Below are 55984 nucleotides of genomic sequence, written 5' to 3'. Positions count from 1 at the left end.
GTCGGCCACGCCCGCGCCGGCCAGCGGCGCGATACCGCCCTTGGCCTGGTTCTTCGCCTTCAGCGCCTCCGCCTCGGTGGAGAACACGGCCACGCCCACGGTGATCGCGACCCCGTCCTTCACATAGGTGGCGCGGATCACGCGATCGCAGCCGTTCTTCTTCAGGATCGAGCCGAGGGCGCCCTGCGCGACGCTCGCGCAGTTGGTCGTCGACGAGGTCGCGCCCTTGGTGTAGGGGCGGCCGTTCATCGTGAGCTTCTTGCCCGGGAAGAGGCCCTCGGCGCTGAGCGGGGCCTTGTCCTTCTTCTCGTCGGAGATGAAGTCCTTGGGGTTGGGCGGGGGCGGCGGAGCCACGGACGAGAACGTCGGCTCGGGGGTGGGGGAGCCGCTGGGCGCGGCGGAGCCGGTGGGGGTGACGGTGCCGTTCTTGCCGGTGTTGGTGCCGTTGTCGCTGTTCACGACCGCGGTGGCGACGATCGCGCCGACGACGAGCGCGGCGAGCGCGCCGCCGCCGATCAGCAGCCTGCGCTTACGCCGCCGGTCGGCCGCGGACGCGTCGGCGAGGGCCCCCCAGTCCGGCTCCTGAGGGGCCTGTGCCCCCGGAAACGGGTTGGGCTGCTGATGCGCCGGCTGATGACCGTACGGCTGCTGTCCGAAGGGCTGTCCGCCCTGCTGCTGCGGCTCCTGTGGCCACTGCGGTCCCCCAAAGCTCATGCCGCGCATCCTAAACCGGTTGGGAGACAGGGACGGCGGCGGCGACAATGCACCTCATGGGACATGTCGAGGCCGCGCATCTGGAGTACTACCTTCCCGACGGGAGGGTCCTGCTCGCGGACGCCTCCTTCCGGGTGGGGGAGGGCGCGGTGGTGGCCCTGGTGGGCGCGAACGGCGCCGGGAAGACCACGCTGCTCCGGATGATCTCCGGCGAGCTCCAGCCGCACGGCGGTTCGGTGACGGTGAGCGGCGGTCTCGGCGTGATGCCGCAGTTCGTGGGGTCGGTGCGCGACGAGCGTACGGTCCGTGACCTGCTCGTCTCGGTCGCCCAGCCCCGGATCCGCGAGGCGGCGAAGGCGGTCGACGCGGCCGAGCACCTGATCCTGACGGTCGACGACGAGGCCGCGCAGATGGCGTACGCGCAGGCACTGAGCGACTGGGCCGAGGTGCAGGGGTACGAGGCGGAGACCGTCTGGGACATGTGCACGATGGCGGCGCTGGGCGTGCCGTACGAGAAGGCGCAGTTCCGCGAGGTGCGCACGCTCAGTGGCGGTGAGCAGAAGCGGCTGGTGCTCGAGTCCCTGCTGCGGGGCACCGACGAGGTGCTGCTGCTCGACGAGCCGGACAACTATCTCGACGTCCCCGGCAAGCGGTGGCTGGAGGAGCGGCTGCGGGAGACCCGTAAGACCGTGCTCTTCATCTCCCACGACCGGGAGCTGCTCGCCCGGGCCGCCCAGAAGATCATCGCGGTGGAGCCGGGGCCGGCGGGCTCGGACGTCTGGGTGCACGGCGGCGGCTTCGAGACCTTCCACGAGGCGCGGCGGGAGCGGTTCGCCCGCTTCGAGGAGCTGAAGCGGCGCTGGGAGGAGAAGCACGCGCAGCTGAAGAAGCTGGTGGTCAACCTGCGGCAGGCGGCCGCGGTCAGCCATGAGATGGCGTCCCGGTACGCGGCGGCGCAGACCCGGCTGAAGAAGTTCGAGGAGGCCGGCCCGCCGCCGGAGCCGCCGCGTGAGCAGGACATCCGGATGCGGCTGCGCGGCGGCCGGACCGGTGTGCGGGCGGTGACCTGCGAGAACCTTGAGCTGACCGGTCTGATGAAGCCGTTCTCGCTGGAGATCTTCTACGGGGAGCGGGTCGCCGTCCTCGGTTCGAACGGGTCGGGCAAGTCACACTTCCTGCGGCTGCTCGCCGGGGATCCCTCGGTGGCGCACACGGGTCTGTGGAAGCTGGGCGCGCGGGTGGTCCCGGGCCACTTCGCCCAGACCCACGCCCATCCGGAGCTGCAGGGGCGGTCCCTCGTGGACATCCTCTGGTCGGAGCACGCGAAGGACCGGGGCGGGGCGATGTCGGTCCTGCGGCGGTACGAGCTGGAGGGGCAGGGGGACCAGCCCTTCGAGAAGCTCTCCGGCGGCCAGCAGGCCCGCTTCCAGATCCTGCTCCTGGAGCTGTCCGGCACGACGGCGCTGCTGCTCGACGAGCCGACGGACAACCTGGACCTGGAGTCGGCGGAGGCGCTGCAGGACGGCCTGGAGTCGTACGAGGGGACGGTGCTGGCCGTCACGCACGACCGGTGGTTCGCGAAGACCTTCGACCGGTATCTGGTCTTCGGCTCGGACGGGGTCGTCCGGGAGACGAGCGAGCCGGTGTGGGACGAGCGGCGGGTGGAGCGGGCGCGGTAGGTGGTCGGCCGGGCGCGGTAGGGGGGCGGCGCGTTTTGACCCGTCCGGGGTGGCGCGGGTACTGTTGCGGTTTGTTATGCGTATTGGCTTCGTCGTTTTCGCACGAAGGGCCCTTACGCAGGTTCCCTGGAGCAGTTACCAGTGGCTCGCATACGGGCGGTGTCCCGGCAGTGCAGGCCCCAGCTGCATGATCGCTTCAGGTGTGTCTGGACTCCATCCACTGAAGAAGCGAAGGCTACGAAGTGCGTACGTACAGCCCCAAGCCCGGCGATGTCACTCGCCAGTGGCACATCATCGACGCGCAGGACGTTGTCCTGGGGCGTCTGGCGACGACGGCTGCGAACCTCCTCCGAGGCAAGCACAAGCCCGTCTACGCCCCCCACATGGACATGGGCGACTTCGTCATCATCATCAACGCTGACAAGGTCCACCTCTCCGGCAACAAGAAGACCCAGAAGCTGGCGTACCGCCACTCCGGCTTCCCGGGTGGTCTGCGCTCCGTCCGTTACGACGAGCTGCTGGAGAAGAACCCCGAGAAGGCCGTCGAGAAGGCCATCAAGGGCATGATCCCCAAGAACACCCTGGGCCGTCAGATGCTCTCGAAGCTGAAGGTCTACGCGGGCGAGAACCACCCGCACGCTGCCCAGCAGCCGGTCCCGTTCGAGATCACCCAGGTCGCGCAGTAGTTCCGGCCACACCCCCTAAGAACGAAAGAAATCTGAGGAGAATCGTGGCCGAGACCACTGTTGAGAACCCCATCGAGGGCGAGGAGACCTACGCCGAGGTCACCACCTTCGAGTCCGAGGTCCCCGTCGAGGGTGAGTACACCTCGGAGTCCCTGGCTTCCCGCTTCGGTGACCCGCAGCCGGCCGCCGGCCTGGGCCGTCGCAAGAACGCCATCGCCCGTGTCCGGATCGTTCCGGGCACCGGCAAGTGGAAGATCAACGGGCGCACCCTCGAGGACTACTTCCCGAACAAGGTGCACCAGCAGGAAGTCAACGAGCCCTTCAAGGTGCTCGAGCTCGACAACCGCTACGACGTCATCGCCCGCATCGCGGGTGGCGGCGTCTCGGGTCAGGCCGGCGCCCTGCGCCTCGGCGTGGCCCGTGCGCTGAACGAGGCGGATGTCGAGAACAACCGCCCGGCGCTGAAGAAGGCCGGCTTCCTCTCCCGCGACGACCGTGCGGTCGAGCGCAAGAAGGCCGGTCTCAAGAAGGCCCGTAAGGCCCCGCAGTACAGCAAGCGTTAATCGCCTGCTCGGTCTGCTTTGCACGTACGCCCCGGCGGCACTGCCCGTGCTGCCGGGGCGTACGTCTTTTCCCCACCCTGGGCCTTTCTGGGCAGCTCTGACGTCAAAACGGGCATCACGTGCCCAGGGGTTCGCATTTTCGGAGCAGTTTCGGAGGACAGCTGTGGGACGACTCTTCGGCACGGACGGTGTGCGCGGTGTTGCCAACGCGGATCTGACGGCGGAGCTGGCGCTCGGCCTGTCGGTCGCGGCGGCGCATGTGCTCGCCGAGGCGGGGACCTTCGAGGGGCATCGGCCGACCGCGGTGGTCGGGCGTGACCCGCGTGCGTCGGGAGAGTTCCTGGAGGCCGCCGTCGTGGCGGGCCTCGCGAGCGCGGGCGTGGACGTCCTGCGGGTCGGCGTGCTGCCCACCCCGGCCGTGGCGTATCTCACCGGAGCGCTCGGCGCCGACCTCGGTGTGATGCTCTCCGCGAGCCACAACGCGATGCCCGACAACGGCATCAAGTTCTTCGCCCGCGGCGGTCACAAGCTCGCCGACGAGCTGGAGGACCGGATCGAGTCCCTCTACGAGGAGCACCGCACCGGCGCCCCGTGGGAGCGGCCGACCGGTGCCGGCGTCGGCCGGGTCAGTGACTACGACGAGGGCTTCGACAAGTACGTCGCCCACCTCATCGCCGTCCTGCCGAACCGGCTCGACGGGCTGAAGGTCGTCCTCGACGAGGCGCACGGTGCTGCCTCGCGCGTGTCGCCCGAGGCGTTCGCGCGCGCCGGCGCCGAGGTCGTCACCATCGGTGCCGACCCCGACGGCCTCAACATCAACGACGGCTGCGGCTCCACCCACCTCGACCTGCTCAAGGCGGCCGTCGTCGAGCACGGCGCGGACCTCGGCATCGCCCACGACGGCGACGCGGACCGCTGCCTCGCCGTCGACGCGGCGGGCAACGAGATCGACGGCGACCAGATCCTCGCCGTGCTCGCCCTCGCCATGCGCGAGGCCGGGACGCTGCGGGGCGACACCGTTGTCGCGACCGTGATGTCCAACCTCGGCTTCAAGATCGCCATGGAGCGCGAAGGGCTCCAGCTGGTGCAGACGGCGGTCGGCGACCGGTACGTCCTGGAGTCGATGAAGGAGCACGGCTTCGCCCTCGGCGGCGAGCAGTCCGGGCACGTGATTGTGCTCGACCACGCCACCACCGGCGACGGCACGCTGACCGGCCTGATGCTGGCGGCGCGGGTCGCGGCCACCGGCAGGTCGATCGCGGAGCTGGCCTCCGTGATGGAGCGGCTGCCGCAGGTGCTCGTCAACGTGCGGGACGTCGACAAGACGCGCGTGGCCACCTCGGGCGAGCTGGCCACGGCGGTCACCGAGGCCGAGCGCGAGCTGGGCACCACCGGCCGCGTGCTGCTGCGTTCCTCCGGGACGGAGCCGCTGGTACGCGTGATGGTCGAGGCCGCCGACATCGAGCAGGCGCGGGCGGTGGCGGGCCGGCTCGCCGACGTGGTGAAGTCGGCGCTGGGCTAGCCCTTTTGAGGGCTGACGACGAGTGAGCCCCGCCGCCCGGGAGACCGGGAGGCGGGGCTTACGTATGTCAGCGTTCGTGTGTCGGCGCTCGTCAGCGCTTGCCGGTACGGGTCCAGTGGCCGCGCTGGGTCCGCCAGAGCAGCTTCTGTCCGTACAGCGTCAGAATGCCCGCCAGCATGATGCCGAGCAGGTTCAGCAGCAGCTGCTCCGCCGAACCCCACATCTGGCCGACATCCCCGTAGCTGAGGGCCACGGCGGCGTTCGCGGCGGCCGGGACCGTCGTGACCGAGATCGCGACGCCCACCAGGGCCCCGGACTTCGACGAGGTGAGCGAGAGCACGCCGGCCATGCCGGCGAGCACCGCCACGACGAAGGAGAACGGATCGGGCTGCCAGATGAAGCTCGTGTTGGGCCGGGGATTGTCGAGCTGATCCGCGCTGAACAGGCCCAGCGCGTCCATCCCCAGGCTGAAGACGGTCGTCGCCGCGATCGCCGCCGCGAAACCGACCAGCAGCGCGATCAGTGAGCGCGCGGCCAGCCGCGGAGCCCGTCGCACCACCCCCGTACAGACACCGGCGAGCGGGCCGAACTCCGGGCCGACCGCCATCGCGCCCACGATCAGGACCGCGTTGTCCAGGACGACACCGCAGGCCGCGATCATCGTCGCGAGGATCATGAACGCGCAGTAGGTGATCGAGAGGGTCGACTCCTCGTGGGTCGCCTCGGAGAGCTGTTCCCAGAGCACCGCGTCGGCGGCCTCTCCCGGAGCCTCCTCCTCGGCCTCGTCCGCGCGCTTGGACAGCGAGAGGTCGATGTTCTCGACCGCGATCGAGCCTTCCTGAGGGATGTTCAGTTCGCGAAGTCCCTGCAGCAGTTCGTCGCCGGCCTCGCGCGCGACGTCACACAGCACGAGGTCGCCGGAGGGGTCGCGGGCGGCGCCGGGCAGGACGACCAGATGGGTGGTGCCGACCGTCTTCTCGATGAGCTGGACCGCCGCCTCCGTCTGCTCGGGAGGGACGATTATCCGCAGATGCAACATCCTCAGAGCTTACGGAGGCTCAGGCGCTGCACCTTGTGGTCCGGGCCCTTGCGGACGACGAGCGTCGCACGCCCGCGCGTGGGAGCCACGTTCTCCAGCAGGTTCACCTTGTTGATCGTCCGCCACATCGTGCGGGCGTAGTCGAGGGCCTCCTCCTCGGAGACCTGGGTGTAGCGCTGGAAGTACGAGAACGGGTTCTGGAACGCCGTCTCGCGCAGCTTGCGGAAGCGGTTGAGGTACCAGCGCTCGATGTCCTCGGGCCGGGCGTCCACGTACACCGAGAAGTCGAAGTAGTCGGCGAGACCGACCCGCGTCCGGCCGTCCTTGCCGGGCAGCGCCGGCTGCAGGACGTTGAGCCCCTCGACGATCAGGATGTCGGGGCGGCGCACGGTCAGCCGCTCGCCGGGGACGATGTCGTAGATCAGGTGGGAGTAGACCGGGGCGGTGACCTCGTCCTTGCCCGCCTTGATGTCGGCGACGAACCGGGTCAGGGCTCTTCTGTCGTACGACTCGGGGAAGCCCTTGCGGGACAGCAGCCCGCGCGCCTTCAGCTCCTCCATCGGGTAGAGGAAGCCGTCGGTGGTGACGAGCTCCACGCGCGGGTGCTCGGGCCAGCGGGCGAGGAGCGCCTGGAGGAGGCGGGCGACGGTGGACTTGCCGACGGCGACGGAACCGGCGACCCCTATGACGAAGGGCGTGCCGCGCTGCTCGCCCCGCTCGCCGAGGAAGGTGTTCAGCGCGCCGCGCAGGCCGCTGGTGGCCTGGACGTACAGATTGAGCAGGCGGGACAGCGGCAGATAGATGTCCCGCACCTCGTCGAGGTCGATGACGTCCCCGAGGCCCCGCAGCCGCTCCACCTCGTCGGCGGAGAGGGGCAGCGGCGTCTTGTCCCGCAGCGCGCTCCACTCGGCGCGGGTGAGGTCGACATACGGCGTGGCGTCGGGGCCCCGTCGGGGCGCGGCGCCGTTGCCGTTGCCGTTGGCGCTTCGTGGCGGCGAGGTGATCACCCCGCCATTGTCGGGGGTCCGGGGGGATTGTGGGGGGTGGGGTGGGTCACGTGGCGGAGCGGCGCGGGTGCGGGACGCGCGGGTGTGGGCGTTCTGGCGGGGCGAGTTTCCACCGGCTCATGAACAGAGCCACGCGAGGGGTCACCAGTCGGCGGGATAGCTCTTGAGGCTGCTGGTGGCGAGTGTCCAGCGGCCGGCGGTGACGGTGTCACCGAACGCGTAGGGGACGGAACGGCGGTACTTCGTCCCATCGGGGCCGTCTGTCGGCTCGGAGTGGACGGTGACGGTCTGCTTCTTGTCCCTGGGGTCCACGACGACGTAGACCGGAATTCCCATCTTGGGGTAGTCCTTCAGCTTCTTGCGGATGTCGTCCAGGGAGTTGCTGGGTGAGACGACTTCGACGGTCATGAGGACGTCGCGTGCGTTCACGACCTTCGCGGTGTCGTCGGCATCCGCCTCCCTGATGACCATGAGGTCCGGGATCTTGGTCAGGCCGCTCACCGGGTCGTGCATGTTGGTGTCGCTGAGCGCGATGACCTCGGGCGCCTGGGCCTCGATCTGGCGCCGCAGCCGTACCACGTTGAGCCCGTGGGGGGCTGTGGGGCTCATCATCGCCACGAGGATCATGCCGTCGGTCGTCTGCACCTTCCACTGGCCTTCGTGGTGCTCGGCGAGCTCCGCGATCTGCTCCGTCAAGTCATGCAGGCGACGCTTCTCGTCCGGGGTGAGGTCGGTCATGGTGTCCTCCGGGTAGTCCCCGGCCAGCGTATCGAGCCGAAGTGGCTCAGGCCGCCTGGATGAGGTCGTGCGGCGGTGCCAGTTCGCACCAGAGGAGTTTGCCGCCGCGGCCGAAGACGTCGTCGGCCAGCGGGTAGCCGCCCCAGTTGTCGGCGCAGTGCTGGACGAGCAGGAGGCCGCGGCCGGTGGTGCTGTCGGTCGGCGGGTGGGTGGGGACAGCCCGTAGCGCGCCGGGGGGACGGTCGAACGGGGGCGGGATCAGCGGGTTGGTGTCCCAGACGCTGATACGGAGCCAGTCGCCGTCCATGCGGCGCAGGCGGAGCATGGACGGACCGTGGGAGTGACGGTAGGCGTTCGTGAGGAGCTCGCAGGCGAGGAGTTCGGCCGTGTCGAGGCGGTCGGCCATGCCGTGGCCGGCGAGGGTGGCGCGCAGGGTCATGCGGGCGACGCGGGGTGCGCGGGGGTCGTGGGGGAGGTGAAGGACGTACGACCAGGGGGCGTGCGGGGATGGGGATACGGTGGTCACGGAAGTCTCCTGCGGGGAGGTGGAGTTGGATCACTCGACGACGAGACCGTGCGGTGGCAATGTCGCGGTGCGCGGTGCGCTTCCGGCTTACCGGCCAGACCGGTTGAGCGGCGTGGGTCACACCGTAGAGCGAGCGCTGGGATACTTGCTACAGATTCCCTGGGAACTACCCAAAGTGACGTCGTGTGGGTGACCTGCCCGTACGGATGTGTGGAGATCGGAGAGCCTTGCCCCCCAGCACTACCCCCACCTTGCGCCAGCAGCGGCTCGGCATCGAGCTGCGGAAGCTCCGGGAGAGCTCGGGGCTCACTTCGACCAGCGCGGCGGCGGCCCTCGGTATCAGCCAGGCGCGGGTCAGCAGCATCGAGTCGGGCCGCTACCCGGTGAGTGCTGAGCGTGTGCGCACCTTCGCCCGCACGTACGACTGCGCGGACGAGGCCCTGATCGAGGCGCTCTGTGCGATGACCGGAGGGCGGACCCGGGGCTGGTGGGAGGAGTATCGCGAGTACCTTCCCGCTGCCCTCGTGGACTTGGCCGAACTGGAGCATCACGCCGTCGAGTTGCGCGTCGCCCTGGTGATCCATATTCCGGCACTGCTGCAGACCGCGGATCACGCACGGGCACTCTTCAGGGAGGTGGCGCCCCCACTCCTGCCCTATGAGGCGGAGCACCGGCTGACCCACCGCATCAAGCGGCAGGAAGTCATCTACCGGCCTCAGCCCCTTCCGTACACGGCGCTGATCCACGAGGCCGCGCTCCGCATGGGACTCGGGGGGCCGGAGGTCGCCCGTGCGCAGCTGGAGCACATCGTCGAGATGAGCGAGCGCGACAACATCACCGTCCGGGTACTGCCTTTCGGTAGCGGTGCCTTTCCCGGCACGGGGCAGCCCATCGACTACGTCTCGGGCGTGGTGCCCAAGCTGGACACCGTCCAGGTCGACACCCACTTCGGCTGCGAATTCCTTGATGCCGAGGCCCAGCTCATCAAGTTCCGGTCCGTGCTCGACCGCCTGGAGGCGTCAGCCCTCAAGCCGTCCGAGTCCCGGGACTTCATCCACCGGCTCGCCCGTGAGATCTGAGGAGGGGCGCGAAGTGCCCACGTACGAGTGGAGGAAGTCCTCCTACAGCCCGGACGGCTCCAACTGCGTCTGCGTCGCCCTCGCCCCCGACGGCACCGTACGGCTCCGCGACAGCAAGGTGCCCGCCGTCGTGGTCAGCGCAAGCCCCCGTGCCCTGCGGGTGTTCGTCGATGCCGTGGGTGGGGGAGCCTTGCGGTCGCGTAACGGTTGAGAATTCCGTGATCATCGGACTGGTGTGCGCATAGGGTGCTCACAGATTCGCCTGCCCGAGACGAGAGTTGAACCATGAGAGCCACCGCCCTTCGCCGTACCGCCATCACCTCCTCCGTCGCCTCGCTGGCGCTGGTGCTCGCCGCCTGCAGTGGGGCGAAGGAGGACGGTGGCGACAAGGGGAAGGACGCGCCCAAGGCGTCCGCCTCCGCCGCCCCGGACGCCAAGGCGCTGTCCGTCGCCGAGCTGGAGAAGCTGATCGTCGAGCAGGCCGATCTCAAGGGCTACCAGGTGCAGAAGGGCGAGTCCCCCGACGCGCCGAAGTCCAGTGACGTCACCGCCGACAAGGCCGCCTGCAAGCCGATCGCCGACGCCATGTCGCTCATCGCGACCGGTGACCCCGCCGCCAGCGTGCAGCGCAAGGCGATCGCCGAGCCGAAGAAGGACAAGGCGGAGTCGCCGGAGGACATCATGGGCGCGCTCGGCGCCCCGGTGACGACCGTGACGCTCGGCTCGTACGACGGTCAGGGCGCCCAGGACGCGTTCGCCTCGCTGAAGAAGGCCGGCACGGAGTGCGCCGGCGGCTTCACGCTGAACATCGCCGGCGAGCAGACGAAGATCGGCAAGATCGCTCCGGAGCCCGTCACCGCCGGGGAGGAGGCGGTGGCCTTCACCGTCACCTCCGACATGGACGGCAAGCCGTTCATCACCAAGGCCGTGGCCTTCCGCAAGGGCAACACGCTGGCCTCCTTCTCCGTCATCAGCCTCGCCGGCGTCGTCAAGGAGCTGCCGACGGCCGTCATCGACGCGCAGGCGGCCAAGCTGCGCTGAGTCCGGGCCGGCGGACGCCTTCGGTCGTAGGCTGCCGCCATGTGCGGAATCGTGGGTTACGTCGGCGGGCAGTCGGCGCTTGATGTGGTGATCGCGGGCCTGAAGCGGCTCGAGTACCGGGGCTACGACTCGGCCGGCGTCGCGGTGCTCTCCGACGGGGGACTGGCCGCGGCGAAGAAGGCGGGCAAGCTCGTCAATCTGGAGAAGGAGCTGGTGGACCGGCCGCTGTCGAGCGGATCCACCGGCATCGGGCACACCCGCTGGGCCACCCACGGCGGGCCGACCGACGTCAACGCCCACCCGCATCTCGACAACGCGGGGCGCGTGGCCGTCGTCCACAACGGCATCATCGAGAACTTCGCCGCCCTCAGGGCCGAATTGGAGGAGCGAGGGCACGACCTGGCGTCCGAGACGGACACCGAGGTCGTGGCCCATCTCCTCGCCGAGGAGTTCTCCTCCAGCGGCGACCTGGCCGAGGCGATGCGGCTGGTCTGCCGACGGCTCGACGGCGCGTTCACGCTCGTCGCCGTCCACGCGGACGAGCCGGACGTCGTCGTCGGCGCCCGGCGGAACTCGCCCCTCGTGGTGGGCGTGGGCGAGGGGGAGTACTTCCTCGCCTCCGACGTCTCCGCCTTCATCGCGCACACCCGGGCCGCGATCGAGCTCGGGCAGGACCAGGTCGTGAAGCTCTCCCGGGAGGGCGTCGACGTGACCGACTTCGCCGGCACGCCCGCCGACGTCCGGGCCTACCACGTGGACTGGGACGCCTCGGCCGCCGAGAAGGGCGGCTACGACTACTTCATGCTCAAGGAGATCGCCGAGCAGCCCAAGGCCGTCGCCGACACCCTCCTCGGCCGGATCGACGCCGGCGGGCGCCTCCGGCTCGACGAGGTGCGCATCCCCGACGCGGTGCTGCGGGAGGCCGACAAGATCGTCATCATCGCCTGCGGCACGGCCTTCCACGCCGGAATGATCGCGAAGTACGCCATCGAGCACTGGACGAGAATCCCCTGCGAGGTCGAGCTCGCCAGCGAGTTCCGCTACCGGGACCCGATCCTCGGCCAGCGCACGCTCGTCATCGCCATCTCCCAGTCCGGCGAGACGATGGACACCCTCATGGCGCTCCGCCACGCGCGCGAACAGGGCGCGAAGGTCCTCGCCGTGTGCAACACGAACGGCTCGACGATCCCCAGGGAGTCCGATGCCGTTCTCTACACGCACGCGGGGCCGGAGGTCGCCGTCGCGTCCACGAAGGCCTTCCTGACGCAGCTGGTGGCCTGCTACCTGCTGGCGTTGTACCTGGGGCAGGTACGCGGGACGAAGTGGGGCGACGAGATCCACGCGGTGATCCGGGAACTCGCCCGCATCGCCGACGAGGTCGAGCGGGTCCTGGAGACCATGGAGCCGGTACGCGCGCTGGCCCGCTCGCTCGCCGACAAGGACACGGTGCTCTTCCTCGGGCGGCACGTCGGCTACCCGGTGGCCCTGGAGGGCGCGCTGAAGCTGAAGGAACTGGCGTACATGCACGCCGAGGGCTTCGCGGCCGGCGAGCTGAAGCACGGGCCGATCGCCCTCATCGAGGAGGACCTGCCGGTGGTGGTCGTCGTGCCCTCGCCGCGCGGGCGGTCCGTCCTGCACGACAAGATCGTGTCGAACATCCAGGAGATCCGGGCCCGCGGAGCGCGGACGATCGTGATCGCGGAGGAGGGCGACGAGGCGGTCGTTCCGTACGCCGACCATCTCATCCGTATCCCCGCAACGCCTACGCTGCTCCAGCCGCTGGTCTCCACCGTGCCGCTCCAGGTCTTCGCCTGCGAACTGGCGACGGCGCGCGGCAACGAGGTGGACCAGCCGCGCAACCTGGCGAAATCTGTGACCGTGGAGTGATGAGCGAATGATCATCGGGGTGGGGATCGACGTGGCGGAGATCGACCGCTTCGCCGCGTCGATCGAACGGACGCCGGGGCTGTTGCAGCGCCTCTTCGTCGAGCGGGAGCTGCTGCTCCCGAGCGGCGAGCGGCGCGGGACCGCCTCCCTCGCGGTGCGGTTCGCCGCGAAGGAGGCGGTGGCCAAGGCGCTCGGCGCGCCGGGCGGGCTGCACTGGACGGACGCGGAGGTGTACGTCGAGGGCACCGGCCAGCCCCGGCTCCGGGTGCGGGGCACGGTGGCGGCACGGGCGGCGGAGCTGGGGGTGCGGCACTGGCATGTGTCGCTGAGCCATGACGCGGGGGTGGCGTCGGCGGTCGTGATCGCGGAGGGCTGACGCCTCGGTGGGGTCGGTGCGGGCGCCGGGTCTGCGAGTCGGCGGGTCGGTGGGGTCGGTGCCGGTGCCGCGGGTCGGCGGGGTCGGTGGGGTCGGCGCCGGGTCCGCGAGTCGGCGGGGACGGGGGCCGGGCGGCGGCATGAGGTGTGCGGCAGACTGCGGGACATGCGTACCGCTTACCGCGTGGAGACCGTACGGGCCGCCGAGGCCCAGCTGATGGCGACGCTGCCCCAGGACGCGCTCATGCAACGGGCGGCGGCGGGACTCGCCGCCGCCTGTTTCTCGCTCCTCGGGCGAGGCCATGTGTACGGGGCGAGGGTCGTGCTCCTCGTCGGCAGCGGGGACAACGGAGGCGACGCCCTCTACGCCGGGGCGCGGCTCGCGCGGCGCGGGGCGGGGGTGACGGCCGTCCTGCTCGGCTCGCGCGCCCACGAGCGCGGGCTCGCGGCGCTGCGGGCGGCCGGCGGGCGGGTGGCGGAGGACCCGTACGAGCCGCTCGCCGTGGCCGATCTCGTCCTGGACGGGATCACCGGTATCGGCGGACGCGGTGGACTGCGCCCGGACGCCGTCCCCATCGCGCGGGCGGCGCGCGGCTCCGACGCGGTCGTGGTCGCGGTCGACCTGCCGAGCGGTGTGGACGCGGACTCCGGGGAGGTCACGGGGGAGGCGCTGCGGGCGGACGCGACGGTGACGTTCGGGACGTACAAGCCCGGGCTGCTCGTCGACCCGGCGCGGGAGTACGCGGGGGCGCTGCGGCTCGTGGACATCGGCCTCGGTGACTTCCTGCCGTCCGTGCCGGAGCTCCAGGCGCTCCAACACGAGGACGTGGCGCGTCTGTTGCCCGTGCCCGGCGCGGAGAGCGACAAGTACCGGCGGGGTGTGGTGGGCGTGGTCGCCGGCTCGGCGCGCTATCCGGGGGCGGCGGTGCTCGCGGTGGCGGGGGCGCTGCGGGGCGGGGCGGGAGCGGTGCGGTACGTCGGTCCGGCGGGCGAGGCCGTGATCGCACGCCACCCGGAGACGCTGGTGCACGCCGGGCCGCCGGCGAAGGCGGGGCGGGTGCAGGCGTGGGTGGTGGGACCGGGGCTCGGTGACGGGCCGGGGGTCGCGGACGCGCTGGCCTCGGACGTACCGGTCCTGGTGGACGCGGACGGACTGCGGGACCTGTCGGCGTCGGTGGTCCGGGGGCGTACGGCGCCGACGCTGCTCACCCCGCACGCGGGCGAGGCGGCGGCGCTGCTGGGCGTCTCGCGGGAGGCGGTGGAGGCGGGGCGCCTTGAGGCGGTACGGGAACTGGCGGCGCGGTACGGGGCGACGGTGCTGCTGAAGGGTTCGACGACCCTGGTCGCGTCGGGTGCCGAGCCGGTACGGGTGAACCCGACGGGCACGTCCTGGCTGGCGACGGCGGGCAGCGGGGACGTCCTGTCGGGCCTGGCCGGTTCCCTGCTGGCCGCGGGCCTGCGCGCGGCGGACGCCGGGTCGGTGGCCGCGTACCTCCACGGGCTGGCGGCGCGCCGGGCGTCGGGGGGTGCGCCGATCGCGGCGAGCGATGTGGCGGCGGCCTTGCCGGACGCGTGGCGCGACGTGACGTCGTAGGGCGTGGGTCGCCTGCTCCCCCGCCGGATCCCACCCCCGGTTGGGCGAACCCGTTGGACCAGGCGTGGGGTTGGGCGGGCGCGGTACGCGGAGGGCGGGTTGGCTGGGCGGGTGATCAGATGGAACTCGCCCTCTCGTGCCGTGACGCTGCTGCTCGTGGCCGCAGCCGCCCTTCCGCTGACCCCCGCGCCCGCCCTCGCCGAGCCCGCGCCCGCCCTCGCCGAGCCCGCGCCGCCCCCGCCCGCGCCCGCGCCCGCATCCCAGACGTCCGCCGCGGACGACCTCGTCCCCGGCCTGCCCGGTGTCGGGCAGCCCGAGTACCCCATGGACACGCCCGACCAGGTCCTGCCGCCCCTCCAGCAGGAGGGCGCGGGCGTCCCCGTGCCCGAGCCCAAGGCGCCCGTCGACGAGCTGGTCGAGTACCTGCCGCGCAACGCCGGCGCCGCCGCCTGCACCACGCTGACCGGGCCCCACCAGCGCCGGGTCGAGCAACTGCTGAAGCTCAAGGTCGACGGCAAGCAGTCCGCCGCCGACTGCAAGGCGATCCGCGCGTTCCAGGTGAGGGAGAAGATCAAGCCCGCCCAGGGCTACGCCGGCCCCGTCACCTGGGCCCGCGCCGAGCTCCTCGCCGCCCGCAAGAACCCCAACGCCGCCGGGAAGTGCCCGGTCACGACGTACACCGTCGCCTGCGTCGACCTGAACCGCGAGCTGATGTGGGTGCAGAAGGGCAAGAAGGTGACGTTCGCCGTCGTCAACATCCGCAGCGGACGGCCCGGCTACCGCACCCGTACCGGCTGGAAGAAGATCTACTGGCGCAACAAGGACCACTGGTCGACCATCTACAACACGCCCATGCCCTACGCCCAGTTCTTCGACGGAGGGCAGGCCTTCCACGCCGTCTACGGCCAGCTCGCCACCCCCACCGGCAGCCGCGGCTGCGTCAATCTCAGTCACGCCCACGCGAAGAAACTCTGGGACGTGCTGCGCAAGGGTGACCGGGTCTACATCTGGGGAAAGCGGCCCGGGGGCTGACACCTGAGAGGGCTCGGGAGCGACACCTGAGAGACTGGGCGCGATGACTGAGACACCGCCGCCCCGCAGAGCCCGCGCCGAGATCGACCTCGGTGCGCTGCGTGCGAACGTCCGCACGCTGCGCGCCCGCGTCGCGCCCCACGCCCAGGTGATGGCCGTGGTCAAGGCGGACGCGTACGGACACGGCGCGATCCGCTGCGCCCGCGCCGCCCTCGACGCGGGCGCCGCGTGGCTCGGTACCGCCACCCCGCACGAGGCGCTCGCCCTGCGCGCCGCCGGGATCACCGAGGCCGACGCCCGGATCCTGTGCTGGCTCTGGACCCCCGGCGACCCCTGGGCCGAGGGCATCGAGGCCGGCCTCGACATGACCGTCAGCGGGATGTGGGCCCTGCGGGAGGTCGTCGAGGCGGCGCGCGCGACGGGGAAGCGGGCCCGTGTCCAGCTCAAGGGCGACACCGGCCTCGGCCGCAACGGCTGCCAGCCCGCCGACTGGCCCGAGCTCGTCGGCGAGGCCCTCAAGGCCGAGAGCCAGGGCCTGCTCAAGGTCACCGGACTCTGGTCGCACTTCGCCTGCGCCGACGAGCCCGGCCACCCCTCCATCGCCTCCCAGCTCGACGTCTTCCGCACGCTCCTCGACTACGCCGAGAAGGCCGGCGTCGAGCCCGAGGTCCGGCACATCGCCAACTCGCCGGCCACCCTCACCCTGCCCGAGACGCACTTCGACCTCGTACGGCCCGGCATCGCGATGTACGGCGTCTCGCCCGGCCCCGAGGTCGGCACCTCCGCCGACTTCGGCCTGCGCCCCGTCATGTCCCTGAAGGCGAGCATCGCCCTGGTCAAGCAGGTCCCGGCCGGCCACGGCGTCAGCTACGGACACCACTACGTCACCGAGGGCGAGACCCACCTCGGCCTCGTGCCGGTCGGATACGCCGACGGCATCCCGCGCCACGCCTCGGGCCGCGGCCCCGTCCTGGTCGGCGACAAGGTCCGCACCGTCGCCGGCCGGGTCGCCATGGACCAGTTCGTCGTCGACCTCGGCGCGGACACCGTCGAGCCCGGCGCCGAGGCGCTGCTCTTCGGCCCCGGCGACCGCGGCGAGCCCACCGCCCAGGACTGGGCCGAGGCCGCCGACACCATCGCGTACGAGATCGTCACCCGCATCGGAGCACGCGTCCCGCGCGTCTACGTGAACGGGTAGAACGGATAAGCACCGACCGAAGGGGAGCGGCAGTGAGCGAGTCCAGCACCGACAGCTGGCGGCGTGCCGGATTCGCCGGCGCCGCGATAGGCGTGCTCGCCGCCGGTGCGGCGGCCGGCGTCGCCATCGAGCGGCTCACCGTCGGGCGCGGCATGCGCCAGAAGGCCCGGCTCGCCCTCGACGCCTCCGCCCCTTACGGCGCCCTGCGCGGCGTCCCCGGCAAGGCGCTCGCCGACGACGGCACCGCGCTGTACTACGAGGTCGACGAGGTCGAGCCGGACCCGCCCGCCCCGCGACGCCGACGGCTCTTCGGCCGCAAGGCGCCCGCTCCCGTCACCGTCGTCTTCAGCCACGGCTACTGCCTCTCCCAGGACGCCTGGCACTTCCAGCGGGCGGCGCTGCGCGGCCTGGTCCGTACCGTCCACTGGGACCAGCGCAGCCACGGCCGCTCGGCCCGCGGGGTGGCCCAGTCCGGGCCCGACGGCGTCCCCGTCTCCATCGACCAGCTCGGCCGCGACCTCAAGGCCGTCATCGACACGGCCGCGCCCGAGGGGCCGCTGGTCCTCGTCGGGCACTCGATGGGCGGCATGACGATCATGGCGCTCGCCGACGCGTACCCCGAACTGATCCGTGAGCGGGTCGTCGGAACGGCCTTCGTCGGCACCTCGGCGGGCCGGCTCGGCGAGGTCAACTACGGGCTGCCCACGGCCGGGGTCAACGCGGTGCGGCGGGTTCTGCCCGGCGTCCTGAAGGCGCTGGGCGCGCAGGCCGAGCTCGTCGAGCGGGGCCGCCGGGCGACGGCCGACCTGTTCGCCGGGCTGATCAAGAAGTACTCCTTCTCCTCCCGGGACGTCGACCCGGCGGTCGCCCGGTTCGCGGAGCGGATGATCGAGTCGACGCCGATCGACGTGGTCGCGGAGTTCTATCCGGCCTTCGCCGACCACGACAAGGCGGCGGCGCTCCAGGTCTTCGCCGAGATCCCGGTGCTCGCGCTCGCCGGCGACCGCGATCTGGTCACTCCCAGCGCGCACACCGAGGCCATCGCCGACCTGCTGCCGGACGCGGAGCTGGTCATCGTGGACGACGGCGGCCATCTGGTGATGCTGGAGCATCCCGAGGCGGTGACGGACCGGCTGGCCGACCTGCTGGCGAAGGTCGGAGCGGTGCCCGCCACGGCGGCGAAGGCGGGTTCTCGCAGCGGTTAAGTTGGCTCGTATGGAACAACCGCACTCCACTGCCACCCTGGACATCGACTCCCCGGAGGAGATGCAGGAGATCGGCCGTCGCCTGGCCAAGCTGCTCCGCCCCGGCGACCTCGTGATGCTCACCGGTGAGCTCGGCGCAGGGAAGACCACGCTGACCCGCGGCCTGGGAGAGGGCCTCGGCGTACGCGGCGCCGTCACCTCCCCGACCTTCGTCATCGCCCGCGTCCACCCGTCTCTGGTCGGCGGCCCCGCGCTGGTCCACGTCGACGCGTACCGCCTCGGCGGCGGCCTCGACGAGATGGAGGACCTCGACCTGGACGTCTCGCTGCCCGAGTCGGTGGTCGTCGTGGAGTGGGGCGACGGCAAGGTCGAGGACCTGACGGACGACCGGCTGCACGTGCTGATCCACCGGGTGGTCGGCGACACGGACGACGACCGGCGCACGGTCGTGCTGCGCGGGATCGGCACGCGGTGGGCCGACGAGGACCTCGGGCTGAGCTGAACGTACGTAGGTTCCGACAAGGTGTCGGGAAGATGTTGCGTCGGCCGTACGAGCCGTGGTGACATGGATGCACGAGCTGGTTAGGTGTACCTAACCTACGGGAGGCATGCATGGCGGCGCCAGAGCGCGAGCGCGCGGAAGAGCGCATCTCGATGAGTGAGCTGCTGGCGTCCTGCGCGGCGGCGGACGCGGTGTCGACACCCCCGCGCACACCGGACCCGGAGGCCGTTCGCCACGGGGCCGACGAGGACGCCGAGCGGCAGGCCGTCGAGCGGCGGAGAGCCGACCGGCGCGAGGCCGCGTAGGCGCGTCTTTCACGGCACGGGCGCGTCATGTCACGGCACAGGCGCGTCCTTACCGCATGGGTGCGTCACGGCACAGGCGCGTCAGGGCGTCGCCCGTACGAGGGAGGCGCCCGCCCCGCCCGGTGAGGGCGTCAGGCGACGACGACGACCTTCGCCCCGATCGACGCGAACGTCCACATCGCCTCGCCGTCCGCCCGCTTCATCCGGATGCCGCCCGTCTTCCGCGCCGGGTCCGGCGTCGGCAGCGAGCCGTCGACCGCCGCGCTGAAGCCGATCGCCACGTCCTCCACGGTCGTGAACCGCACGACGTGCTCGATCTGCACGCCGTCCGAGCCGCGGACCGAGCCCGAGCGCGAGGTCACGGTGTACGCCCCCGGTACCGGGTGGACCGTGCTCGGCATCACCGAGAAGGTGTGCGTGGCCTGGCCCTTCTCGTCCACCAGCCACACCCGGCGCTCGGCCAGCGCGTACACCACGCGCGCACCGCTGCCCGAGTTCGCCGGGACGGCGAGGGGATCCCTGGGGGGCGCCTGGGGGCCGCCGGTGATGGTGGCCGCCGGGGCCGACGTCGTGGGCCTCGGCTCGGCCGAGACATCGGCGGGCGCGTTCGCCGACGCCTGGTAGGCGAGGAAGGCGACCGCGGCGACCGCCGCCGCGGTGAGCCCGGCCACGAATCCCGAGCTGCTCCGTGCCACCGTGCCGACCTCCTGTACGTATGTATCGGTGGTGACGGTAGCAGCCGTACGCCCTGGGGGACGGGGCGCCGTGCCTGGCGGCCGGGAGCCGTAGGCTGTTTGCGTGCTCTTGCTCGCCATGGATACCGCCACCCCCGCCGTCACCGTCGCCCTCCACGACGGCGAGTCCGTCGTCGCCGAGTCGCGGCAGGTCGACGCCCGCCGCCACGGGGAGCTGTTGCTGCCCGCCGTCGACCGGGTCCTCAAGGAGGCCGGGCTGACCCTCGACGCGGTCACCGGCGTCGTGGTCGGCGTCGGACCGGGGCCGTACACCGGACTGCGCGTGGGTCTGGTCACCGCCGCGACCTTCTCCTCCGCGCTCGGCGTGCCCGTGCACGGCCTGTGCACGCTGGACGGGCTCGCGTACGCCTCCGGGATCGAGGAGCCGTTCGTCGTCGCGACGGACGCGCGCCGCAAGGAGGTCTACTGGGCGCGGTACGCCGACTCCCGTACGCGCGTGACCGACGCGGCCGTCGACCGGCCGGCCGAGATCGCCGAACAGGTCGCCGGGCTGCCGGTCGTCGGCGCCGGCGCGCGCCTGTACCCCGAGGTCTTCCCCGACGCCCGCGACCCCGAGCACCAGTCGGCGGGCGCGCTCGCCGCCCTGGCGGCCGAACGCCTCGCGGCGGGCGCCGACTTCCTCGACCCGCTGCCGATGTACCTGCGCCGGCCCGACGCCCAGGTGCCGAAGAACTACAAGGTGGTCACCCCCAAGTGACCGGGGTGACCCTGCGCGAGATGCGCTGGTGGGACATCGAGCCCGTACTCGTCATGGAGCACGACCTGTTCCCCGAGGACGCCTGGTCCGAGGGGATGTTCTGGTCCGAACTGGCGCACGCCCGCGGGCCACGGGCCACCCGCCGGTACATCGTCGCGGAGGCCGGCGGGAAGCTCGTCGGCTACGCCGGACTGGCCGCCGCCGGCGGCCTCGGCGACGTCCAGACGATCGCCGTCGCCCGCGACCAGTGGGGGACCGGGCTCGGCGCCCGGCTGCTGACCGATCTGCTCCAGCACGCCACCGCCTTCGAGTGCGAGGAGGTGCTGCTGGAGGTACGGGTGGACAACACCCGGGCCCAGAAGCTGTACGAGCGCTTCGGCTTCGAGCCCATCGGCTTCCGGCGCGGCTACTACCAGCCGGGCAATGTGGACGCGCTCGTGATGCGACTGACCGTTCAAGGAACTGAGACTGATTCTGATGGCTGCTGACGAACCGCTCGTACTCGGCATCGAGACCTCCTGCGACGAGACCGGGGTCGGCATCGTGCGGGGCACGACCCTGCTCGCCGACTCCATCGCGTCGAGCGTCGACACCCACGCGCGCTACGGCGGAGTCGTGCCCGAGATCGCCTCCCGCGCCCACCTGGAGGCGATGGTCCCGACCATCGAGCGCGCCCTGAAGACGGCCGGGGTCTCCGCGCGCGACCTCGACGGCATCGCCGTGACGGCCGGACCCGGCCTCGCGGGCGCCCTGCTGGTCGGCGTCTCGGCGGCGAAGGCGTACGCGTACGCGCTCGGCAAGCCGCTGTACGGCGTGAACCACCTCGCCTCGCACATCTGCGTCGACCAGCTGGAGCACGGCCCGCTGCCCGAGCCGACGATGGCGCTGCTCGTCTCCGGCGGTCACTCCTCGCTGCTGCTCGCGCCCGACATCACCGCCGACGTCCGTCCGATGGGCGCGACCATCGACGACGCGGCCGGCGAGGCCTTCGACAAGATCGCGCGCGTGCTCGACCTCGGCTTCCCCGGCGGCCCGGTCATCGACCGGCTCGCCAGGGAGGGCGACCCGAACGCGATCGCCTTCCCGCGCGGCCTGACCGGCGCCAAGGATCCCGCGTACGACTTCTCCTTCTCCGGCCTCAAGACGGCCGTGGCCCGCTGGATCGAGGCCAAGCGGGCGGCGGGCGAGGAGGTGCCGGTACGGGACGTGGCGGCCTCCTTCCAGGAGGCGGTCGTCGACGTGCTGACCCGCAAGGCCGTCCGGGCCTGCAAGGACGAGGGCGTCGACCACCTGATGATCGGCGGCGGCGTCGCGGCCAACTCGCGGCTGCGGGCGCTGGCCGAGGAGCGGTGCGAGCGGGCCGGGATCCGGCTGCGGGTGCCGCGGCCGGGGCTCTGCACGGACAACGGCGCGATGGTGGCGGCGCTCGGCGCCGAGATGGTCGCCCGCAACCGGCCGGCCTCCGACCTGGAGCTGTCGGCGGACTCCTCCCTGCCGGTCACCGACCCGCACGTGCCGGGGAACCACGGCCACGACCACGACCACGATCACGTGCACGAAGTCAGCAAGGGCAACCTCTACTCATGAGGGTCACCCTGATGTGGGAGGCGCGCGCGGTGCAGGGCCGCGGCGCCGAGCTCCTGGAGTGGGCGCGGGCGCAGGAGCTGGCGCAGGAGCCGCTGCGCCGCGAGACCTTCCGCGCCACCCAGGACCGGGTGCTCGTGCTGACCTGGTGGGAGGCGCCCGCGCTGGACGCCGAGCTGCCCGAGCTGCCCGAGCCGGCGGCGGATCTGATCACCCGTCCGGTGCACCGTTGGCGTTTCGAGGCCGTGGACTGAGGCAACCCGCGGGCTTTTTATCGCATCATTCACGGCGTGACTCACGGCGTGGACAAGAAGATCGTGGCGTGGGCGGCGCTGACCGTCGCCGCCCTGCTCATGACGGGGTGCGGCGGTACGGCGGAGTCGGACGCGGCTCCGGCGAGGCCGCCGGCGGCCCCGTCCGAAGCGGCCCCGTCCGAAGGCCCCCAGGCCGGTGGCGACGCCCCGGACCGGGCGGCCGACCGGGCGGCCGGCGCCTCGGCCGCGTACCGGAAGTGGGGCCTGGAGCCCTTCGCCGCCCCGCCCGCCCCGCCGAGGACCAAGCCGGTCCGGCGGCAGCCCGGCGGGCCCGTCCCCGTCATCAGCGACATCCCGACGAAGGACAAGGTCGTCTTCATCACGATCGACGACGGCGCCGAGAAGGACCCGGAATTCGTCGCGATGATGAAGGACCTCAAGGTCCCGGTGACGATGTTCCTCACCGACTCCGCCATCCGCACCGACTACGGCTACTTCGAGCCGCTCGCCGCCCTCGGCCACGGCGTCGCCAACCACACCCTCACCCACCCGAACCTGCGCACCCTCGGCCCGGCCGCCCAGCGCCGCGAGATCTGCGGTCAGCAGACGAAGCTGGCGGAGCGGTACGGGACGACCCCGCGGCTCTTCCGCCCGCCGTACGGCAACTGGAACGAGGACACCCGCGCCGCCGCGGGCTCGTGCGGGGTGGACGCGATCGTGCTGTGGCGCGAGTCGATGCAGATCAAGAACATGCAGTACCAGCGCGGGGACAAGAAGCTCCACCCGGGCGACATCATCCTGGCGCACTTCCGCGGCCCGGCCGAGCTCAAGGGCACGACGATGACCCGGATGACGGCGAACATGCTGCGCCACATCCAGGAGCAGGGCTTCACGGTGGCCCGCCTGGAGGATTACGTCTAGAAGTTTTTCTCCTCCTCGTGTCGATGCGGGCCGGGCCCGTTCGACGTATGAGTGAAAGGCGGGGAACGGCCCCGCCCACCACGCAAGGAGAACGACATGCCCCGCTACCTGACGATGATCCGCATCGAAGAGGGCGCCTTCGAGCTGGAGGAGGCCGACGCCGGCTTCGACGAGCGCATGGGCGCGCTCTTCGAGGAGATCACCAAGGCCGGCGTGATGCTGGAGACGGCCGGGCTCAAGCCGACCAAGGAGGGCAAGCGCGTCGTGTGGGAGGGCGGGAAGATCTCCTACACCGACGGCCCGTTCACCGAGACCAAGGAGGTCGTCGGCGGCTACTCGATCAGCCAGTGCCGGGACCTGGCGGAGGCCGTGGAGTGGTCGAAGCGGTTCCTCGAGATCCACCCGCCGCAGTGGAAGGTGACCTGCGAGGTCCGCGAGATCGAAGAGATGTGACGCTGCCGGGGCGGGTGGTGTCATGGTTGGTCCATGACCGCACCCGCCCTCGGCGCCGTCGAGACCGTGTTCCGCATGGAGTCCGCGCGGATCATCGCCGCCGCGGCACGGATCGTCCGCGATGTCGGCATCGCCGAGGAGATCGCGCAGGACGCGCTCGTCGCCGCCTTGGAGCAGTGGCCGCGGACAGGGGTTCCCGAACGGCCGGGCGCCTGGCTGACCGCCGCCGCCAAGAATCGCGCCGTCGATCTCGTACGGCGCCGTGAGACGTACGCGCGCAAGCTCGCGGAGGTGGGCCGCGAGCTCACCGAGGAGACGTACGACCCCGAGCCGTCCGGTCCCGACGACATCGACGACGACCTGCTGCGGCTGATCTTCACCACCTGCCACCCGGTGCTCTCCGCCGAGGCGCGGACCGCGCTGACCCTGCGGCTGCTCGGCGGGCTGCGCACGGACGAGATCGCCCGCGCCTTCCTCGTACCGGAACCGACCGTGGCCCAGCGGATCGTGCGGGCCAAACGGAGCCTGGCGAAGGCCGGGGTGGAGTTCGAGGTGCCGTACGGGGAGGAACGGGAGGCCCGGCTCGGATCCGTCCTGGAGGTCATCTATCTGATCTTCAACGAGGGTTACGCGGCCACGGCGGGCGACAACCTGCTGCGGCCGGCGCTGTGCGAGGACGCGCTGCGGCTGGCCAGGGTGCTCGCCGGGCTCATGCCCAAGGAGAGCGAGGTCCACGGTCTTGCCGCCCTGTTGGAGATCCAGGCTTCGCGGACGGCGGCCCGGACCGGACCGGACGGGCAGCCGGTGCTGCTCGCCGACCAGAACCGGAGCCGCTGGAACCGGTCGCTCATCCGGCGCGGCTTCGCGGCCCTCGAACGGGCGGCCGAGGGCGGCACGTACGGCCCGTACGTCCTCCAGGCCACCATCGCCGCCTGCCACGCGAAGGCGCTGACGTACGAGGAGACCGACTGGCGGACCATCGCCGCCCTGTACGGACGCCTCGCGGCCCTCGCGCCCTCCCCGGTGGTCGAGTTGAACCGCGCGGTCGCCGTCTCGATGGCGGACGGCCCGGAGGCGGGCCTCGCCCTGGTCGACGTCCTGGCCGGCGAACCGGCCCTCGCGGGCTACCACTTGATGCCGAGCGTGCGGGGGGACCTGCTGGCCCGGCTGGGGCGGACGGGCGAGGCCCGGACGGAGTTCGAGCGGGCGGCCTCGCTGACCCGCAACGAGCGGGAGCGGGAGCTGCTGCGCGAACGGGCAAGGCAGGCAGGGGCGGTGGGGGACGGGTCTGCGGATGAGGCGGGGGCGGTGGGGGACGGGTCTGCGGATGAGGCGGGGGCGGTGGGGGAGTGATCGCTCGGTAGTCTCGGGGGCATGTCACGCCGTACCCCGCTTCCCCCTCCTCCTCCGCCCGTCGAGATACAGAGCTGGCCCGGCCGGGAGGCCCGGCTCGCGGACCGCGCGCGGGCGATGGGGGAGCTCAACCGCCGTCTGCTGGGCGGCGGACGGCTGGCGGTGTTCCTGGTGTGGGTCGCGACCCTGCAGCTGGGCTGGGGGTTCGCCGGGGGCGGGCTCGTCGCTCTGGAGGACGTCATCGATCCGATCTCGATGATGTTCGTGCTCGTCTCCGTGGCGTTCGGCCTGGGCGTGCTCGTTCCCGCCGTCTACTTCCTGGCCCGCGGTGTGTGGCGCGACCGTGAGGCGTACGACCGCCTGCTGCGGTGGGCCGCCCTGGACCGCGACCCCGTCCGCGACGCCCGACTGCGGGAACCCGTCCTCAGCGCCGGCTGGCTGGTGCTCTCCTTCGCGCTCTGCGCGGTGGGTCTGTGGGTGTCCCTGGCGGCGCCCGCCGAGCTCGTCGGGCCGGGCCTCGGCGGGTACGGGACGGTCGCCTACCTCATGGGCGCGGCCCTCGGGCTGTGGATCCCCGGCCTGGCCGGGCTCGTGAAGGCGATCCGCCACTACCGCTTCGCGGTGCGGCTCACCGGCCGGCCGGGGCCCCGATCAGCATCGTCGGGGCACCCGCGACCCGAGTGAGGAAGACCGTGGCGGCGTTCGGGCCCTTCGGCTTGACCCTGCGCCGGATCTCCTCGGGCTCGACGGCCGAGCCGCGCTTCTTCACCGTCAGGGTGCCGACCTCGCGTTCCCGTAGCAGGGCCTTCAACTTCTTGAGACCGAAGGGGAGTTCGTCGGTGATCTCGTAGGCGGTGGCGTACGGGGTGCGGGTGAGGGCGTCCGCCGTGATGTACGCGATCGTCTCGTCGATCAGGCCGCCGTCCAGTTCCTCGGCGACCTCGGCGACCAGGTGGGCGCGGATGACGGCGCCGTCCGGCTCGTAGAGGTAGCGGCCGACCGGGCGGGGCGCGGGATCGGGCAGGCCGCGGCCGGTGAGGGTCGCGCCCGACGGGAGGAGGGTCGCGCGGCGGGTTCCGGGGGCCGTGCCGAACCACAGCACGGCCTCCTTCACGTCGCCGCCGTCCGAGATCCACTCGGCCTCCGCGTCCTCCGGGACCGCCTCGTGGGGCACGCCCGGGGCGATCTTCAGTGCCGCGTGCGAGGCCGTGCGGGCCGCCTCGATCGCCCAGGAGAGCGGGGGCGAGTACGCCTCGGGGTCGAAGATCCTGCCCCGCCCGCCGCGCCGCGCCGGGTCGACGAAGACGGCGTCGTACGGGCTCGTGTCGATCTCGGTGACGTCCGCGCAGCGGACCTCGATCAGACCGTCGAGGCCGAGGGCGGCGGCGTTGGCGCGGGCGGCCTCGGCCGTCAGCGGGTCGCGGTCCACGGCCAGGACGGAGATCCCGGCCCGTGCGAAGGCGATCGCGTCCCCGCCGATCCCGCCGCACAGATCGGCGACGCTCCGCACACCGAGCGCCCGGAAGCGCTCCGCACGGTAGGCCCCGACCGTCGCCCGGGTCGACTGCTCGACGCCGTTGGGCGTGAAGTACATCCGGTGCGCGTCCTCGGCGCCGAACTTCGCCACCGCGCGCTGCCGCAGCCGCGCCTGCCCCAGGGCCGCCGAGACCAGCTCGGCCGGGTGCTCGCGGCGCAGCCGTGAGGCGACCGCCAGTTCCTGGGCGGGGTCGTAGTCCCGCAGGGCGGCGAGCAGCGTCTGGCCCTCCGGGGTGAGCAGGGCGGTGAAGGCGGCGAGGTCGGTCACCCGTCCCATTGTGGGCCAGCCGGGGGATGGTGGGCGCCGGGTGGCGGTGTCGGCGGCCGTGCGGCGCCCACCGCTGACAGGATGCGGCGCCATGCAGCTAGTACGACAAATGGAAGAAATGGCCGCACATGGTGCGGTTCGCCGACGGCGCCCGGTCCGGCGGTCGGTGGGCGCCCTCCTGGTCGTCGCCGCCCTCGGATCCGCCTGCGCGGGCCCCTCGGGGGAGGCCGGGGACGCGGGTGGCGCGCGCAAGGGGCCTGTGGGCCCCGCCCCCGGACAGCCCCAGGCGCAGGGCGCCGCCGGCGCCCTCGACGCGTACGTCGAGAAGGTCCGCGCCCAGCGCGCCGCCCGCGCGCTCGCCGCCAAGAAGTGGGGCCTCGACCGGCCGCCACTGGAGGCCCCGGCGCCGCCCGCCGTGAAGCCGAAGATCACCACTCGGAAGGGGTTCGAGACCGACGGGCACGGCCTGCCGCCCGTCTTCACCACCGTGCCGACCAAGGAGAAGGTCGTCTTCCTGACGATCGACGACGGCGCGGAGAAGGACCCCCAGCTGCTGCGGATGATGAGCGAGCTGCAGATCCCGTACAGCGCCTTCCTGAGCGACTACCTCGTCAAGGAGGACTACGGCTACTTCACGAAGATGCGGGACGCGGGCGTCTCCCTGCACAACCACACCCTCAACCACCGCTACATGCCGGGGCTCTCGTACGCCGCGCAGAAGCGGGAGATCTGCGGGATGCAGGACACCATCCAGAAGCGGTACGGGAAGCGGCCGCCGCTCTTCCGCCCGCCCTACGGCAACTACAACGAGGACACGCTGCGCGCGGCCAAGGCGTGCGGGGTCAAGGCGGTGCCGCTCTGGGCCGCCGAGGCGTTCCCCGACCGGATGGAGTGGCGCGAGTGGGACCGGGACCTGCACCCCGGCGACATCGTGCTCACGCACTTCCGGGGCAAGGGCGACTGGAAGGGCTCCATGCCCGACATGATCCGGCGGGTGATGAAGACGATCACGGCCAAGGGGTACGCGGTCGCGAAGCTCGAGGACTACGTGTGATCCGGGCGCGCCGGCCGGCGGCCGGCCTCGCGCTCGCCGGCGCGCTCCTGGGGGTGACGGGGTGTGCGACGTCGGTGGACCCGATCGAACGGCTGGGGCGGAAGGCGGCGGTGGAGCTGCGGGAACTGCGGGAACTGCGGGAACTCCCGGAGCCGCGGGACCCGGGCGACCTGGGGGACCTGAAGCAGGCACGGGAGCGTGATCCTGGTCGGAACGATCCTGCCTGGAACCATCCCGTCCGCGGCGCCGTTCTCGTACCGGCGTCGTAGCGCCACACCGCACACAATTGGCACTCCGCTTGACCGAGTGCTAATCGCGGTCATAGTCTCGGGTCTGGCACTCCCCACTGGAGAGTGCCAACACAGCGACGGGCAGGTCCGGCACCCGCGACGACGGATCCACCTGGTCGCCACCTCAGACAGTCAACCCCGTGATCTCCGAAGGGGGAGGTCGGATCGTGACGACCACCAGCTCCAAGGTTGCCATCAAGCCGCTCGAGGACCGCATCGTGGTCCAGCCGCTCGACGCCGAGCAGACCACCGCCTCTGGCCTGGTCATCCCGGACACCGCCAAGGAGAAGCCCCAGGAGGGCGTCGTCCTGGCCGTGGGCCCGGGCCGCTTCGAGAACGGCGAGCGCCTGCCGCTCGACGTGAAGACCGGCGACATCGTGCTGTACAGCAAGTACGGCGGCACCGAGGTGAAGTACAACGGCGAGGAGTACCTCGTCCTCTCGGCTCGCGACGTGCTCGCGATCATCGAGAAGTAATTCACCGAAGCCAGATGGTTTGAGCTGCGCCCCTGACCCCGCACCGGGCGTCCGGGGCGCAGTTCGTTTCACCAGTTTCACCACGAAATCCGAGAGGGCTGAATCGCTCCCATGGCGAAGATCCTGAAGTTCGACGAGGACGCCCGTCGCGCCCTTGAGCGCGGCGTCAACAAGCTTGCCGACACGGTGAAGGTGACGATCGGCCCCAAGGGCCGCAACGTCGTCATCGACAAGAAGTTCGGCGCCCCCACCATCACCAACGACGGTGTCACGATCGCCCGCGAGGTCGAGCTCGACGACCCGTACGAGAACCTCGGCGCCCAGCTGGTGAAGGAGGTGGCGACCAAGACCAACGACATCGCGGGTGACGGCACCACCACCGCCACCGTGCTCGCCCAGGCGCTCGTCCGCGAGGGCCTGCGCAACGTCGCCGCCGGCGCCTCCCCGGCCGCCCTGAAGAAGGGCATCGACGCCGCGGTCAAGGCCGTGTCCGAGGAGCTCCTCGCGACCGCCCGCCCGATCGAGGACAAGTCCGACATCGCAGCCGTGGCCGCGCTCTCCGCGCAGGACCAGCAGGTCGGCGAGCTCATCGCCGAGGCGATGGACAAGGTCGGCAAGGACGGTGTCATCACCGTCGAGGAGTCCAACACCTTCGGCCTGGAGCTCGACTTCACCGAGGGCATGGCCTTCGACAAGGGCTACCTGTCCCCGTACATGGTCACCGACCAGGAGCGTATGGAGGCCGTCCTCGACGACCCGTACATCCTGATCCACCAGGGCAAGATCTCCTCGATCCAGGACCTGCTGCCGCTGCTGGAGAAGGTCATCCAGGCCGGCTCCTCCAAGCCGCTCCTGATCATCGCCGAGGACGTCGAGGGCGAGGCCCTGTCGACCCTGGTCGTGAACAAGATCCGCGGCACGTTCAACGCCGTGGCCGTCAAGGCCCCGGGCTTCGGCGACCGCCGCAAGGCGATGCTCGGCGACATGGCCACCCTCACCGGTGCCACCGTCATCGCCGAGGAGGTCGGCCTCAAGCTCGACCAGGCCGGTCTGGACGTGCTCGGCACCGCCCGCCGCGTGACCGTCACCAAGGACGACACCACCGTCGTCGACGGTGGCGGCAGCTCCGAGGACGTGCTGGGCCGCGTCAACCAGATCAAGGCCGAGATCGAGTCCACCGACTCCGACTGGGACCGCGAGAAGCTCCAGGAGCGCCTCGCGAAGCTGGCCGGCGGCGTGTGCGTGATCAAGGTCGGCGCCGCCACCGAGGTGGAGCTGAAGGAGAAGAAGCACCGTCTGGAGGACGCCATCTCCGCGACCCGCGCCGCGGTCGAGGAGGGCATCGTCTCCGGTGGTGGCTCCGCTCTGGTCCACGCCGTCAAGGTCCTCGAGGGCAACCTCGGCAAGACCGGCGACGAGGCCACGGGTGTCGCGGTCGTCCGCCGCGCCGCCGTCGAGCCGCTGCGCTGGATCGCCGAGAACGCCGGCCTCGAGGGCTACGTCATCACCTCGAAGGTGGCGGAGCTCGAGAAGGGCCAGGGCTTCAACGCCGCGACCGGCGAGTACGGCGACCTGGTCAAGGCCGGCGTCATCGACCCGGTGAAGGTGACGCGCTCCGCGCTGGAGAACGCCGCGTCGATCGCCTCCCTCCTCCTCACCACCGAGACCCTCGTGGTGGAGAAGAAGGAAGAGGAGTCGGCGGACGCGGGCCACGGCCACGGTCACGGCCACTCCCACTGAGTCGCATCTGACTGATCACCGAGGCCCGGTGTCCCCGTCGCGGGGACACCGGGCCTCGGTGTCGTTCCGGTGTCGTTCCGTGGTGTCAGGCCTCGACGGCGCCGAGCTGCCCCATGAGCCCGAGCAGGTCGTACTGCCACCACCCCTCCGCGATCTTGCCGTCCTGACGGAACTGGTGGATGGTCGTGCCGGTCATGGAGACCTTCATGCCGGTGGGCTGGAGCCCCATGAAGTCGCCGGTGTGCGTGCCCACCCAGGTCCAGCGCGTGCACACGCGGTCGCCCTCGGCGATCTGGTCGTTGACGGTGATGTCGAAGTCGAACCCGCCCCGCCACATCTCCATCTCGCGGCGGACCGCGTCCATGCCGATGGCGTCCTGCTCGTTGGTCGGATCGTGGTCGTGGTAGCCCTCCACGAGGACCTCGTCGAGCGGCGGGAGCTCGCCCTCGGAGGAGAGCAGCTCGAAGAACCGGCGGGAGGTGGCCTTGTACAGCTGCATGTCCCGCACGATGTCCAGGTCCGTGAACGTCGGCATCTCGTCACAGAGCGCGACCATCTCGCGGAAGATGCGGTCCGTCTCGGGCAGCTGCGAGTTCGTCATCGCCACCTCGTAGGAGGGGAACTCGACGATCTCCACGAGATGGTCCGAGTCGGAGCGATCCTTGCCGATGACGCTGTGGGTGGCCGTCCGCTTGCCTTTGGTCTGTTCGACCCACTTGTCCATGAGCCGGTTCAGATCGTCGAACCGACTGGTCTTGCAATCGATTATCTGTACGAATGTCATGGCGCCTCCCGGACCGGGTGGGACCCTTCCAGTCTAGGACCAGGGCCTGCGGGCGCCCTGGCAGCATGGGTCGCATGCAGCAGGCGCGGGGGAAGCAGTCGGTGGCGGTCGGGGGCGACGCCGGGGTCGTCGTGACCGGCGACCACAACCAGGTCGTGACGGCGCCGCCGGTCCGATCGGCGTACTGGGAGCAGGTCCGCCGGATCGCCCCGGCGGAGCTGGTCGACCGCGAGGAGGAGTTGGCCGCCCTGTCGGCCTTCTGCCGCGCGGACTCCGGACCGGCGTACACCTGGTGGCGTGCGGAGGCATGGGCGGGCAAGACGGCGTTGCTGTCCTGGTTCGCGCTGAACCCGCCGGAGGGCGTCCGCATCGTCCCCTTCTTCATCACGGCCCGGCTGGGTGCGCAGAACGACGTGGTCGCGTACGTGGACGTCGTCCTGGAACAGCTCGCCGAGCTGGCGGGCGAGGGCCTCCCGGCGCTGCTCACCGCCGCGACCCGCGAGGCCCACCTCCTGCGCCTCTACGGAGAGGCCGCACAGGCCTGCGCCGAGCGCGGCGAACGCCTGGTCCTCCTCGTCGACGGCCTCGACGAGGACCGGGGTGTGACCACGGGCCCGGACGCCCATTCGATCGCGAGCCTGCTCCCGTACGACCTCCCGGTCATCGTCTCCGGTCGCCTGAACCCTCCGCTCCCCGTCGACGTCCCGGCCGGACACCCGCTCCACGACCCCGCGATCGTGCGGATCCTCGACCCCTCCCCGTACGCCCGCGCCATCCGCGCCGAGGCGGAACGCGAGCTGAAGCGCCTGCTGGCGGCGGGCGGTGTGGCGTACGACCTGCTCGGCCTGCTGCTGGCGGCGGGCGGCGGCCTGACGGCGGACGACCTGGCCGAGCTGACGGGCGAGGTCCCGTATCGCGTACGGGACGTCCTGCGCACGGGCCAGGGGCGAACGTTCGCGGTACGCTCCGGCGCCTACCTGCTGGCCCACGAGGAACTCCAGGCCCAGGCCCGGGAGATGCTGGGCGAGCGCGAACTGGACCGGTATCGCGGTGTGGTGTGCGGTTGGGCGGAGGAGTGGCGGTCGCGCGGCTGGCCGGTGGGTACCCCGGAGTACCTCCTGCGCGGCTGGTTCCCGATGCTGAGGGCGGCGGGCGATCTGGAACGCATGGTGGCGTGTGCGACGGACGCCGTGCGGCAGGACCGCATGGTGGATGTCGCGTTCGGCGACTTCGTCGCGCTGGGCGAGATCCGGATGACCGAGGACCTGATCATCGCGGCCGGGGTGCCGGAACTTCTGGACAGCGTGCGTCTGGCCGTTCGCCGTGACGCGCTCGAAGGCCGCAACGCGCGCGTCGACGTCTCTCTTCCCCACGCCTGGGCGGCATGCGGCCACTTCGGCCGCGCCGAGGCACTCGCACTCAGCATCCCCGAGCCCGTCGATGAGGCGTACGCACTCGTCCACGTTGCCGAGGAGTTGATCCAGCACGGCGATCCCGGCGCCGCCGTCCGGTTGATCGAGGTCGCTGAGAAAGCGGCACGGGGAGCTGACAGTGACGAGGAAGCCGTGTCCGCGGCCCGGGAGCGGACAGCCCGCGCCTGGCTGCGCGTCGGATCACCGGAGAGGGCCGATTCCCTGATCGACGAGATCCACGGCACGTGGCACAGGGAACGGCTGCTTCCTGACCTCGCCCAGCAGTGGGTCCGAGCCGGCGAGTACGCACGGGCCGAAGCTCTGGCACAGGCAGAGCCGGATCCAGGGGTCCGTACCCTGACCGTGGCGGCCATGGCCGGGGCGTGGGCCGAAGTCGCTGACGTCGAACACGTCAGGGATTTCCTTTCCGCCGTGGACCCCGAGGCTGCCCCTCTCGCACGGGTGAGTGCCGCATCCGTTCTCCTGGCCGCAGGGCGCCGGACAGAAGCGGAACATCTCGCGGAAGGCATCGAGAACGGACTGTCGTCGGAGTCGCCGGTCGTCACCGATGTGATCGGTGCCCTGGCGCGGGCGGGTTGGTGCGATCGCGCGCTGGCCCTCGCGGCTCGCATCGACGACACAAGATCGCGCGAGGGAGCCGTGATCGCTGTGGTTCGGGCCATGGCGGCAGCCGGCGAGTACGAGGAGGCCATGGCGCTCGCGTTCGCCATGGAGGACACGGAACGGTGTGGGGACGCGCTGCTCGGTGTCGTCGTCGAACTGGCGGATGCGGAGAGGTGTGACGAGGCGGAGAGCCTGGCTCGACGCATCCCCCATCCACATCTGCGCCATGTGGCACTGTGTGCGTTGGTCGGACGGCTGGCGGACACCGGTGAGTTCGATCGGGCAGAGGCACTCGCACGGGAATGCGGCACCGACGAGCACGATCCGCTGTGCGGGGTCGTCGAGGCACTTGCGGCAGCAGGCGAGTTCGCGCGCGCGGAGCACCTGGCCCGCACCATCGACCACGACGAGGGGCTCTTCGCGCTGGTGCGTGGTGTGGCGGTCTCCGTCGACCGTGGGGCCCGAGCGGCGGGCTTGTTGGCCACTGTGGAGGCAGAGGTTCGGGTGGCGTACCAGCCCAGGCTGATGGACCTGGTCGGGTACGCGAACGTTCTCGTGGACGCCGGTCACGACGCGGCCGCACTGCCGCTGGTGGTGGATGCCGAGGCGCAGCTGCCCGATCCACCGGGGCCCGAGGCGCGGGATGTCGAGTCCTACCTCCGGGACGTCATGGTGGGGGCGATAGCCGACCTCTACGCCCGTATCGGAATGCTGGACCGCGCGGAGGCGCTGTTGCGCAGCTGCGTGCGAGTGGGCCACGAAGGATGGCCCTCCGTCGTGGAGGCGCATGCCCGCGCGGGGAACGGACAGCGGCTCAGAGCCGCTCTGGAGGTTCTCGGCACCGGCCACGACGGAGCGCGGAGCATGATGTGCCCGCGACTGGCAGCGGCCGGAGAAGTGGACCTGGCGCTCGCCCTCGCGGAGACGGTGGAGTCGCCGGACGAACAGCTCCAGGCCTGGTCGGGGATGGCGGCGGTGCTCGCTGCCGCGGGTGAGGAGCGCCAGGCCAGAGCTGCCCTGGCGGAGGCTGAGGCCACAGCTCCCAGCACGTACATGCGGCTCATGACGAGCAGCGCCTTGTTCAAGGCTTACGTACGTCTGGGGCAGAACGAGAAGGCCGACCGGATACGCGCGCGGATGGAGGCCGACGCGGATTCCCCGCCGGGCCTCAGAGAATCGCTCGTACGAGACCTTGTGGAGCTCGGTCAGTACGACCGCGCCGAGGAACTCGTCGAACGCGCTGGAGGCCCGTCGGAGGCAGCCGCACGGTACGGCCTGCTGAGAGCGTTCGTGACGGCGTTGGTCGATGCGGGAGAGCATGAACGGGCTGCCCGTGCCGCCCCGAAGCTCCCGGAGCCGAGGAGAGGGCAGACAGCGGCCTGGGTGGCGCTCGCGCCCGTCGTCGAGCGGCGGGACGGCCGGGTTCTGGCCGCCCGTATCTTGCAGGTCGCGGATCTGCGCGCGGCGTTGCCCGCTGCCCTTCGCCTCGAACCCCGCGCCGTCCCCGTCGTCGTCGACGCCCTACGCCGACCGCGTCAGGTCTGACGGCCGTACCGGATCCGCGAACGGCTCCCCCCGCCCGTACCGCGCCACCTCCTCCAGCGCGTGGTCCGCCATCCGGTGGAGTTCGTTGCCCAGTGAGCCCGCCACGTGCGGGGTGAGGAGGACGTTCGGGAGGGTCCAGAGCGGTGAGTCCGGGGGCGGGAGCTCCGGGTCCGTGACGTCGAGGACCGCGTGCAGGCGGCACGATGTGACGTGGGGGAGGAGCGCGGCCTCGTCGATCAGGGATCCGCGCGCCGTGTTGACGAGGGTGGCGCCGTCGGGCATCAGAGCCAGCTGGCGCGCTCCGATCATCCGGTGCGTGGACGGGAGTTGAGGGGCGTGGACCGAGACGATCGTGCTCCGGGAGCACAGCTCGTCGAGGCCCACCGGCTCCACCCCGAGCGCGCGGGCCTCGGGGGCCGTCACGTACGGGTCGTACAGCAGCACCTGGAAATCGAAGGGGCGCAGCAGCTCGATGACCCGGCGGCCGATGCGGGAGGCGCCGACCAGGCCCACCGTACGGCGGTAGTTGCCCGAGGTCTCCGAATCGGCCGTCCACGCGCCGTCGGCGCGGGTCTCCCCGTACCGCAGGGCCGCGTGCAGGACCTGCTTCCCGGCGAAGAGGATCGCGGCGAGGGTGTACTCGGCGACGGGCAGCGCGTTGGCCGCCGCGGCCGAGGTGACGGTGAGGCCCCGTTGCCAGCAGGCCGCGGTGACATGGTGCTTGACCGAGCCGGCCGCGTGGACGACGGCCCGCAGGCGCGGGGCGCGGTCCAGGACGTCGGTGGTCAGGGGCGGCGCGCCCCAGCAGGTGAGGAGGATCTCCGCCTCGGCGAGGGCGGCGGCGACGCGGGGCGTGGGTGCCGTCAGGTCGTGGGCGACGAGGGCCGGGTCGGTACGGGTGAGGGCGGCGAGGCGGGCGCGGTGGGCGTCCGTCAGGAGCCGCTCGGCGATGCCGCGGCCCATGGAGAGCAGGAGGGCGGGGCGATTGTCAGTGGCGGGGTGCATCGTGGGACCCGGGCTCCTCACTTGACGCTGCCGGCGGTCAGACCGGCCTTCCAGTGGCGCTGGAGGGAGACGAAGGCGACGACGAGGGGGACGACGGCGAGCAGGGACCCGGTGACGACGAGGGGGTAGAAGTCGGGTTCCGCGTGGGCGTTGCTGTTCCACGCGTACAGACCGAGGCTCAGCGGGAAGAGCTTCTGGTCCGAGAGCATCACCAGGGGGAGGAAGAAATTGTTCCATATCGCGGTGAACTGGAAGAGGAACACGGTCACGAAGCCCGGCATGATCATGCGCAGACCGATCGACCAGAAGGTGCGGAGCTCGCCCGCGCCGTCGATACGGGCGGCCTCCAGGGCCTCGTCGGGGATGTAGCCGGAGCTGAAGACCCGCGAGAGGTAGACCCCGAAGGGGTTGACCAGGACGGGGATCAGCACGGCCCAGTACGTGTTGACGATGCCCACCTCGCTGGCGAGGAGGTACATGGGCAGGGCGAGCGCCGTGGTGGGGACGAGCACGCCCAGGAGCACGAGGCCGAAGAGCTTCTCCTTGCCCCGGAAGTGGTACTTGTCGAAGGCGTAGCCCGCCGCGACGCTGATCAGCGAGCAGGCGAGGGCGCCCAGACCCGCGTACAGGAGGCTGTTGACGTACCAGTGGACGTAGATGCCGTCGTTGTACGCGGCGAGGCGGCTGAGGTTGCCGCCGAGGTCGAAGCCCTCGAAGGAGAAGGCGTTGCCGGCGAGCAGTCCGCCCGCGTCCTTGGTGGCCGCGGTCACCAGCCAGACGAGCGGGAAGAGCATGTAGACGACGGCGAGGACGAGCGCTCCGTTGACGGCGGTCTTGGAGAGCCAGGCGCTCTGGGGCCGGTGGGTCATGCTGTCTTTCCCTTCCGACGGCCGGTCAGGCGGGTCACGCCGAAGGACAGCACCGCGGCGGTCAGGGCGAGGAGGACGGAGGCCGCGGCCGCGAGCCCGTAGTCGTTGCGGTCGAAGGCCGCGGTGTACGCGTACATGTTCGGCGTCCAGGTCGAGGTGACGGCGGAGCCCGTTCCCTTGTTGAGGATCAGCGGCTCGGTGAACAGCTGCAGCGAGCCGATGACGGTGAAGAGCCCGACCATCACGAGCGAGGCGCGGATCAGCGGGATCTTGATGCTGAACGCGGTCCGCCAGGAGCCGGCGCCGTCGACGGTGGCCGCCTCCAGGACGGAGCGGTCGATGGCCTGCAGCGCGGCGTAGAAGATCACCATGTTGTAGCCGAGCCACTCCCACAGCGCGATGTTGACGATGGAGGGCAGGGCGCCCTCGGGAGAGAAGAAGTCGAAGCCGATGCCGCCGGCCTCCATGGCCTCGACGACCGGGCTGAGCTGGGGCGTGTAGAGATAGACCCAGATCAGCGCGGCGATGATGCCGGGGACGGCGTGCGGCAGGAAGAGCGCGAGCTGGAAGAAGCGGCGGGCGCGGGCGAGCGCCGAGTCCAGCAGCAGGGCGAGGCCGAGGGCCCCGCCGAGCATCAGCGGAATGTAGAACAGGCAGTATCCGAGCAGTACGCCGAAGCCCTCGCGGAAGGCCCGGTCACCCAGTGCCGCGGTGTAGTTGTCGAGTCCGGTGAAGACGGTCTCGGTGCCGCCGAAGCCCAGCCCCGACTGCTTCTCGGTGAACAGGCTGAGCCAGACCGCGTATCCGATCGGCACCACCATCACCGCGAGGAACAGGGCGAAGAAAGGGGTCAGCAGGAACGCTGCGGCACGGGTGCGGGCCTTCATCCGGTCAGCCCTCGACCTTCAGGCCGCGCTTGGTCAGCTCGGTGACGGTCGCCTGGTGACCGGTCCTGATCGCGTCGGCGATCGTCGGGCCGCCCTGGGAGATCTTGCCGAACTGGTCCTTGATGGTCGTGTTGGTGGTGCCGGTGGTCGGGCCCCAGGCCCAGTTCTGGTTGATGGAGGAACCGGCCTCCTCGAAGAGGGCGTAGATGTCCTGGCCGCCGTAGTAGCTCGCGTCGAAGGCCGCCTTGGCGACGGGGCGCAGCGCGCTCGCGGCGGGGAAGGCGCTGGACGTGCCGGAGGCGATACGGGCCTTGACTCCGGCCTCGGTGGTGGCCATCCACTCGGCGAACTCGACGGCCGCCGCCTTCTTCCGGCTGTCCTTCGTCACGGCGAAGGAGGTGCCGCCGAGCATGCCGCTCGCGGGCTTGCCGTCCCAGGTCGGTATGGGCGCCACGGCCCACTTGCCGCTCTGCTCGGGCAGGGTGCCCTTGAGGACGCCGGCGCCCCAGGACGCGCCGAGGTAGCCGATGGTCGTGCCGTTCTTGAGCGAGCCGGTCCACTCGGGGCTGAACGAGGCGTTCTTGTGGACGAGGTCGGCGTCGAGGAGGCCCTGCCAGTAGGCGGCCACCTTGGTGGTGGCCGCGTCCGTGGTGTTGATCTTCCAGGTGTCGTTCTCGGCCTTGAACCACTGGGCGCCGGCCTGCCAGGCCATCGCCTCGAAGGTGGTCGGGTCGTCGGGGAAGAAGGTGCCGATGCGGGCCTTGGCGTCGGCCTTCTTCACCTTCTCCGCCGCGGCCTTGAACGCGTCCCAGGTCGTGGGGACCTCGATCTTGTGCTTCGCGAACAGGTCCTTGCGGTAGTAGAAGGCCTGCGGGGCGGCGTCGAAGGGGACGGCCCAGGTCTTGCCGCCGAGGGTGGTGAGGCCGACGGACTGCGGCAGCAGCTTGCCCCGGTCCGCCTCGGTGAACTCGTCGCCGATGTCCTGCAGGGCGCCGGAGCTGACGAACTCGGGGAGGGAGGGGTACTCGATGGAGACGAGGTCGGGGGCGTTGCCCGCCTTCACGGCGTTGGAGATCTTGGCGTAGCCACCGGCGTTGCCGGAGGGGATCTCCTCGAACTTCACCTGGATGTTCTTGTGGGAGGCGTTGAACGCGTCCACCACGTCCTTGGAGCCCTTGGCCCAGCCCCAGAAGGTGATGGTCACGGGCTTGTTCGATGACGCGGTGTCGTCACCACCGCCGCCGCAGGCCGTGAGAACGGCGAGGGCGGTGGTGGTGGCGGCTATCGCACGGGTGGTTCTGTTCCAAGTACGGCTCACGGCACGGCTCCTGGGACGGCGGCACGGGGTGTGTGGCCGTGATCCTGTGACCGTTCATGACCGAAGTCAAGAGCGAAAGATTGTTTGATCGAAAAAAGATCGAATCGATCAGGCGGAACGCGGCCCTCGGGGAGCCCCGCAGGAGGACCGCACCCGCAGCCGCGGCAGCAGGCTCAGATGGCGCCGTGCCGTCTCCTCGTCCGGCGTCTCCGTCAGCCGCTCCACCAGCAGCTCCGTGGCGTGGCGCCCCACCTGGCGCTTGGGCGGGGCGACCGCCGTGAGCGGAGTGTCGGCGAGCGCGGCGACCTCGTCGTCGTACGCGATCAGGGCCAGGTCCTCCGGCACCTTCGCCCCCAGGTCCGCCAGGCGCTGGACGATCTCGATCGCGTCCACGTCGTTGTGGACCAGGGCCGCGCTCACCCGGCCGGAGGTCACCGCCTCGTGCAGGGCCCGTACCGCGCGCTCGAAACCCTCCGGATCCTGATCGGCCGGTACGGAGTCGATCACCGGGCCGGGCGCCTCCAGGCCCAGGGTGTCCAGCGCCTCGGCGTACCCGGCGCGCACCGCGAGCGCCGTCGGGCTGTCGCCGCGGGCCACGAGCAGCGGGGTGCCGTGCCCCAGCTCCAGCAGGTGGCGCAGGGCGAGCAGGACGCCGTGGCCGTGGTCGGAGACCACCCGGTCCAGGGCGTCGAGGGGCGTGCCGGGGTCGGCCCGGCGCTCCAGGAGCACGGCGGGTACGGGCAGTTCGGCGAGCCAGTCCCCGTACCCGAGCCGGTCCTCCGGGCCCCGCCAGCCGGGCGCGACGAGCACGCCCTCGGCGCCCGCCGCGAGCAGGCCCTCGGTGCGCGCGCGGTCCTCCTCCGGGCGGTAGTCCGAGATCCGCAGCACGAGCCGGGCCCCCGCGCGCGCCGCGGCCTCGTGCGCACCCCGGATGACCTCGGCGAAGTAGTACGTGGCGGAGGGCGCGAGCAGGCCGAGCACGAGCCCCTCGCCGGAGCGCCGGGCGCCCGCGCCAAGGTGCTCGGGCCGCTCCGACCGCTCGGGCCGCTCCGGCCAGGAGACCTGTCCGTGCACGCGGTCGAGCAGGCCCTTGGCCGCCAGCGCCTCGACGTCGCGGCGGGCGGTGACGGGGGAGACCCCCAGCAGCGTGGCCAGGTCGGCGACGCGCGCCGTACCGCGCTCGCGCACCAGGGCCAGCAGTCGGTCGTGTCGTTCGGCGGCACTCTCGCGCACGGCGTGTCTCCCCCTTGCGGTGTGGTGGTCCGGCGGGCCGCCGGCCTTGTCATCAGACCATCTCATGTGGATTGATCGAATCGAAGGAGGTTCGATCATTCGGTCCGATCCATTGACGTTCGATCGGAGACGCGTTCATGATTCCGGCGACGCAGACGTCCGCCTCAGGGAGCATCATGCCCACGCCGCCCGAGAACCGGCCGCCCGAGAACCGTGTGCTCAGCCCGTTCACCGGCTGGACCCGCGCCCACTGGGAGGACTCCGCCGACCGTCTCCTCCTCGCCGTCCGGCCGTACGCCTCACCCCGCCACGGCCTCTTCGACCTGCCGGGGCCCCGCCCCAGCTGGTCCGGCGCGCGCTCCGACGGCCTCGAAGGCCATGCCCGTACGTTCCTCCTCGCCGCGCTGCGGATCGCGGGCGCGCGGGGGGCGGACCCGCACGGCCATCTGCCCCGCTACGCCGAGGGGCTCGCCGCCGGCACCGAGGAGCCCGGCTCGGCCGGCCCCGACTCCTGGCCGCCGCTCACCGACGTACGCCAGGCCGTCGTCGAATCCGCCTCCGTCGCCCTCGGACTGCGCCTGACCCGCCCCTGGCTCTGGGACACCCTCGACGACCGCACCCGGCAGCGCGCCGTCGACTGGCTGCTGCCCGCACTCGAACCCTCCCCGGTCGACAACAACTGGTGGCTCTTCGGCCTCACCGTCGCCGGCTTCCTCCAGGACGCGGGCATCGAGACCGACCGCGCCGCCGCCACCATCGACCGCTCCCTCGCCCGTATCGAGCACTGGTACCTCGGCGACGGCTGGTACAGCGACGGCGACAACCGCGCCTTCGACCACTACAACGCCTGGGCCCTGCACTTCTACCCCGTCCTCCACGCCCACCTCTCCGGCGACCAGAACCTTCTCGACCGCTACGGCCCCCGCCTGCGACGCCACCTCGACGACCACGTCCACCTCTTCGACGCCGACGGCGCACCCCTCCCGTACGGCCGCTCCCTCACCTACCGCTTCGCCGCGGCGGCCGCCCCCTGGCTCGGCGCGCTCACCGGACACACCCCGCTCACCCCCGGTGCCACCCGCCGCCTGGCCTCCGGCACGCTCCGGTACTTCCTCGACCGGGGCGCCACCGACGAGCGCGGCCTGCTCACCCTCGGCTGGCACGGCCCGTACGCCCCGGCCGTGCAGCGCTACTCGGGACCCGCCTCCCCGTACTGGGCCGCCAAGGGCTTCCTCGGCCTCCTCATCCCCGCCGACCACCCGGCGTGGACCGACCCCGAAGAACCCCTCCCCGCCGAGCGCGCCGACACCGTGCGCCCCGTCGCCCCGGCCTGCCTGCTCATCCAGTCCACCGCCGCCGACGGACTCGTCCGCCTCCACAACCACGGCAGCAACCATGTGAGCAGCGCCCCGTCCGGCGACGACGACTCCGGCTACGCCCGCTACGCCTACTCCACCCGCACCGGCCCCACCACCCCGCCCGACCAGCCCGACAACCACTTCGCCCTGCTCCTCGACGGCAGGGTCACCCGGCGCGGCCCCGCGACCCCCCTGGGCACAGGCCCCGGCTGGGCCGCCTCCCTCCACACCCCGCTCCCCGGCATCCGGATCCTCTCCGCGACCCTGGCCCACGGCCGCGCCGAGGTCCGCGCCCACCTCGTCCTCGGAGCGCCCGACGGAACCGCCGTACGCCAGACCGGCTGGGCCACCACCCCCGAAGGCCCCACCGCCCAGCTCCACCCGGTCCACGGCTATCCGCCGGCCGCCGCCCCCACCGAGAACACCGCACTCGCCACCGGCGCCACCCTCCAGGGCGGCCCGCACACCCGCACCGCCGCCCTGCACGGCACCACCAGCGGCCCCGAAAGCCTCTTCGTGGCCCTCGCCTCCCTCACCGCCGAACCGCACCCGGCCCCCGTCACCACCCTCGCGACCGTCCAGGTCACCGGCCGCACGCTCCAGGTGACCTGGCAGAACGGCACCACTGCCCAACTCGCCCTCGACCCGGAGGATCTGTGAGAAACCGCAGTTTCCATCAGGCGCCCGGGCTCGACTGACGCCGCCCGCCCCTTACTTGGGGCCGTACTTGCGGCCTGCCTTGGAGGACACCCCTCCGAGCAGGCCGCGAGGCGCCAGCTTCACCACACCCATCAGCGCCTTGTAACGGGGGTCCGGGATGGACAGCGTCTTCCCCCGGGCCAGATCGCCCAGCGCCGTGGCCACCAGCTTGTCCGCGTCGAGCCACATCCAGCCCGGGATGTTGTCCGTCCCCATCCCGGCCCGCTCGTGGAACTCCGTCCGTACGAACCCGGGGCAGAGCGCCATCAGCCGCACGCCCGAGCCCGCGAGGTCCCGCGCCGCGCCCTGGGTGAACTGCACGACCCACGCCTTCGACGCCCCGTACGTGCCACGCGGAACGAACGCGGCCACCGAGGCCACGTTCACCACCCCGCCCCTGCCGCGCGTACGCATGGACTCGGCCGCTGCCGACGTCAGCCGGAGCACCGCTTCGCAGTGCACCGTGAGCATCTTCAACTCGTCGGCCATGGACACCTCGAGGAACCGGCCCTTGTTGCCGAAACCGGCGTTGTTCACCAGGAGGTCCACGGGCTGCCTCGCATCGGACAGCCGGGCCTCCACGGCCGCGATCCCCTTCTCCTCGGACAGGTCCGCCGCCAGTACCTCGGCCTCGATGCCGTGCCGGTCGTGCAGCTCGGTCGCCTGCTCCCGCAGTCTCTTCACATCGCGGGCCACGAGCACCACGTCGTGACCGTCCGCCGCCAGCCTCCGCGCGAAGGCGGCCCCGATCCCCGCGGTGGCGCCCGTAATCAGTGCAGTCGTCATACGCGCACGTTAGTGCCCCGCGTGCGTGTGCGGCGTACGGGCCCGACCCTGCCGATCCCTCCCCGGGTGCGACCCCGGGGCCCGGCCGCGCGCTACGCGACGGTCCCGTACTTCTCCGTGTACGTACGGGCGAGTTCGAGCAGACCGGACTCCATCCACTCGGCCGCGACCAGCGTGCTCGGCAGCAGCGCGCGCTCGGTGGTCGCGGCCCGGTGCAGCAGCGCGACCGTGACCTCGTGCGCCGGCCGGTGCACGACCGTCACCGGGTCGCCGGCCCGGATCTCGCCCGGCTCGATCACGCGCAGCAGCGCGCCCGGACCGGCGGTCGACTGCGTGAAGCGGCGGACCCACCCCTTCACCTCACCGCCCTGCTCCTCGAGGAATCCGGCGAACGTACGGCAGGGGATGCGGCCGCCCGTCACTTCGAGGACCACGTCCGGGCCGACCCGCCAACGCTCGCCGACCAGGGCCCCGTTGACGTCGAGCCCGAGCGTGGTGAGGTTCTCGCCGAAGGAACCGTTGACCAGAGGCCGGCCCAGGTCCCGCTCCCAGAGGTCCATGTCCTCCCGCGCGAAGGCGTACACGGCCCGGTCGTCACCGCCGTGGAACCGCAGGTCGCACACCGTGTCCCCGGCTATCCCGCTCGCACCGACGCCACGCCCGCCCGGCGCCTCGACCTTCACCGGCCCCTCGACCGGACGCTTGTCGATCCCCGTCGTCCCCGACGCGGCATCGGTGTAGTCCACGGCCCGGGCCTGCCCGGCATTCACGCTCAGCAGCTTCATGAGGGGCACCCTAAGCGACCGGCCTCAAAGGAAGGAATGGTTATTCGCCGCGAGGCCCAAGCCTCGCTTATGCTCGACCTATGATCGAGGCCCGCCATCTCCGCGTCCTGCGCGCCGTCGCCGCGACCGGCTCCTTCTCCGCCGCCGCGCGCGAACTGGGCTGCACCCAGCCCGCGGTGAGCCAGCAGATGAAGGCGCTGGAATCCTCCGCGGGAACGCCCCTGCTGATCCGGACCGGCCGCGAGATGCGGCTCACCCAGGCGGGCGAGGCCCTGGTCCGGCACGCCTCGGGCATCCTCGCGGGCCTCACGGCCGCGGAGGAGGAGGTGGCCGCCATCGCGGGACTGCGCGCCGGCCGGGTCCGCCTGGTCTCCTTCCCCAGCGGCAGTTCCACCCTGGTCCCCACGGCCCTCGCCGCCCTGCGCGCGGCGCACCCCGGCACCCGGGTCTCGCTGGTGGAGGCCGAGCCGCCGCGCTCGGTGGAGATGCTGCGGGAGGGTGACTGCGACGTGGCCCTCGCCTTCCGCTACGGGGCGGGGCCGGACGAGTGGAACGACCTCGTCGTCCGTCCTCTGCTCGCCGACCGCCTGGTCGGCCTGGTCCCCGAGGGGCATCGGCTCGCCGACGCCGAGTCGGTGGGCATCGCCGAACTGGCCGACGAGTCCTGGATCGCGGGCTGCCCGCGCTGTCGCCGCCAGCTCGTGGACGTCTGCGAGGAGGCGGGGTTCACCCCGCGCATCGACTTCGCGACCGACGACTACCCGGCCGTGGTCGGGCTGGTCGGTGCCGGCCTGGGCGTGGCCGTCCTCCCGGCGCTCGCCATCGAGTCCGTACGGCCCAAGGGGGCGCGCACCGTGACGGTGGAGCCGGCTGTGGAGCGCGAGATCGTCGCCCTCACGCTTCCGGACCTGGCCCAGGTCCCGGCCGTCGCGGCCACTCTGGACGAGCTGACCCGCGCGGCCACGCGCGCGTAGTACCGCCGGCGCACGACGCGTGCGCGGACGTACGGGGAATTCGTCCGTGCCGCACGCCCCGGGCTGCGCGGCACGGCCCCGTCGCGCCGGGGTGGGGTGTGGTCCCGGCTCCGTTCCCCTGACGTGCAGAAACGTTCCTTCAGGTCTTCAGGCGCGCCCCACGCCTGCCGAACTCGTTGCCGTGGCCGATGCCGTGATCAGGCGGTTGCGGGCTCGTCCCATGAGCTCTTCGCGTTCGTCCTCGGTGAGGCCGCCCCAGACGCCGTAGGGCTCCCGCACGGCGAGTGCGTGTGCCGCGCACTGCGCGCGTACAGGGCACCGCATGCAGACCTCTTTCGCCGAGTTCTCACGCGCACTCCGTGCCGCGCCGCGCTCTCCCTCGGGGTGGAAGAACAGGGAGCTGTCCACTCCGCGGCAGGCCGCGAGGAGTTGCCAGTCCCACAGATCGGCGTTGGGTCCGGGAAGGCGGGAGAAATCTGCCATTGCGCTTGTCCCCTTGAAACCGTGTCGAACGGATAGGTGGGCGGGTGGATGGCTGATGAACCGGGGGCCCTTCACCCCCCGCGGGGTCTCGCGTACCCACTTTCGCGGGCTCGATCCGACCGTACAACTACTGTCTTAGTAGATGTAAATATGACTCATTGCGAATCTAGCCACAGACACCACAAAAAGGGAAGAAAACCCGCTAAATGGGGCATAGCTACCAGCGGCGGACGGATCGCCCGCGTCACTCTCCTCCGCGTACGCCCCCTCACGTAGAGTGCCGAAGGCGGCCGTCCGACCCGTAACTCTTTCGAGTGACCATCGTTGAGAGTGCGGAGGCGGTTGAAGGAACAAGCGCTCGGGCAGGTGTCCGAGGGCGTCAACCGCACAGGTGACGATACGTAACAGCCCTGGAGGCTCAAGGTGACGCGCATCAGCTGCGGAGGGCGGCCATGACATCCGTCCTCGTCTGCGACGACTCCCCGCTTGCCCGAGAGGCGCTTCGCCGCGCGGTCGCGACCGTGCCCGGCGTGGAGCGCGTGACCACCGCGGCCAACGGCGAGGAAGTCCTCCGCCGCTGGGGCGCGGACCGCTCGGACCTGATTCTGATGGACGTACGCATGCCCGGTCTGGGCGGCGTGGAGACCGTCCGCCGACTGCTGTCCGCGGACCCCGGCGCCCGCATCATCATGCTCACCGTCGCCGAGGACCTGGACGGTGTCGCGCTCGCGGTCGCCGCGGGCGCCCGTGGCTACCTGCACAAGGACGCCTCGCGCGCCGAGTTGCGGGCCACGGTCACCCAGGCGCTCGCCGACCCGACCTGGCGGCTCGCCCCGCGCCGGCTGCGGTCGGCCGAGATGGGCGCGGCGCCGACGCTCACCGCGCGGGAGATCCAGGTGCTCGAGGGCATGAGCCACGGCCGGTCGAACGCGGAGATCGGGCGTGAGCTCTTCCTCTCCGAGGACACCGTCAAGACCCATGCCCGACGCCTGTTCAAGAAGCTGGGCGCGTCGGACCGGGCGCACGCCGTCGCCCTCGGTTTCCGCTGGGGCCTGGTCCGCTAGTCGAAGCCCTGCCGCGGCGGCCCTCGTGTCCCGCTGCGGCAGCGGCGTGCGGCCCCGCGGCGGGAGCGGCTTGAGTCCCGCTGTGGAGCAGCTTGTGTCACTTCCGCGCGGGATGCCGCATCCTTGAGGTGTGGAGTTCCTCGGGGACGAGTCGATCGAGCGGGAGGGGAGGGCGCAGGAGATGAGTTCCGGCGCACCTGCTCATAACGCTTCGGTGCACAACTACGGACGCGGTGCCGCGAATCCTCAGGCGTCAAGGCACCATGGAGCGATGCGCGACGACGAGACCACGGTGATCGGTGCACTCGTTCACCGTGCCGTCGAGGGCGACGAGCAGGCGACGCACGACCTTCTGGCGCGCGTGCACCCCCTCGCCCTGCGCTATTGCCGTACGCGGCTGAACCGGCTGCCCGGTGATGCTCGCCACTTCGTCGAGGACCTCGCGCAAGAGGTCTGCGTCGCCGTCCTGATGGCGCTGCCGCGCTACAAGGACACCGGCAGGCCGTTCGAGGCCTTCGTCTTCGCCATCGCCGGACACAAGGTCGCCGATCTGCAGCGGGCCGCCATGCGGCACCCGGGCTCGACGGCCGTGCCCTCCGACGAGATGCCGGAGCGGCCCGACGACTCCCTGGGCCCGGAGGAACGTGCGCTGCTCAGCGACGATGCCGAATGGGCCAAGAGGCTGCTCGCCAATCTGCCGGAGAACCAGCGGGAGCTGCTGGTGCTGCGGGTGGCGGTCGGACTCACCGCCGAGGAGACCGGCCAGATGCTCGGCATGTCCCCGGGGGCCGTACGGGTGGCACAGCACCGCGCGCTGAGCCGGCTGCGCGCACTGGCCGAGCAGTAAGGGTCGAAGGGGCCGGATGGCCCTCACGTACACGTACGAACGTCCAAAGCTGCCGGCTGATCTTGATCGTGGAATGAGACACCGCCGAGGCCCGTTAGCATGGACATCCGCACCGATCAAGGCCATTGGGGAAGGTGTCATGACTGTCTACGTCGACGGAGTGCCCGAGAAATTCGCGACGCTCGGGCTGACCTACGACGACGTGCTGCTGCTGCCGGGCGCGTCGGAGGTGCTCCCCAACGCGGTCGACACCTCGTCCCGTATCTCCCGCAACGTCCGGGTTCAGATCCCGCTGCTGTCGGCGGCGATGGACAAGGTGACCGAGTCCCGCATGGCGATCGCGATGGCCCGTCTGGGCGGCGTCGGCGTGCTGCACCGCAACCTCTCCATCGAGGACCAGGCCAACCAGGTCGACCTGGTCAAGCGCTCCGAGTCGGGCATGGTCACCGACCCCATCACCGTGCACCCCGACGCGACGCTCGCCGAGGCGGACGCGCTGTGCGCCAAGTTCCGCATCAGCGGTGTCCCCGTCACCAACCCGGACGGCAAGCTGCTGGGCATCGTGACCAACCGCGACATGGCCTTCGAGAGCGACCGCAGCCGCCAGGTCCGCGAGGTCATGACGCCGATGCCGCTGGTCACCGGCAAGGTCGGCATCTCCGGCGTCGACGCCATGGAGCTGCTGCGCCGCCACAAGATCGAAAAGCTTCCGCTGGTCGACGACGAGGGCGTGCTCAAGGGCCTGATCACCGTCAAGGACTTCGTCAAGGCGGAGAAGTACCCGAACGCCGCCAAGGACGCCGAGGGCCGCCTGCTCGTCGGTGCCGCCGTGGGCGCCAGCCCCGAGGCGCTGGAGCGTGCCCAGGCGCTCGCCGCCGCCGGGGCGGACTTCCTGGTCGTCGACACCTCGCACGGCCACAACAGCAACGCCCTGAGCTGGATGGCGAAGATCAAGTCGAGCGTGAACGTCGACGTGATCGGCGGCAACGTCGCCACGCGTGACGGCGCGCAGGCGCTGATCGACGCCGGTGTCGACGGCATCAAGGTCGGCGTGGGCCCCGGCTCGATCTGCACCACCCGCGTGGTCGCGGGCATCGGCGTCCCGCAGGTCACCGCCATCTACGAGGCCTCTCTCGCGGCCCGTGCCGCCGGTGTCCCGCTGATCGGCGACGGCGGTCTGCAGTACTCCGGCGACATCGGCAAGGCGCTGGCCGCCGGCGCCGACACGGTGATGCTCGGCAGCCTCCTCGCGGGCTGTGAGGAGTCGCCCGGCGAGCTGCTCTTCATCAACGGCAAGCAGTTCAAGTCGTACCGCGGTATGGGCTCGCTCGGCGCCATGCAGTCCCGTGGCCAGGGCAGGTCGTACTCGAAGGACCGCTACTTCCAGGCCGAGGTCAGCTCCGACGACAAGCTCGTGCCCGAGGGCGTCGAGGGTCAGGTGCCCTACCGCGGCCCGCTGTCCAACGTCCTGCACCAGCTCGTCGGCGGCCTTCGCCAGACCATGGGCTACGTGGGTGCCGCCACCGTCGCGGAGATGGAGTCCAAGGGCCGCTTCGTGCGGATCACCTCGGCGGGCCTCAAGGAGAGCCACCCGCACGACATCCAGATGACCGTCGAGGCGCCGAACTACAGCAGGAAGTAACAGAGCGCGACGCGTGGGGGCGGTTCCGGCATGTGGCCGGAACCGCCCCTCACGCTTGTGTCGGGGATACTGGTAGGCGCAGACGTAGAGGGAAAGGCCACACATCGTGACTGAGATCGAGATCGGGCGCGGCAAGCGCGGCCGCAGGGCGTACGCGTTCGACGACATCGCCGTCGTACCGAGCCGGCGCACCCGGGACCCGAAGGAGGTCTCGATCGCCTGGCAGATCGACGCCTATCGCTTCGAGCTCCCCTTCCTGGCCGCTCCCATGGACTCGGTCGTATCGCCGCAGACCGCGATCCGCATCGGTGAGCTGGGCGGCCTCGGCGTGCTGAACCTCGAGGGTCTGTGGACCCGGTACGAGGACCCGCAGCCGCTGCTCGACGAGATCGCGGAGATGGACGAGGCGACCGCGACGCGGCGTCTGCAGGAGATCTACGCCGCCCCGATCAAGGAAGAGCTGATCGGGCAGCGCATCAAGGAGGTGCGCGACTCGGGCGTGGTCACCGCCGCCGCGCTCTCCCCGCAGCGGACCGCGCAGTTTTCCAAGGCCGTCGTCGACGCCGGCGTGGACATCTTCGTCATCCGCGGCACGACGGTCTCCGCCGAGCACGTCTCGGGCGCGGCCGAGCCGCTGAACCTCAAGCAGTTCATCTACGAGCTCGACGTCCCGGTCATCGTCGGCGGCTGCGCCACGTACACCGCGGCGCTGCACCTGATGCGCACCGGCGCCGCGGGTGTCCTGGTCGGCTTCGGTGGCGGCGCGGCGCACACCACGCGCAACGTGCTGGGCATCCAGGTCCCGATGGCGACCGCGGTCGCCGACGTGGCCGCGGCCCGCCGCGACTATATGGACGAGTCCGGCGGCCGGTACGTGCACGTCATCGCCGACGGCGGCGTGGGCTGGTCGGGCGACCTGCCCAAGGCGATCGCCTGCGGTGCGGACTCGGTGATGATCGGCTCCCCGCTGGCCCGCGCCACGGACGCGCCGGGCAAGGGGCACCACTGGGGCATGGAGGCCGTCCACGAGGACGTGCCGCGCGGCAAGCTGGTGGACCTCGGCATCGTCGGCACGACCGAGGAGATCCTGGCGGGCCCGTCGCACACCCCGGACGGCTCGATGAACTTCTTCGGCGCCCTGCGCCGCGCGATGGCGACGACGGGCTACAGCGAGCTCAAGGAGTTCCAGCGCGTCGAGGTCACGGTCGCGGACGCCGAGCACAAGCGCTGACGTCCTGCCGGCAGGTACGCAGAGGGGCCCCGCACCGGATGGTGCGGGGCCCCTCGCGTGTGCGGCGTCCGCCGGGCTTCCGATGGCGCCTGGCGTCCGGCAGCGTCCTACTGAGCGGCCTTCTTGGAGCCGGAGAACGCGGCGAACGCGGCGAGCGCGAAGAACAGGAACGTCATGAAGTCCTTGCCCTCGCTCCACGCCTGCGTCAGCAGGTCGAAGTGCTCGAAGAACATCTCCGTGGCCGGGACGTTCAGTTCCTTGCCCCCGATGATGGCGATGGCGACGAGCTGTCCGCCGTACACGGCACCGAGGGAGAGCACGGCGCTCACGACCGGCAGGGCGGGGTTGCCGCCGCCGACCTTGCCGGCGGCGAAGCCGACGAGGAAGCCGACGCCGATCGCGGCCCAGCCGATCTCGCGCTCGACCGCTCCGGCGATGGCGCCGTAGACGCCTCCGGCGACGAGCGCGGCCACCAGGGCGGCGACGAGGCCCAGTCCCACGTTGTCGCGGGACGGCGCGGGCGGCGGGGCGGCCGGGTACGGGGTGGGCGCCGCGCCGTCGGCGAACGGGTTGCCGGGCGGCGGAACGGGCTGAGACATGGTGCTGATCCCCCCAGGGACGCGTGCGCACGGGTGTGCGATCGAAGAGCCCGGAGACTAGCAGTCCACTCCGACACCCGCCCGGCAGTATTCAGAGGCGGTGGGCCGCGCCCGCGGGGGTGGCGCCACGGGTGTCCAGGAGGAGTTGTGCCTTCACCGCCAGGCCCTGCAGGTCGTAGGTGCGGTGATGCTGCAGAAGGACCGTCAGGTCGGCGTGGGCCGCGGCCTCGTAGAGGGAGTCCGCGCGGGGGACCGGGAGGTCCCGGACGCGCCAGTCCGGGACGTACGGGTCGTGGTAGCTGACCACGGCGCCCAGGTCCATCAGGCGGCGGGCGATCTCGTCGGCCGGTGAGCTCTGGCGGTCGGCGAGATCGGGTTTGTACGTGATGCCCAGCAGAAGGACCCGGGCGCCGCGAGCCGATTTGCCGTGCTCGTTGAGGAGGGTCGCGCAGCGCTGGATGACGTACTGCGGCATCCGTTCGTTGACCTGGCCGGCCAGTTCGACCAGGCGGAGCGGCCGGTGGGTGCCGATGGTGTCGACGGGGACGCCGTGGCCGCCCACTCCCGGGCCGGGGCGGAAGGCCTGGAAGCCGAAGGGCTTGGTCTCGGCGCACCGGATGACGTCCCAGAGGTCGACGCCGAGTTCGTGGCACAGCACCGCCATCTCGTTCACCAGGGCGATGTTGACGTGCCGGAAGTTCGTCTCCAGGAGCTTGACGGTCTCGGCTTCGCGCGGGCCACGCGCGCGTACCACCTTGTCGGTGAGCCGGCCGTAGAAGGCGGCGGCGGACTCGGTGCAGGCGGAGGTGAGGCCGCCGATGACCTTGGGCGTGGCGGCGAAGCCGTGTGCGCGGTTTCCGGGGTCGAGCCGGCCGGGGGAGTAGGCGAGGTGGAAGTCGCGTCCCGCGCGGAGCCCCGAGCCCTCTTCCAGGAGGTCGCGGAGCACCCCTTCGGTGGTGCCGGGGTGGGCGGGCGACTCCAGCAGGACCGTCGTGTGGGGGCGCAGCCTGGCCGCGAGGGCGCGCGCGGCGTCGGTGACGGCGGTCAGGTCGAGCGTGCGGTCCGGACCGAGCGGGGTCGGCGCGCAGATGACGGCCGTACGGACCCGGCCGAGTTCCGCCGGGTTGGTGGTGGGCCGGAAGCCCCCCGAGAGCATCCGGCGGATCTCCGACGCGGTGAGCGAGCCGTCGACGGGCGGACGGCCCGCGGCGAGTTCGGCGACGGGGCGTGGATCGGTGTCGTAGCCGATGGTGTCGATGCCGGCGGCGATGGCGGCCTGGGCCAGGGGGAGTCCGATGTGTCCGAGGCCGATGACGGCGAGATCAGCGGGCATGAAGGTGGGCCGTCCTTCCCAGTAGCCGGAGGGGACGAGACGCGCAAGCCCGGTGGACAGAACGGGTCGAGCGCAATGTCAGACTAGGCGTAAATATGACCGATATGCCGCATTGCAGGGTCGAAGGTCGCCGAGTGTTATCCACAGGCGGTGGCTGAAGTCGGAGGGGCGGGACAGAATCGAGTCTGTGAGCCCGATCACGCGGGGGACGACGGGAGGCAGCGGTGAGGACAGCGACACTGGGACCCGCGGAGCGCGCCGAAGCGCTCGCGGCGATGGCCGAGCGTGAACTGGACGTGCTGGTCGTGGGCGCCGGAGTGGTCGGCGCCGGGACCGCCCTCGACGCGGCCACGCGAGGTCTGTCCACCGGCCTCGTGGAGGCCCGGGACTGGGCGTCCGGCACGTCCAGCCGGTCGAGCAAGCTCATCCACGGCGGACTGCGGTATCTCGAGATGCTGGACTTCGCGCTGGTGCGGGAGGCGCTGAAGGAGCGCGGACTGCTCCTGGAGCGGCTCGCGCCCCACCTCGTGAAGCCGGTGCCCTTCCTCTATCCCCTGCAGCACAAGGGCTGGGAGCGGCTCTACGCGGGCTCGGGCGTCGCGCTGTACGACGCGATGTCGGTGTCGTCGGGCCACGGCCGCGGCCTGCCCGTCCACCGCCACCTCTCGCGGCGCAACGCCCTGCGGGTGGCGCCCTGTCTGAAGAAGGATGCACTGGTCGGGGCGCTGCAGTACTACGACGCCCAGATGGACGACGCCCGCTTCGTCGCGACCCTGGTGCGGACCGCCGCGAGCTACGGCGCGCAGGTCGCCAACCGCGCGCGGGTGATCGGCTTCCTCCGCGAGGGTGAGCGCGTCGTGGGCGCGCGCGTCCAGGACGTGGAGGCGGGCGGGGAGTACGAGATCCGGGCCAAGCAGATCGTGAACGCGACCGGGGTGTGGACGGACGACACCCAGGCGCTCATCGGGGAGCGGGGGCAGTTCCATGTACGGGCGTCGAAGGGCATCCATCTGGTGGTGCCCAAGGACCGGATTCACTCGAATACCGGACTGATCCTGCGGACCGAGAAGTCCGTGCTGTTCGTGATCCCGTGGGGGCGGCACTGGATCGTGGGCACCACGGACACCGACTGGGACCTGGACAAGGCCCACCCGGCGGCGTCCAGCGCCGACATCGACTATCTCCTCGAACACGTGAACAGCGTCCTGGCGGTGCCGCTCACCAGGGACGACGTCCAGGGGGTGTACGCCGGGCTGCGGCCGCTGCTGGCCGGCGAGTCGGACGCGACGAGCAAGCTCTCGCGCGAGCACACCGTCGCGCACCCGGTCCCCGGCCTCGTCGTCGTCGCCGGCGGCAAGTACACCACCTACCGCGTGATGGCCAAGGACGCCGTGGACGAGGCCGTGCACGCGCTCGACCAGCGGGTCGCGGCCTGCGTCACCGAGGACATCCCACTCCTGGGCGCCGAGGGGTACAAGGCGCTGTGGAACGCGCGGGCGAGGATCGCCGCGCGGACCGGTCTCCACGTCGTGCGCGTCGAGCACCTGCTCAACCGGTACGGGGCGATGACGGAGGAGATCCTGGAGCTCATCGCCGCCGACCCGGGTCTCGCCGAACCGCTGACGGGGGCGGAGGACTATCTGCGGGCCGAGATCGTCTACGCGGCCTCACACGAGGGAGCCCGCCATCTGGACGACGTACTGACCCGGCGCACCCGGATCTCGATCGAGACCTTCGACCGGGGGACGCGCAGTGCCCGGGAGTGCGCGGAGCTGATGGCGCCGGTGCTGGGCTGGGACGAGAACCAGATCGAGAAGGAGGTGGAGCACTACGAGAAGCGGGTGGAGGCGGAGCGCGAGTCCCAGCGGCAGCCGGACGACCTGACGGCGGACGCCGCTCGGCTGGGAGCCCCGGACATCGTCCCGATCTGACGCGCCGACAGAAGTGCTTCGCCGGCGGGGCCCGGCGGGGGAGGGTTGCGGCATCCTTTCGTACGGACGGGGAACCCGAGAGGGGTGCTCCGGCGTCGGGTGGCATGGTGGGAGCGCTTTCCTCCGGGGTCGTCCTCTCGGAGTGCGGACCCGGGATCGGCATCGGTCCCTGGGTGAGAGACAATGAGCTCTCTTCCAGGGCGGGTTACCGCATCGCGCGGGAAGCGGCGGACGCGGGCGGAGATCAGGGATCGCAGAGGGGACGCATGTCGGAGGCGGAGCAGTCGCGGGACACGGCGCGGGACCCTCGGCGGAACGCCGCAGCGGGTGCCGGAACCGACGGCGACCGAGGTGTGGTTCCAGCGGCTCGTGAGGCGGAGCCGGACGAGAGGCCCGGCGAGGAATCGGCCACGCCGGCCGACGCCACCGAGGCCAAGGGTGGGGCGGGGGGAGCGGCGGCTGCCTCGAAGCCCGAGCCCGAGCCCGAGGCCCCCAGGGACGCCGCGCCCAAGGCCGCGGCGCCCAAGGCCGCAGGTCCCAGGGACGCAGTACCCAAGGACGCAGCCCGGGAGGCCGAGGCCGCCCGGGGTGCTGCTCCCGAGGGCGCGGTGCCCAAGGCCGCGGGGACCCGGGACGAAGCGCCGAAGGCTGAGGCGGTCAAAGTCGCGGTGCCCAAGGACGCGGTGCCCAAGGGTGAGAGGTCGTCAGGGGTGAAGCCTGCGGCTGGGGCGGCGGTGACGGCCGAGGGGCGTCTGCTCGCCGGGCGGTACCGGCTCGGCGGGGTGCTCGGGCGTGGCGGCATGGGCACGGTGTGGCGCGCGGTCGACGAGACCCTCGGTCGGACCGTCGCCGTCAAGGAACTGCGCTTCCCCAACAGCATCGACGAGGACGAGAAGCGACGCCTCATCACCCGGACCCTGCGCGAGGCGAAGGCCATCGCCCGGATCCGTAACAACGGCGCCGTGACCGTCTACGACGTCGTCGACGAGGACGACCGTCCGTGGATCGTCATGGAGCTCGTCGAGGGCAAGTCCCTCGCCGACGCCGTGCGCGAGGACGGCACGCTCACTCCGCACCGCGCCGCCGAAGTCGGCCTCGCGATCCTCGACGTGCTGCGCTCCGCGCACCGCGAGGGCATCCTGCACCGCGACGTGAAGCCGTCCAACGTGCTGATCGCCGAGGACGGCCGGGTCGTCCTCACCGACTTCGGCATCGCCCAGGTGGAGGGCGACCCGTCGATCACCTCCACCGGCATGCTCGTCGGCGCACCCTCGTACATCTCCCCCGAGCGCGCCCGCGGCCACAAGCCGGGCCCCGCCGCCGACATGTGGTCGCTGGGCGGACTGCTGTACGCGAGCGTCGAGGGGAGCCCGCCGTACGACAAGGGTTCCGCGATCGCGACGCTCACCGCCGTGATGACCGAGCCCGTCGACCCGCCGAAGAACGCGGGTCCCCTGCTGGAGAAGGTCATCTACGGCCTGCTCGCCAAGGACCCCGCCCAGCGGCTCGACGACGCCGGCGCGCGGGCGCTCCTCCGCGCCGTGCTCGACGCGCCCGCTCCGGTGGTCGAGCCCGAGCCGTCGCCGGAGGCCACCCGGGTGGTGCCGCTGCCGCCGGTTCCGCCCACGCCGCCGTTCGCCTCCGCTTCCTCCGCCACGAGGGAGAAGGCGACCGGCGTGGCCGCCGAGCGCGTGCGCGGGGCGCTGAAGTCCGTACGGAACGCGGCCGCCGCGGCGAAGCCGGATCCGCTGCAGGGCGGGAACCGGCCCGCGCAGCCGCGGGCCTCGCTCACCGATGTCGTGCCGCGCAGGACCCTGGTGATCATCGCCGCGGTCGTCGTCCTGGCCCTCCTCGGCACGATCCTGGCCGTCGCGCTGACCGGCGGCGAGGACGGCGCGGGCGCCAAGGGTGGCGACAAGGGCGGCGGGGCCACGGTAACGTCGGCCGGCGCCACGGCCGGGAACAGCGGTGGCCAGGACCAGGGCACGTCGCCGAGCGACCCCGGCCAGCAGGGCGGCGAGCAGCCCAGCGGCTCGGGTTCCGGTTCGGGAGAGCAGAGCGGTACGCCCTCCGGGAAGCCGGGCACCGATGGGCCCGGATCGGGCGGCACGCAGCTGCCGGCCGGCTACACGATGGTGACCAACGACCGGTTCCACTTCACCATGGCGATGCCGGCCTCCTTCCGGCTCAACGCCATCGCCGGCCGGAACTCGGGCGGGATATTCAACGCCGGCGGCGGCTACCCGCGCGTCCAGGTCGACTTCAACAGCAGCCCCAAGGACGACGCGGCCAGCGCGTGGGCCGCGGCCGTGGCCGGCGTCTCCGCCACCAGCAAGGGCTACCGGCACATCGACATCAGGCCCGTCTCGTACAAGGGATACCCGACCGTCGCCGACTGGGAGTTCGAGCGCACCGAGAAGGGCATGCGGGTCCGGATACTGAACCGCGGCTTCAAGGTGGACGCCAAGCGCGGCTACTCGATCATGATCAGCTGCAAGGCGG

At 71.5% G+C, this 55984-nt stretch carries 54 protein-coding genes (2 of these 54 only partly in view); 36 read left to right on the top strand and 18 right to left on the bottom strand.

What is annotated here, in order from left to right:
• Positions 1–714, bottom strand: the 5' portion of a protein-coding gene (locus tag ACFYV5_RS17085) for a hypothetical protein (protein ID WP_389169084.1). Its footprint begins 213 nt before the window's first position; the window shows 714 of its 927 coding nt (coding positions 1–714); it begins with the start codon at positions 712–714; the stop codon falls past the left edge of the window.
• A 56-nt stretch (positions 715–770) separates the two neighbouring features.
• Between ACFYV5_RS17085 and ACFYV5_RS17080 the strand changes: the two genes are divergently transcribed.
• From ACFYV5_RS17080 to glmM, 4 genes are all read left to right on the top strand, one after another.
• Complete coding sequence (locus ACFYV5_RS17080) at positions 771–2393, top strand: ATP-binding cassette domain-containing protein (protein ID WP_355105147.1); 1623 nt, start codon at positions 771–773, stop codon at positions 2391–2393.
• A gap of 242 nt (positions 2394–2635) precedes the next feature.
• Positions 2636–3079: a 50S ribosomal protein L13 gene (gene rplM, locus ACFYV5_RS17075; RefSeq protein WP_260229383.1), complete on the top strand. Its 444-nt coding sequence runs from the start codon at positions 2636–2638 to the stop codon at positions 3077–3079.
• Between the two features lie 44 nt (positions 3080–3123).
• Positions 3124–3642 (top strand): 30S ribosomal protein S9, encoded by a 519-nt coding sequence (gene rpsI / locus ACFYV5_RS17070; RefSeq protein ID WP_315891611.1) that lies wholly within the window; start codon positions 3124–3126, stop codon positions 3640–3642.
• 163 nt (positions 3643–3805) lie between these two features.
• Positions 3806–5164 (top strand): phosphoglucosamine mutase, encoded by a 1359-nt coding sequence (gene glmM, locus ACFYV5_RS17065; RefSeq protein WP_355105150.1) that lies wholly within the window; start codon positions 3806–3808, stop codon positions 5162–5164.
• Between the two features lie 91 nt (positions 5165–5255).
• Here the strand turns inward: glmM and ACFYV5_RS17060 are convergent, their stop codons facing one another.
• The 4 genes from ACFYV5_RS17060 to ACFYV5_RS17045 all read right to left on the bottom strand — a co-directional run bounded on the left by ACFYV5_RS17060 (position 5256) and on the right by ACFYV5_RS17045 (position 8474).
• Positions 5256–6203 carry a DUF389 domain-containing protein gene (locus tag ACFYV5_RS17060; protein ID WP_389169082.1) on the bottom strand — a complete coding sequence of 316 codons (948 nt, stop codon included), beginning with the start codon at positions 6201–6203 and terminating at the stop codon, positions 5256–5258.
• Positions 6204–6205: 2 nt separating this feature from the next.
• Positions 6206–7210 carry a type I pantothenate kinase gene (coaA, locus tag ACFYV5_RS17055; protein WP_355105154.1) on the bottom strand — a complete coding sequence of 335 codons (1005 nt, stop codon included), beginning with the start codon at positions 7208–7210 and terminating at the stop codon, positions 6206–6208.
• A gap of 141 nt (positions 7211–7351) precedes the next feature.
• Positions 7352–7948 (bottom strand): Uma2 family endonuclease, encoded by a 597-nt coding sequence (locus ACFYV5_RS17050; RefSeq protein WP_389169079.1) that lies wholly within the window; start codon positions 7946–7948, stop codon positions 7352–7354.
• 46 nt (positions 7949–7994) lie between these two features.
• Positions 7995–8474: an ATP-binding protein gene (locus tag ACFYV5_RS17045; protein WP_389169077.1), complete on the bottom strand. Its 480-nt coding sequence runs from the start codon at positions 8472–8474 to the stop codon at positions 7995–7997.
• A 227-nt stretch (positions 8475–8701) separates the two neighbouring features.
• On the opposite strand from ACFYV5_RS17045, the gene ACFYV5_RS17040 reads away from it, so the two are divergent.
• The 11 genes from ACFYV5_RS17040 (at position 8702) to ACFYV5_RS16990 (ending at position 18692) form a co-directional block, all read left to right on the top strand.
• Positions 8702–9553 (top strand): helix-turn-helix domain-containing protein, encoded by an 852-nt coding sequence (locus tag ACFYV5_RS17040; protein ID WP_389169076.1) that lies wholly within the window; start codon positions 8702–8704, stop codon positions 9551–9553.
• A gap of 13 nt (positions 9554–9566) precedes the next feature.
• Positions 9567–9764 carry a DUF397 domain-containing protein gene (locus ACFYV5_RS17035; RefSeq protein WP_389169075.1) on the top strand — a complete coding sequence of 66 codons (198 nt, stop codon included), beginning with the start codon at positions 9567–9569 and terminating at the stop codon, positions 9762–9764.
• Positions 9765–9838: 74 nt separating this feature from the next.
• Positions 9839–10594, top strand: a complete 756-nt coding sequence (locus ACFYV5_RS17030; protein ID WP_389169073.1) for a hypothetical protein — start codon at positions 9839–9841, stop codon at positions 10592–10594.
• 39 nt (positions 10595–10633) lie between these two features.
• The gene (gene glmS / locus ACFYV5_RS17025) at positions 10634–12481 is read left to right on the top strand and encodes a glutamine--fructose-6-phosphate transaminase (isomerizing) (protein WP_389169071.1); all 1848 of its coding nucleotides are present in this window, start codon (positions 10634–10636) and stop codon (positions 12479–12481) included.
• 7 nt (positions 12482–12488) lie between these two features.
• Positions 12489–12857 carry a holo-ACP synthase gene (locus tag ACFYV5_RS17020; RefSeq protein WP_355105168.1) on the top strand — a complete coding sequence of 123 codons (369 nt, stop codon included), beginning with the start codon at positions 12489–12491 and terminating at the stop codon, positions 12855–12857.
• 165 nt (positions 12858–13022) lie between these two features.
• Positions 13023–14450: an NAD(P)H-hydrate dehydratase gene (locus ACFYV5_RS17015; RefSeq protein ID WP_389169070.1), complete on the top strand. Its 1428-nt coding sequence runs from the start codon at positions 13023–13025 to the stop codon at positions 14448–14450.
• A gap of 147 nt (positions 14451–14597) precedes the next feature.
• A complete protein-coding gene (locus ACFYV5_RS17010) occupies positions 14598–15482 on the top strand; it encodes a L,D-transpeptidase family protein (RefSeq protein ID WP_389169944.1) in 885 nt (294 codons plus the stop codon).
• Between the two features lie 43 nt (positions 15483–15525).
• The gene (gene alr / locus ACFYV5_RS17005) at positions 15526–16680 is read left to right on the top strand and encodes an alanine racemase (protein ID WP_389169068.1); all 1155 of its coding nucleotides are present in this window, start codon (positions 15526–15528) and stop codon (positions 16678–16680) included.
• Between the two features lie 32 nt (positions 16681–16712).
• On the top strand, positions 16713–17885 hold the full coding sequence (locus ACFYV5_RS17000; protein WP_355105174.1) for an alpha/beta hydrolase: 1173 nt from the start codon (positions 16713–16715) through the stop codon (positions 17883–17885).
• A gap of 10 nt (positions 17886–17895) precedes the next feature.
• Positions 17896–18387, top strand: coding sequence for a tRNA (adenosine(37)-N6)-threonylcarbamoyltransferase complex ATPase subunit type 1 TsaE (gene tsaE, locus ACFYV5_RS16995; protein ID WP_389169066.1), 492 nt, complete (start codon positions 17896–17898; stop codon positions 18385–18387).
• Positions 18388–18497: 110 nt separating this feature from the next.
• Entirely contained in the window at positions 18498–18692 is a 195-nt protein-coding gene (locus tag ACFYV5_RS16990) for a hypothetical protein (protein WP_355105178.1), read from the top strand.
• A gap of 131 nt (positions 18693–18823) precedes the next feature.
• On the opposite strand, the gene ACFYV5_RS16985 is transcribed toward ACFYV5_RS16990, so the two are convergent.
• Positions 18824–19363: a hypothetical protein gene (locus ACFYV5_RS16985; protein WP_389169939.1), complete on the bottom strand. Its 540-nt coding sequence runs from the start codon at positions 19361–19363 to the stop codon at positions 18824–18826.
• A 127-nt stretch (positions 19364–19490) separates the two neighbouring features.
• On the opposite strand from ACFYV5_RS16985, the gene tsaB reads away from it, so the two are divergent.
• The 8 genes from tsaB (at position 19491) to ACFYV5_RS16945 (ending at position 25393) form a co-directional block, all read left to right on the top strand.
• Positions 19491–20144, top strand: coding sequence for a tRNA (adenosine(37)-N6)-threonylcarbamoyltransferase complex dimerization subunit type 1 TsaB (gene tsaB / locus ACFYV5_RS16980; RefSeq protein WP_355105180.1), 654 nt, complete (start codon positions 19491–19493; stop codon positions 20142–20144).
• A gap of 20 nt (positions 20145–20164) precedes the next feature.
• Complete coding sequence (gene rimI, locus ACFYV5_RS16975) at positions 20165–20632, top strand: ribosomal protein S18-alanine N-acetyltransferase (RefSeq protein ID WP_389169936.1); 468 nt, start codon at positions 20165–20167, stop codon at positions 20630–20632.
• Positions 20622–21731, top strand: coding sequence for a tRNA (adenosine(37)-N6)-threonylcarbamoyltransferase complex transferase subunit TsaD (tsaD, locus tag ACFYV5_RS16970; RefSeq protein WP_389169064.1), 1110 nt, complete (start codon positions 20622–20624; stop codon positions 21729–21731). The genes rimI and tsaD overlap by 11 nt, the downstream gene beginning before the upstream one ends.
• A complete protein-coding gene (locus ACFYV5_RS16965; RefSeq protein ID WP_389169062.1) occupies positions 21728–21982 on the top strand; it encodes a hypothetical protein in 255 nt (84 codons plus the stop codon). The genes tsaD and ACFYV5_RS16965 overlap by 4 nt, the downstream gene beginning before the upstream one ends.
• Positions 21983–22081: 99 nt before the next feature.
• On the top strand, positions 22082–22903 hold the full coding sequence (locus tag ACFYV5_RS16960; protein ID WP_389169933.1) for a polysaccharide deacetylase family protein: 822 nt from the start codon (positions 22082–22084) through the stop codon (positions 22901–22903).
• Between the two features lie 96 nt (positions 22904–22999).
• Entirely contained in the window at positions 23000–23356 is a 357-nt protein-coding gene (locus ACFYV5_RS16955; RefSeq protein ID WP_389169060.1) for a YciI family protein, read from the top strand.
• A 33-nt stretch (positions 23357–23389) separates the two neighbouring features.
• Positions 23390–24709 carry an RNA polymerase sigma factor gene (locus ACFYV5_RS16950; RefSeq protein WP_389169058.1) on the top strand — a complete coding sequence of 440 codons (1320 nt, stop codon included), beginning with the start codon at positions 23390–23392 and terminating at the stop codon, positions 24707–24709.
• Positions 24710–24730: 21 nt separating this feature from the next.
• Positions 24731–25393 (top strand): hypothetical protein, encoded by a 663-nt coding sequence (locus ACFYV5_RS16945; RefSeq protein WP_389169056.1) that lies wholly within the window; start codon positions 24731–24733, stop codon positions 25391–25393.
• Here the strand turns inward: ACFYV5_RS16945 and ACFYV5_RS16940 are convergent.
• Positions 25338–26522, bottom strand: a complete 1185-nt coding sequence (locus tag ACFYV5_RS16940; protein ID WP_389169931.1) for an SAM-dependent methyltransferase — start codon at positions 26520–26522, stop codon at positions 25338–25340. The two genes, ACFYV5_RS16945 and ACFYV5_RS16940, sit on opposite strands and share 56 nt — an antisense overlap.
• Before the next feature lie 109 nt (positions 26523–26631).
• Between ACFYV5_RS16940 and ACFYV5_RS16935 the strand changes: the two genes are divergently transcribed.
• From ACFYV5_RS16935 to groL, 4 genes are all read left to right on the top strand, one after another.
• Positions 26632–27567, top strand: coding sequence for a polysaccharide deacetylase family protein (locus ACFYV5_RS16935; protein ID WP_389169054.1), 936 nt, complete (start codon positions 26632–26634; stop codon positions 27565–27567).
• On the top strand, positions 27564–27836 hold the full coding sequence (locus tag ACFYV5_RS16930) for a hypothetical protein (protein WP_389169052.1): 273 nt from the start codon (positions 27564–27566) through the stop codon (positions 27834–27836). The genes ACFYV5_RS16935 and ACFYV5_RS16930 overlap by 4 nt, the downstream gene beginning before the upstream one ends.
• Positions 27837–28024: 188 nt before the next feature.
• On the top strand, positions 28025–28333 hold the full coding sequence (groES, locus tag ACFYV5_RS16925; RefSeq protein ID WP_003998759.1) for a co-chaperone GroES: 309 nt from the start codon (positions 28025–28027) through the stop codon (positions 28331–28333).
• Between the two features lie 111 nt (positions 28334–28444).
• A complete protein-coding gene (gene groL, locus ACFYV5_RS16920; RefSeq protein ID WP_355105199.1) occupies positions 28445–30073 on the top strand; it encodes a chaperonin GroEL in 1629 nt (542 codons plus the stop codon).
• Positions 30074–30158: 85 nt separating this feature from the next.
• Here the strand turns inward: groL and ACFYV5_RS16915 are convergent, their stop codons facing one another.
• Positions 30159–30857: an ester cyclase gene (locus tag ACFYV5_RS16915; protein ID WP_355105201.1), complete on the bottom strand. Its 699-nt coding sequence runs from the start codon at positions 30855–30857 to the stop codon at positions 30159–30161.
• 74 nt (positions 30858–30931) lie between these two features.
• Here ACFYV5_RS16915 and ACFYV5_RS16910 point away from each other — a divergent pair, with 74 nt between their 5' ends.
• Positions 30932–34438, top strand: coding sequence for a hypothetical protein (locus ACFYV5_RS16910; protein WP_389169049.1), 3507 nt, complete (start codon positions 30932–30934; stop codon positions 34436–34438).
• Here the strand turns inward: ACFYV5_RS16910 and ACFYV5_RS16905 are convergent.
• The 5 genes from ACFYV5_RS16905 to ACFYV5_RS16885 form a co-directional block, all read right to left on the bottom strand.
• Positions 34415–35443 carry a hydroxyacid dehydrogenase gene (locus ACFYV5_RS16905; protein ID WP_389169047.1) on the bottom strand — a complete coding sequence of 343 codons (1029 nt, stop codon included), beginning with the start codon at positions 35441–35443 and terminating at the stop codon, positions 34415–34417. The genes ACFYV5_RS16910 and ACFYV5_RS16905 overlap by 24 nt on opposite strands.
• A 17-nt stretch (positions 35444–35460) precedes the next feature.
• A complete protein-coding gene (locus tag ACFYV5_RS16900) occupies positions 35461–36312 on the bottom strand; it encodes a carbohydrate ABC transporter permease (protein WP_389169046.1) in 852 nt (283 codons plus the stop codon).
• Positions 36309–37199 carry a sugar ABC transporter permease gene (locus tag ACFYV5_RS16895; protein ID WP_355105209.1) on the bottom strand — a complete coding sequence of 297 codons (891 nt, stop codon included), beginning with the start codon at positions 37197–37199 and terminating at the stop codon, positions 36309–36311. Before ACFYV5_RS16895 ends, ACFYV5_RS16900 begins: the two co-directional genes overlap by 4 nt.
• Positions 37200–37203: 4 nt before the next feature.
• Complete coding sequence (locus tag ACFYV5_RS16890; RefSeq protein ID WP_389169043.1) at positions 37204–38517, bottom strand: ABC transporter substrate-binding protein; 1314 nt, start codon at positions 38515–38517, stop codon at positions 37204–37206.
• 108 nt (positions 38518–38625) lie between these two features.
• Positions 38626–39750 (bottom strand): substrate-binding domain-containing protein, encoded by a 1125-nt coding sequence (locus tag ACFYV5_RS16885; RefSeq protein WP_389169041.1) that lies wholly within the window; start codon positions 39748–39750, stop codon positions 38626–38628.
• A 176-nt stretch (positions 39751–39926) separates the two neighbouring features.
• Here ACFYV5_RS16885 and ACFYV5_RS16880 point away from each other — a divergent pair, with 176 nt between their 5' ends.
• Positions 39927–41768: a DUF2264 domain-containing protein gene (locus ACFYV5_RS16880; RefSeq protein WP_389169039.1), complete on the top strand. Its 1842-nt coding sequence runs from the start codon at positions 39927–39929 to the stop codon at positions 41766–41768.
• Between the two features lie 51 nt (positions 41769–41819).
• Here ACFYV5_RS16880 and ACFYV5_RS16875 read toward each other — a convergent pair whose 3' ends face one another.
• Positions 41820–42593 (bottom strand): SDR family NAD(P)-dependent oxidoreductase, encoded by a 774-nt coding sequence (locus ACFYV5_RS16875; protein WP_389169037.1) that lies wholly within the window; start codon positions 42591–42593, stop codon positions 41820–41822.
• Positions 42594–42685: 92 nt separating this feature from the next.
• A complete protein-coding gene (locus ACFYV5_RS16870; RefSeq protein WP_389169035.1) occupies positions 42686–43378 on the bottom strand; it encodes an MOSC domain-containing protein in 693 nt (230 codons plus the stop codon).
• 80 nt (positions 43379–43458) lie between these two features.
• Between ACFYV5_RS16870 and ACFYV5_RS16865 the strand changes: the two genes are divergently transcribed.
• Positions 43459–44352: a LysR family transcriptional regulator gene (locus ACFYV5_RS16865; protein ID WP_355105223.1), complete on the top strand. Its 894-nt coding sequence runs from the start codon at positions 43459–43461 to the stop codon at positions 44350–44352.
• A gap of 147 nt (positions 44353–44499) precedes the next feature.
• Here ACFYV5_RS16865 and ACFYV5_RS16860 read toward each other — a convergent pair whose 3' ends face one another.
• Positions 44500–44835: a WhiB family transcriptional regulator gene (locus ACFYV5_RS16860; RefSeq protein WP_355105225.1), complete on the bottom strand. Its 336-nt coding sequence runs from the start codon at positions 44833–44835 to the stop codon at positions 44500–44502.
• A 452-nt stretch (positions 44836–45287) separates the two neighbouring features.
• Between ACFYV5_RS16860 and ACFYV5_RS16855 the strand changes: the two genes are divergently transcribed.
• The 4 genes from ACFYV5_RS16855 (at position 45288) to ACFYV5_RS16840 (ending at position 49619) form a co-directional block, all read left to right on the top strand.
• Entirely contained in the window at positions 45288–45899 is a 612-nt protein-coding gene (locus ACFYV5_RS16855; protein ID WP_003948568.1) for a response regulator transcription factor, read from the top strand.
• A 271-nt stretch (positions 45900–46170) separates the two neighbouring features.
• Positions 46171–46746, top strand: a complete 576-nt coding sequence (locus tag ACFYV5_RS16850) for a sigma-70 family RNA polymerase sigma factor (RefSeq protein WP_355105227.1) — start codon at positions 46171–46173, stop codon at positions 46744–46746.
• A 139-nt stretch (positions 46747–46885) separates the two neighbouring features.
• A complete protein-coding gene (gene guaB / locus ACFYV5_RS16845) occupies positions 46886–48388 on the top strand; it encodes an IMP dehydrogenase (protein WP_355105229.1) in 1503 nt (500 codons plus the stop codon).
• Between the two features lie 106 nt (positions 48389–48494).
• Entirely contained in the window at positions 48495–49619 is a 1125-nt protein-coding gene (locus ACFYV5_RS16840; RefSeq protein WP_355105231.1) for a GuaB3 family IMP dehydrogenase-related protein, read from the top strand.
• A gap of 107 nt (positions 49620–49726) precedes the next feature.
• Here the strand turns inward: ACFYV5_RS16840 and ACFYV5_RS16835 are convergent, their stop codons facing one another.
• Positions 49727–50218, bottom strand: a complete 492-nt coding sequence (locus ACFYV5_RS16835; protein ID WP_355105233.1) for a hypothetical protein — start codon at positions 50216–50218, stop codon at positions 49727–49729.
• Between the two features lie 91 nt (positions 50219–50309).
• The gene (locus ACFYV5_RS16830; protein WP_355105235.1) at positions 50310–51551 is read right to left on the bottom strand and encodes a nucleotide sugar dehydrogenase; all 1242 of its coding nucleotides are present in this window, start codon (positions 51549–51551) and stop codon (positions 50310–50312) included.
• 224 nt (positions 51552–51775) lie between these two features.
• Here ACFYV5_RS16830 and ACFYV5_RS16825 point away from each other — a divergent pair, with 224 nt between their 5' ends.
• Complete coding sequence (locus ACFYV5_RS16825; protein WP_389169032.1) at positions 51776–53482, top strand: glycerol-3-phosphate dehydrogenase/oxidase; 1707 nt, start codon at positions 51776–51778, stop codon at positions 53480–53482.
• Positions 53483–53748: 266 nt separating this feature from the next.
• Positions 53749–55984: the 5' portion of a serine/threonine-protein kinase gene (locus tag ACFYV5_RS16820; RefSeq protein WP_389169031.1), read on the top strand. 71 nt of this gene lie beyond the right edge of the window; only the first 2236 of its 2307 coding nucleotides appear in the window; its start codon is at positions 53749–53751; the stop codon falls past the right edge of the window.

It is taken from the genome of Streptomyces sp. NPDC003035 (assembly GCF_042888285.1).
Classification (GTDB): Bacteria; Actinomycetota; Actinomycetes; order Streptomycetales; family Streptomycetaceae; genus Streptomyces.
Note: the sequence above shows the minus strand (reverse complement) of the source record. Positions and strands in the feature narration are given on the sequence as shown.

Excerpts from the sequence above, each read along its gene's own strand:
- ACFYV5_RS17080 (WP_355105147.1), top strand. The coding sequence starts at position 771 with ATGGGACATGTCGAGGCCGCGCATCTGGAGTACTACCTTCCCGACGGG.
- ACFYV5_RS17060 (WP_389169082.1), bottom strand. The coding sequence starts at position 6,203 with ATGTTGCATCTGCGGATAATCGTCCCTCCCGAGCAGACGGAGGCGGCG.
- ACFYV5_RS17050 (WP_389169079.1), bottom strand. The coding sequence starts at position 7,948 with ATGACCGACCTCACCCCGGACGAGAAGCGTCGCCTGCATGACTTGACG.
- ACFYV5_RS17030 (WP_389169073.1), top strand. The coding sequence starts at position 9,839 with ATGAGAGCCACCGCCCTTCGCCGTACCGCCATCACCTCCTCCGTCGCC.
- glmS (WP_389169071.1), top strand. The coding sequence starts at position 10,634 with ATGTGCGGAATCGTGGGTTACGTCGGCGGGCAGTCGGCGCTTGATGTG.
- ACFYV5_RS17020 (WP_355105168.1), top strand. The coding sequence starts at position 12,489 with ATGATCATCGGGGTGGGGATCGACGTGGCGGAGATCGACCGCTTCGCC.
- ACFYV5_RS17015 (WP_389169070.1), top strand. The coding sequence starts at position 13,023 with ATGCGTACCGCTTACCGCGTGGAGACCGTACGGGCCGCCGAGGCCCAG.
- alr (WP_389169068.1), top strand. The coding sequence starts at position 15,526 with ATGACTGAGACACCGCCGCCCCGCAGAGCCCGCGCCGAGATCGACCTC.
- tsaE (WP_389169066.1), top strand. The coding sequence starts at position 17,896 with ATGGAACAACCGCACTCCACTGCCACCCTGGACATCGACTCCCCGGAG.
- ACFYV5_RS16990 (WP_355105178.1), top strand. The coding sequence starts at position 18,498 with ATGGCGGCGCCAGAGCGCGAGCGCGCGGAAGAGCGCATCTCGATGAGT.
- rimI (WP_389169936.1), top strand. The coding sequence starts at position 20,165 with ATGCGCTGGTGGGACATCGAGCCCGTACTCGTCATGGAGCACGACCTG.
- tsaD (WP_389169064.1), top strand. The coding sequence starts at position 20,622 with ATGGCTGCTGACGAACCGCTCGTACTCGGCATCGAGACCTCCTGCGAC.
- ACFYV5_RS16965 (WP_389169062.1), top strand. The coding sequence starts at position 21,728 with ATGAGGGTCACCCTGATGTGGGAGGCGCGCGCGGTGCAGGGCCGCGGC.
- ACFYV5_RS16960 (WP_389169933.1), top strand. The coding sequence starts at position 22,082 with ATGACGGGGTGCGGCGGTACGGCGGAGTCGGACGCGGCTCCGGCGAGG.
- ACFYV5_RS16955 (WP_389169060.1), top strand. The coding sequence starts at position 23,000 with ATGCCCCGCTACCTGACGATGATCCGCATCGAAGAGGGCGCCTTCGAG.
- ACFYV5_RS16950 (WP_389169058.1), top strand. The coding sequence starts at position 23,390 with ATGACCGCACCCGCCCTCGGCGCCGTCGAGACCGTGTTCCGCATGGAG.
- ACFYV5_RS16945 (WP_389169056.1), top strand. The coding sequence starts at position 24,731 with ATGTCACGCCGTACCCCGCTTCCCCCTCCTCCTCCGCCCGTCGAGATA.
- ACFYV5_RS16940 (WP_389169931.1), bottom strand. The coding sequence starts at position 26,522 with ATGGGACGGGTGACCGACCTCGCCGCCTTCACCGCCCTGCTCACCCCG.
- ACFYV5_RS16935 (WP_389169054.1), top strand. The coding sequence starts at position 26,632 with ATGGCCGCACATGGTGCGGTTCGCCGACGGCGCCCGGTCCGGCGGTCG.
- groL (WP_355105199.1), top strand. The coding sequence starts at position 28,445 with ATGGCGAAGATCCTGAAGTTCGACGAGGACGCCCGTCGCGCCCTTGAG.
- ACFYV5_RS16915 (WP_355105201.1), bottom strand. The coding sequence starts at position 30,857 with ATGACATTCGTACAGATAATCGATTGCAAGACCAGTCGGTTCGACGAT.
- ACFYV5_RS16910 (WP_389169049.1), top strand. The coding sequence starts at position 30,932 with ATGCAGCAGGCGCGGGGGAAGCAGTCGGTGGCGGTCGGGGGCGACGCC.
- ACFYV5_RS16905 (WP_389169047.1), bottom strand. The coding sequence starts at position 35,443 with ATGCACCCCGCCACTGACAATCGCCCCGCCCTCCTGCTCTCCATGGGC.
- ACFYV5_RS16900 (WP_389169046.1), bottom strand. The coding sequence starts at position 36,312 with ATGACCCACCGGCCCCAGAGCGCCTGGCTCTCCAAGACCGCCGTCAAC.
- ACFYV5_RS16895 (WP_355105209.1), bottom strand. The coding sequence starts at position 37,199 with ATGAAGGCCCGCACCCGTGCCGCAGCGTTCCTGCTGACCCCTTTCTTC.
- ACFYV5_RS16880 (WP_389169039.1), top strand. The coding sequence starts at position 39,927 with ATGCCCACGCCGCCCGAGAACCGGCCGCCCGAGAACCGTGTGCTCAGC.
- ACFYV5_RS16875 (WP_389169037.1), bottom strand. The coding sequence starts at position 42,593 with ATGACGACTGCACTGATTACGGGCGCCACCGCGGGGATCGGGGCCGCC.
- ACFYV5_RS16870 (WP_389169035.1), bottom strand. The coding sequence starts at position 43,378 with ATGAAGCTGCTGAGCGTGAATGCCGGGCAGGCCCGGGCCGTGGACTAC.
- ACFYV5_RS16865 (WP_355105223.1), top strand. The coding sequence starts at position 43,459 with ATGATCGAGGCCCGCCATCTCCGCGTCCTGCGCGCCGTCGCCGCGACC.
- ACFYV5_RS16860 (WP_355105225.1), bottom strand. The coding sequence starts at position 44,835 with ATGGCAGATTTCTCCCGCCTTCCCGGACCCAACGCCGATCTGTGGGAC.
- ACFYV5_RS16855 (WP_003948568.1), top strand. The coding sequence starts at position 45,288 with ATGACATCCGTCCTCGTCTGCGACGACTCCCCGCTTGCCCGAGAGGCG.
- ACFYV5_RS16850 (WP_355105227.1), top strand. The coding sequence starts at position 46,171 with ATGCGCGACGACGAGACCACGGTGATCGGTGCACTCGTTCACCGTGCC.
- guaB (WP_355105229.1), top strand. The coding sequence starts at position 46,886 with ATGACTGTCTACGTCGACGGAGTGCCCGAGAAATTCGCGACGCTCGGG.
- ACFYV5_RS16835 (WP_355105233.1), bottom strand. The coding sequence starts at position 50,218 with ATGTCTCAGCCCGTTCCGCCGCCCGGCAACCCGTTCGCCGACGGCGCG.
- ACFYV5_RS16830 (WP_355105235.1), bottom strand. The coding sequence starts at position 51,551 with ATGCCCGCTGATCTCGCCGTCATCGGCCTCGGACACATCGGACTCCCC.